This is a genomic window from uncultured Chitinibacter sp. (assembly GCF_945957625.1).
In the GTDB taxonomy this organism is placed as follows: domain Bacteria; phylum Pseudomonadota; class Gammaproteobacteria; order Burkholderiales; family Chitinibacteraceae; genus Chitinibacter; species Chitinibacter tainanensis.
Genome location: NZ_CAMFLP010000009.1, coordinates 115,344 through 156,088 on the forward strand (window position 1 = coordinate 115,344; position 40,745 = coordinate 156,088).

Below are 40,745 nucleotides of genomic sequence, written 5' to 3' on the forward strand. Positions count from 1 at the left end.
CTGCCCCACTGGGATTGGGAAAGCCGCGGCGTAGCCTTTTGGCATACCGGTAGCTGGCTGGGCAATCAAGTATTGCTGCTGGCGCTGGTGGCCGGAATTTTGCTGTTTTCCAGCTACACCTATCGCTGGATTGAACAGCCCGGCATTGCACTGGGTAAACGCTTGCGTCGCCGCCAAGCCAGCACCAGCGGCGAATTAGCCATGGCCGCTAGCCGCGCCTAATTAAGGACCGATACACCACCGGGTATCTATCCACAGACCAATCATTTAAAGCCTCGCAAGCAGATACACCGCCAGCACTTTATGACATTTAGCTTCCCCCGCCCCAATGCGGGGGAATTGCATTTAATTCGCCCAATTAATTGAATAATTAATCAAAAAAACTTGGCAAATCAGTGCATCATCATTTAATAATTTAGATTGCACTACGCTTTCAATTCATGGCATTTCTGTGTCATACACAGATTAATTCTGGTATAAAGCCACCATGCCCTACGCCATTCACGCTTATTTGCCTATGCGCACGCCCACACCCGGTTTCGCCCGTCGATTATCTGTCAGTTTGGCCCTGATCGGCCTGCTGGCCCCTGCTGCAAATGCCCTCACCTTGGGCGATCTGGAATTGCAATCCTATGTGGGACAGCCCTTTCGCGGTGCCGTTAGCTACAAGGTCAGCCCGGGCGAGCAGTTGCATCTGGATTGCCTGACCCTCACCCAACCGACCAATGATTTACCCGGGCTACCCGCACCACAGGTGAATGTGATTGCCCGCGGCGAAAGTCAGGGCATTATTCAGATCAGCACGCATCAGCTGATCGGCGAGCCCACCGTGGCATTTGGGCTGCGGGTGGAATGCAATGGCATGCAATTATCACGCGCGTTTACGGCTTTTCTGAATGTCGCCCCACAGGCCGAACCGAGCACGGCCCAAGCGCGCGCCCCACAAATGCCACGCAGCGAGCGCAGCTTCAAGCCGGTTAATCCGGCCCCAGCCGAGCTACCAAGTCGTGACCCACAAACCCTGATCAGTAAAAAGCCGACCACGCTGGCCGAGCTGACCAAGCGCTATTACCCGCTCGGCACACCGCAATATCCGCGCTATTTGAATAAGCTGATCAGCGCCAACCCGCAATTTGGCGCGGACACGCCGATTGCGGCCGGCACGCCAGTGATTATTCCCGACAAACTACGCTCAACCCGCAAAACCGCGCCCCCCGTGGCCAAAATGGAAACGGGCCAATTACGTCTGGATGGTGCCGAGCCCTTGGCGCCGGCCAGGACTAAACCCGTCAGCGGCGCTGAATACACGCGGGAACTGGAGCAACGAGTCGCCCAGCTCACCGAGCTGCAAGGCAAAATGCAGTTGGAAATCACACAACTGAATCAGCGGCTGGCACAGATCAACCCCGCCTCAGCAAGCCCAGCCCCGCTCATGGCCAGCGCGCCAGCAAGTGCTACCGCTAGCCTAGCCGCCAGCAACGCCGAATCAATCGCAAGTGCCAGCACCAGCGTAGCGGCCACCACCACGAACAGCGCCACTAGCGCTCCGCAAATCGCCAGTACCGTGCGCCATACCGAGGCGCCAGAACAAGATAGCGGCTTCTGGCTGTGGGGCGGCTTTGGCTTGGCCGCGCTAGCGCTCGCCGGGGTGGCCGGCCTGAAATGGCAACGCCGCCGGCAAGAGAGCCAAACCAATTGGCATGACGACAATCTGAGCCAGCATATGGCTAGCCAATATCAAGTGCGCCCGGTGGCAGGGCTACAAAGTGAAGCTTTGTCCCGCCACACCATGCTGTCGATGCTACACCCTGGTGGCACACCCAATGCGCATGGAATCGAAGTTCAGGAAGAGCTAGAAAACGATCTGGCCAAAGCACAGCTACTGATCGCCAAAGGGGAAACACTAGAGGCGATCGATCTGTTGTATCGCCTGATTGATGAAGACCCTAGCGATATCGAGCGCTGGCTGATGCTGTTCCGCCTGTTCCGTCAGCAAGGCATGAAAACCGAATACGCGCAGCTGGCGCAAAATCTGCGCGCCATCAGCCCGGATGAGGCGGATTGGGAATTGGTGCGGAATATTGGCGCCAAACTCGACCCGGAAAACCCGCTGTATATCCGCCTGCCCGACGCACAGCCTGATCCGCGCCAATCACTGAAACAGCTTGGTGGTATGGGCGCAGCCATCGCTGCGGCACAAGCTGCCGCTAGCGCTCAGGAAAGCGCCGAGCTGGATCTTGATCTGCGCGCTCCCATGAGCCCGGAAGCCTCGCTGATGTCGACGATGGCCGAAGCCGTTCAAGCCATTCCGCCGCAGTATGGCTCTTTACTGAAACCCGAATTCACGCCTTCGCCAGCCGAACATAAAGTGGATTTACCCCCGCTACAGCCCAGCGAGGCGCCACAAGATCTCTCGCCACTGGAAATCCAGCTGGCGGATTACCAGATCGAGGAAGTGAGCGTCGAGCCGATCGTTGAAGTCGATAAGCTGCCGGAAGATCAGCCTTATGGCGGCGAGTCGATCGATTTTGAGCTCAGCCCGCCTGATCTGCCCTCGGCGGATAAAAAAGCCTAAACCGCACCCTCGTCCAAGGACGAGGGTTTTTTGTGCCATCTGCCGCGCATGGTAGACTCTGCGCATTTCTTTGCTTAGTCAGAAGGTTGCCAGATGTCCGCTCCGCAGAAGATCGTGATCGCCACCCGGGAAAGCCCGCTTGCCTTGTGGCAGGCCGAACACGTGAAAAGCTGGCTTGAACAGACTTATCCACAACTGGAAGTACAGCTCCTGGGCATGACCACTCAGGGCGACCGGATTCTTGACGTTACGCTCAACAAAATTGGCGGCAAAGGCCTGTTTGTGAAAGAGCTGGAGCAAGCGCTCTTGGATGGCCGGGCCGATCTGGCGGTGCACTCGATGAAAGATGTGCCCATGGTCTTGCCCGAAGGCTTTGCGCTAGCGGCGATTGGCGAGCGCGAAGACCCGCGCGATGCATTTGTCTCCAATCGCTATGCCAGCCTCGATGACTTGCCGGCAGGTGCCGTGGTTGGCACGTCCAGTCTGCGCCGGGAAAGCCAGCTGCGCCTGCGTTATCCACAGCTCACCATCAAACCGCTGCGCGGCAATGTCAACACCCGTCTGCGCAAACTCGATGATGGCGAATTCGATGCCATTATTCTGGCCGCGGCCGGACTGAAACGCTTGGGCCTCGGGGCGCGAATTCGCACTGAGCTCAGCCCCGAAGTCAGCCTGCCGGCGCCCGGCCAAGGTGCGCTAGGGCTGGAAATTCGCGCGGATCGGGCCGATCTGGCCACGCTGTTGGCACCGTTTAATCATCCGGCCACGGCGGCCGCGGTGACGGCCGAGCGCTCGCTGTCACGCCGGCTTAATGGCTCCTGCCAGATTCCGCTGGCGGCGTATGCCACGCATGATGACGGTTTCCTGCGTTTGCGCGGCTTTATTGCCCTGCCCGATGGTAGCCAGTCGGTGAGTGCCGAATCCAATGGCTCGTTTGCCGCCGCCGATGGCTTGGGCCGCACCGTGGCCGATTTGCTTTGCACCGAAGGCGCACGGGCGATTTTGAAACAGCTGGCGCATGACTAAAGCCCTGGCCGGCCGCCGCCTGTGGATCACCAGACCCGCTGGCCAAGCCGCGGCACTGGCGCAGGCCTTGGCTGCCGCCGGCGCCGACACCTTGCAGTGGCCCCTGCTCGAGATTGTGCCCCCCAGCGACGCAGCACCACTCGATGCCGCGCTGCGTAATCTGGCGCAGTTTCAACTGGCGGTGTTTGTGAGCCCGTCGGCACTCGATTGTGTCTTTGAGCGCCTGCAGCATTTACAAATCAGCTGGCCAGCCGAGCTGCCCGCTGCGGTGGTAGGCCCCGGCAGCGCCCGCCGCGCTCAGGAGCTAGGCATCAGCACCATCATCAGCCCCGCACAGCAATTTGATAGCGAAGGCCTGTTGGCCGAGCCAGCCCTGCAGAAGCTCGCCGGCCAGGCGGTCGTGCTGTTTCGCGGGCATGGCGGGCGTGAACTTTTGCCCGCAGCTCTAGCCGAACGCGGGGCGCAGCTGCACGCAATCAGCGCTTATCAACGGCAAGGCGTGCGCTGGCCAGAGGCCGAACTCTTGACACAATTGGCCGCCGGCTGCGATGGTGTCATTGTGTCCAGCTCGGAAGCTGCACAACATTTGTTCGCCATTGGTGGAGAGGCAACGCAGCACCAGCTACAATCAAGACAGTATTTCGCCCCGCATCCGCGCATTGTGGCGGCCCTGCAAGCCCACGGTGCCCAGCGGGTGGAACTGACTGCCGCTGGTGATCTGGGCATCACCACTTCGATTTGCCAGCACTTTAGCCACGAATAAAACACCGCTTATGAGCCAAGATCAGAATCCCGATTCACTCAGCGCCGCACTGACAGTACCCCCCCGCCGTACGCTGCCGCAGCCCGCACTGGTGCTTGCTGTGGGCGCCATACTAGCGAGTGGTGCTTTGTGGTTATACCAACTCAATGCCATGGAGCAGCTCAAGGGCGATCTGGCCAGCCAGCTGGCCAATAACCAGAAACTGCAACAAGAGCTGAAAACTAACCAGCAGCAAATGGCCACCCTGCAACAGCAAATGCAAGCGCAGCTCACCGCGCAGGGTAATCAGCTGGCCGAATCAGCCAGCCGGCAAGAGTCGCTCGCCACCATGTACGATGCGCTGTCGCGCACCGAATCGATTCACACCCTGGCCGAGCTGGAGCAAATGCTGACCTTTGCCAGCCAGCAGTTACAGCTCTCGGGCGACGTGAATCTGGCCCTGACTGGCCTGAGCAACATCGACCAACAATTGGCTCGGCTGAATCGCCCGGAGCTGATCAGCGTGCGCCAGGCGATTACCCGCGATATGGATACGCTGAAAGCCACGCCTTATCTCGATGTGGTGGGCATTACCGCCAAGCTCGACAGCCTGATCAGCAAGGTGGATCAATGGCCGCTGATCATCGACGATGGCCACGATCAGCCACATAAAGCGGGCCCAGCGCCGCAAGGTGAAAGCAGCGCTGAACGGCTGGTGCGCGAGCTGTGGCATGAATTTAAGCAATTGATCCAGATTCGCCGGATGGATAAGCCCGAAGCCGCCCTGCTCACCCCGGAGCAAGCGTTTTTCCTGCGGGAAAACCTGAAACTGCGACTACTGAGTGCGCGCTCGGCCCTGCTGCAGCGTAATGAAACCAGCTTCCGTACCGACATCGCAGCGGTGAAAGGCTATGTGCAGAACTACTTCGACCGGCAAATGCCCGCCACCGCTGGCGCGCTGCAAGTGTTGGCGCAGCTGGAAGCCCAGCAGCTCAACATCACCGCACCGGATCTGAGCGCCAGCCTGACCGCAGTCCGCAGCGCCCGCACCACCGCGGAAAGGGTGAAACCATGAAGCTGCTGCTCTGGCTGATTAGCCTTTTTGCCATTGCAGTTGGGCTGACCATGTTTGCCCAGCTCAATACCGGTTATGCGCTGATTTTCCTGCCGCCTTGGCGCATGGAAATTTCACTGAATGTGTTTGTGGTGCTATTGCTGCTCAGTATGATCGGCGTGTATTTGCTGGTACAAATGGGCGTTGAATTGCTCGGTCTGCCCGCGCGGGTGCGCCGCTATCAGGCGGCCCAAGCCAAAGAAGCCGCGGTGAAACTCGAACGCGATGCCCGCATTGCGTTTTTTGAAGGCCGCTTTCAGCGCGCCGCCAAATTGGCCGCTGAAGCCATGGCCAATAGCAGCGAAGACGACACCTTCGCCGTGAATGGTCTGCTAGCCGCCCGCGCCGCGCACGCCATGCGTGATTTCACCCTCCGTGATCAACATCTGGAGCAGCTCAAAGCCCGCCTCGGCCATGAGCATCTCGCCACCCTGATGACCAAAGGTGAATTGCTGCTGGACGAGCGCCGCTACAGCGAAGCCGCTCAGGCATTGGCCGCCGCCCGTGAGCTGGCGCCCAAACTGACCAACGCACTGAAACTGGAGCTACGCCTGCGCCAGCGCGAGCAAAACCCGGAAGCCGTGCTCAAGCTGGTAGAACAACTGGCGAAAAGCGAGGCCTTAGATGAAGAACAGGCCGGCCATATTCGGGTGGCTGCGCAACTGCAACTGTTGCGCCAGCATCCAATGACGCCGGTCGAGCTGAAAGAATGGTGGAAAAAGCTGCCAAGCAGCGATCAGCACCATCCGCAGCTGGCCCACGCCGCGGCCCAACGCTACATCGAGCAGGAAGCACCGGAGCTGGCCAAAGAGACGCTGGAAAAAGCACTGGATGCCGACTGGAACAGCGAATTGCTGCCGGCCTATAGCCAGCTGAAATTAGCCCTGCCCGTGCAAATGGCCCAGCTGCAAAAAGCCGAAGAATGGCTCAAAGCCCATCCGCGCGACGAACAGCTGCTGCTCGCCTTGGGGCGGTTGTGCCGCAAGCGCGAGTTGTGGGGCAAGGCGCAAAGCTATTTTGAAGCCAGTATTGCCGTGAGCCCAACCGCCACCGCCCACGCCGAACTGGCCGAACTACTCGGCCAGTTAGAGCGCAACGACGATGCCGCCCAGCATTACCGTGCGGCCTTGGCGCTGGCGCTGCAGGCTTGAACCTGCCGTCCGCAATAAAAAAGCCCGCAGATGCGGGCTTTTTTCATGACTTGGCGTGGTCTTGCTGTGCCTGTTCGGCTTGGTCAAGCTTGATCCAGTCAAACGGATTTTGGCCTTTCATCCGCTCGGCCAGCGGGGTTTGCTGGTTTTTGCGTGGTTCAACCTGCTTGGGTTGAGTCAGTTCTTTTGTCTCGGCCACCGGTATTACCTCCCAAATTGATGAATGCCATTGATCGTCAACTTGTCTGATGACGTTGCTCTGCTTTTTGTCAGCCACGGATTGAATGAGAGACAGCTCACAGGCGAATAGCAGACTGTAAGGTAACAGCTCATTGTTACAAATAGTTGAATTTTTGATGACAAGTTTTCATGGCAACAGTAAAAAGCCTCATACCGTATCACGGTATGAGGCTCTAGAACTTATCCATCAATTCAAAGCGGGCAATACCCCCGCCAAACTAGGACTTTCCCTAGTTTAGTTGCGTTGGCCAGCGGTAAGCTCGTCCAGCATCAAGCCTTGTGCCGAACGCTCCTTGCCGCCGCGCGCCAATTTACGGCGATAGCGGCCATCCGATAGCATTTCCCATGCCTGTGTATTGTCGACCAGAAATGGTCTTAAGCTCTCGCGAATCACGCGGCGCTTCACTTTCGGGCTCAGTACCGGGAAGGCGATCTCGATGCGGCGGAACAGATTACGCCCCATCCAGTCGGCACTCGACAAATACACATCTTCGGCACCATCGTTAAAGAAGTAATACACGCGGTGATGCTCAAGGAAGCGGCCCACAATCGAGCGCACGCGGATGTTTTCCGAAATACCCGGCAAACCAGGGCGCAACGCGCACACGCCACGCACCACCAAGTGAATCGTCACCCCCGCGCCGGATGCTTCGTACAGCTTGTCGATAATGGTCGGCTCCAGCAGCGCATTCATCTTGGCGATGATCACGGCTTTTTTGCCCGCTTTCGCGTGGGCGATTTCGCGGTCGATGGCGCTGATGAACTTGCTATGCAGGGTAAACGGCGCCTGCCACAGCTGATGATGATCACCCGCGAGGCCTAGGCCGGTGAGCTGCATAAAGACATCATTCACATCGCTGGTGATTTCACGATTGGCAGTAAACAGGCCAAAATCGGTGTAGAGCTTGGCCGTGCGTGGGTGGTAGTTACCGGTGCCAACGTGGGCGTAGCGCTTGAGCAGCCCTTCTTCACGCCGCACAATCAACAACATCTTGGCGTGAGTTTTGTAGCCATACACCCCGTACACCACGTGGGCGCCGGCGCGTTCCAGCTTGGCCGCCCAGTTGATATTGGCTTCTTCATCAAAGCGGGCCATCAGCTCAACCACGACGGTCACTTCTTTACCGCGCGCGGCCGCCTCTTGCAGCGCATCCATCAATACCGAATCGCTACCGGTACGGTAAACAGTCATCTTGATCGCTACCACGGCCGGATCGCGCGCGGCTTGCTGCAGCAGATCTACCACCGGGGTAAAACTCTGATACGGGTGGTGCAGCAGAATATCGCCATGGCGAATCGCCGCGAAATAATCGGGCTGTTTGCGCAGCTCTGGCGGCAGGCCGGGCATAAATGGCTGGTATTTCAGATCGGGGCGATCCACCTGATCGGGCACCTGCATCAGGCGCACCATATTTACGGGGCCATTCACGCGGTACACATCGCAGTCTTGCAGATTAAATTGCTGTGAGAGGAAGTCTTGCACGTGTTTCGGGCAATTGTCGGCCACTTCCAGTCGCACGGCATCGCCGTAAGGGCGCTGTGAGAGCTCACCTTCAATCGCGGCGCGCAAATCTTTGACGTCTTCGTCATCGACCGAAACGTCGGAGTCGCGCGTCACACGGAATTGATAGCAGCCCAGCACATGCATGCCAGCAAACAGCTCATCAATGTGCGCATGCATAATCGACGACAGGAAGACAAAGCCATGCTCGGTACCGGCGATTTCGGCCGGCATCTTCACAAAGCGCGGCAAAATGCGCGGCGCTTGCACAATCGCAATCCCTGAATTGCGGCCAAAGGCATCACGGCCTTCTAGCTCTACCACGAAGTTCAGGATTTTGTTCGACAAGCGTGGGAACGGGTGCGATGGATCCAGCCCGATCGGGGTCAGAATCGGCATCAGCTCACGGAAGAAATAATCGCGCACCCATTCATGTTGGGCATCGTTCCACAGGCTGCGGCGGAAGAAGTAAATACCTTCTTCTTCCAGCGCCGGGAAAATGGTTTCGCGCAGCAGGCGATACTGGCGCTCAACCAGATCATGCGCCTCAACACTCACCAGCTCGAACGCCTGATGTGGCGTCAGCCCTTCGGGCAGCAGCCGGGTTGGATTGTGGCGCATATTTTCTTTCAGCCAGGCAATCCGCACCTCGAAAAACTCATCGAGATTGCTTGAGACAATGCACAAGAATTTCAGCCGCTCCAGCAGTGGATTGCGCGCGTCCTCGGCTTGGGCCAGCACGCGTCGGTTGAATTCCAACAGGCCCAATTCACGATTGAGCATCAATTGATTGTCAGCGGGTTTGTACGTCATTGGCATTGCTCTTCTCGACGGTAAAAGACAAAACAGGCCGCATAATGCGGCCTGAATGTTGTTGCGGTATTACTGTGGGACGAAACCTTGAATTGCGTCGGCTCCTGAGCCCCAGAAATAATTTTCCAGCTGCTGCTGCAGGTAGCGGCGAGCGCTAGGATCAGCGAGGTTCAGGCGGTTTTCGTTGATCAGCATGGTTTGGTGTTTTACCCACGCTTGCCATGCTTCTTTAGACACATGGTCGTAGAGCTTTTTACCCAGCTCGCCCGGCAATGGCGCGAAATCCAGACCTTCGGCTTCTCGACCCAGTTTGACACAGTTTACAGTGCGGCTCATTACACTACCCTCGATCATATGACATTAATGTTACATCGGGGTGACAAGTATTCACCCCATCCCGCATGCAGACTTAAACGTTAAAGTGAAAGATGGCCTTGGAAGTGCCATCTTTACTGGTTCTCAGCGCGGTTTGGCTCATTCCGTAGTCACTTCCGTATACATTTTTTGCGGACATCCCCATTCGGGTGACCTCACCCGTGTTCACTTGGTCTGCTCCGCCAAGAGATCGAGCACGTCGGTCTCCAGGATCGCGCCCAGCTTGCACAGGACCAGCAGGGACGGGTTGCCCACAGCGCGCTCGATCTGACTCACGTAGGTGCGATCCACATCCGCGCTCAGGGCGAGCGCCTCCTGCGACAAGCCACGCTTGCCCCGGAAGTCTTTCATGTTGCGCGCCAAGTCCTGACGCACTTGCTCGTAGTCTCGTCCCATCAACCACGAGCATGGGCGTCATGAGACCTTTAATCCACGGATTATATTCGACAATGTAGAATATAGTCTTCATAATAAGCTCAACTTGGGATCAAAGGGAGCTGATGGATGAGTGGACTCTGCTTTCGGATGCTGGCCGGGCTGGCCGTTGTGATGACCGTGACCGGCTGTGTCACGACACAGCCGCAGGCTGACGGCTCGACCAAGGTTCACCTCTCTTTGGGTGGCGTGTCCAAGGCCAGCCAAGGCAACGCAGCACCGCCTCCTGCTACCGAGGGTCACCCAGCAGTTGTTGCCAATCAAGCAAAGCCAGACCAAATCGCGCCGCCCGGCGCTCCTGGCATCCGTGCAACAGCGCTGGCAGGCCTCTTCAGCAAGCACCCTTTCGACGGAACTCCCAAGACCTACTTCCCCCGCGCGGCTGTCACGGTCACGGACTGGTCCCGTAGTGACTGCTGGATCGGTACGGCCACCATCTGGTGGAGCAAGACCAAGTCCGAAGCCGTACCCGCCTTTTCGGTGTGCTGGGGACAGTCGGTGGGGTACGCGGTCAACAACGCCGCCAACCTGCACCTCTTCATGCAGCAGATGGCGGTCGAGCACAGCGGCAATGTCCGCACTGTTGGCCCCAAGCCGCCCATGCTGGCCATCCCCGACCGGCAGCCGATCAGCGAGCGGCAGCAGCTCGCCTTCCAGGGGTTTATCCAGCAACTGGTGCTCGACACCGGATGGCAGCCGGGCGCACCGACCAATCTCTGGTTGGTAGGGTATGACGCCAACGCGGTCATCAAGCCAACCGTGCCTCCTGCCTCCAGCAACGGAGCGTCGCAGCCCGTGGACGCCAAGACCAAGGCGCAGCTCGAACAGGCGTTGAGCTGCACTGTCATCGGTCCACGATTTGAACTGGCTGAGTCGCTGCTCAAGCACTCGGGATGGAATCCCGATCAAGGCGTCACGCCGGTCACGCTCGCCGAGCCCGTCAAGGTCTATGGGTTCATCGTCCGCAAGGTAGCGGTGTCACGTGACGGGGGTGAGCAAACCTACCGCAGCTACTTGCCCGGCCTCACGGTCCAGCAGATTGCGAAATCAGGCTCGTTGAAGCTGGGCAAGGACGGCAAGACCTATGGCCGTTTGACCAAGGCCGGCGTGTTGTCGGCGGGCATGGAGGGCGGCGAGGCCACGCTGACCTGTACCGTCAACACCGAAGGCTCGGAGGGCTGATCATGGCAATGCAATGCCCGAGTTGCGGTAGCACGCACATCCAGCCAGTGGCCGTTGTGCATGCGGGCGGTACGCAGCATTTCCAAGCTTCACACACGGCGGTCACTTCAGATGGGCAGTTCGTTCAAGGCAGCAGCCAGGGCTCTCAGTTCACGGTGTTGGCTCAGCACTGCGCCCCGCCTGCACCGCCGTCACCGATGCCGTTCATCATTGCGTTTGGGCTGGGTGGAGCGACGGTCTATCACGCTGCGACGGTGTGCGACCTTTTCGAGCGGGGTTGCCGCGTCGGCATGTCCTTCTGGGCGCTGCTTATCTACAACTGGAAGCAAGCCGCAGTTGGCTTGGGGCTCATTGCACTGGGCTGGCTGCTGATGAAGGGCTGGCACGCCCAGGCTAAGGCCTACGGTGCCGCGAAGCGCCAGTGGCAGAACACGTGGTTTTGCCATACATGCGGGCAGGCACATCTCAGAAACTGATCGGCACACGCCCGTTATCGTAGTTACCGTAATTACGATAACGGGGTACAGGCGCGGAGAGATCAGAAATGCGGGGACAAACGCATCGTCATTCCTTGTGAGTAGCCGCCTCTTCGCCCTCAGGTCTGCCTTGATCGCCCTTGATGGCTCTGGCATATGTGGCATCCCACGCCTTCCTTTGCCGTTTTCGCTCAAGCGCTACAGCCTCCTGCTGCTCTAGGGCAAGCTGCAGCGGTGCGAACAGTTCCGCCCACAGCATATCGGCATCAAGAAATTGCCCATGTTCGATGTCATGGGGCCACCGTTTGCGATCCAGTACGCGCTCATGAATGGTCCGCATCAACAGCCAACGTGGAGCGTAGAGCTGCCCGTCTGATTCACGCAGTTGGTTGGCAGGAATCGTCAAGGTATGGACTCGCCGTTCGATTTCGTGCTCATCGTAGTCGGCGTTGACACGGTAGACGACATCGCTCACCCGGACCTTGCAGCTCTTGTCCGATGGGCCTGCTCCCGCTTTGACGACTGGAATCCAACCACTCCCGCTACCTGCGGCCAACGTACAGACTTTCTGGTGGAGTTCGAGCAGCTTGTCCACCCCGCGCATCGTCGCAGTTAAGTGGCGATGACTACGCCAGTCGATACTGGGGAATGCCGTGGTGAGTGACCTTCGCCAGACACGGATATCGCCGGTAGGGAGGTTCAGCGTGTACTCGTGTTCCCCGTTGCGCACCATGTCGATCACGATGCTGCCAGCTACGTCGTTGAATGAGCTGCTTGGGGAGTGAAACTGGAACTTGATTTGCAGGTTGTGGTGCATTGATGGTTTCTCCTCGATTGGGGCGGATTCGAGTGCTTGCTACTGCTGCACGGTCAGGTCAGCGGTGAAGCCGATTCCACGCTTGCCGCCGTCTGAAATTAGCTGTAGGTCGGTGGGCGTGATGTGATCGCGCTGATCCCGTGCCGCATGCCCAAGCGCCCGTCGCAGCACCAGGCCCAGACTTCGAGGCGGCAGAGACTTCAACTTCGCCAAAACGGCCTCGTCGAGACGGGGTACGAAGGCAGAGCCCCAAGTGGCTTCTGCCCGCATCCGTCCGTAGATGTTCTGGGCGATGCGTGCAACCTGATCGGGTGTAGGCGCATGGACATGCAGCACCGTGAGCCGCGACAGCAATGGGCTCGGGATGCCATTCACGCTGTTTGCCGTCGCGATCCAGTTGATGTGGCTGGCATCAATGGCGAAATCACGGATAGAGAGGTCCGTGAAGGACCGTGCGCTGCGGCGCTCAAGAAGGGTGTACAGCGCCGCCAATGGGTCGTATTGGCGCACCTGCTCGGTCTTGTCCAGCTCATCTAAGACCACGACGGGGTTGGCCTTTGGCTGGTAGGCAAGCAGCTCGAACAGGAGGCCCGGCTCGGAATTGCTCCAGAAGGCTTCTGACCCAGCCAGTGGCGAACCGGATTGGGCGCTCGCCATGTCGAACACACGGAAGGGCAAGGCCAGCCTTTCGGCCAGCCAGCGAGCCGCTTCTGTTTTGCCGATGCCCGCAGGCCCGACCAGCAGCAGCGGCGACCAGGCAACGCGGCCATCGCCCATCGCATTGAGGGCAAAGTGATCGTGCAGCATCTCGCCCAGCTCGCTGAAGTTCGGGAAGGCCTGGGTGAACTCTTCGATCAGAAGGTCCCACTCGTCGGGCAGCATGCCGAGCGTGCGCCGCTCATGGCCGGCCGCCCGGATGCGCTCCGCGATCTGCTGGGCACGCTTGAACTTTTCGTCTGCCTTCGCGCGATGGCGGTCAACAAATTGCTTGAGACCGGCAGCGTCCAGAAAGGTGATCAACGGCGCGTGCTTGTCGTCAATCGTAGTGCCGCTGCTATCGCGTGCGGGGACCGGGCTGTCGGGCAGGTCTTTCTTGGTGGCTTCGGTGCGACTGGGTGCATCGCGATCAGTAGTGCTGCTCCCACGCTCGGCATCCGCCAACTCCAAGGCCTTCGCAGCTCTCTTGAAACGCTGGATGTCCTCTGCGAACAGTCCGACCACTTGCTCGTGCGCAGGGCACCGAGCACCTTGGGGGGCATTGGCATCGCCACCGAAAACCGGAGCGCCGCACACAGGGCAGCACTGCTGGGCGGCGTGCCGAGCCTGTTCCACCACGTCGAGCAAGGCGCGCTCCCGCTGGATGCTGGCATCGGAGACCTCGACTCGGACAGCCAGCTTCTCCCTGGTGGCAGTGACACAGAACAGCGGACGGCGTTGGTAGTCACTGCGATGCATCAACCGCTCGCATTGATCGATCAACTCGGTGACCACGGCGAGATGGCCTGGGGCGGGCTGAAACACCTGCTTCGCCAGCCATGGGTGTAGTCGCTTCAGCTCTTCGATGGCCTCTTGGTACTCTCGGCGTCGCATGGGCCGGTACTTTCGTTGCAGGTCGGACATGGTGCGCTCCAGCTAACTATAAATTACTATAACGTAGCAAACGGAGCATGCCAAGCCTTGGCTGGGCAATGGTCGCCTTGTTATAGTGATTTACTGTTAGAACAATGTAGGTGCCGTATGCCGACCCTTCAGGCCGAACAACTGCGTGCTATAGCAGCCGCACTCATGCACCTGCGCGGCGATACGCTGAACTCGGTAGGTGCGGCCACTGGTATTCGTTCAGCAAATCTCTCCGTTTGGCTACGGGGTAAGGAGCAAGTCATATCGGCTCCGAGAGTGGCTGCGTTGCTCTACCACCTGGGCATCGAAGGGCAACAGCTACGTGCAGACATGCTTCACAGGTGGCGTGACTTTGGCGCGTTGGATGATCTAAAGCAGGTGCTGAAGGCTCTCGTCAGAGCCGAAGCAGCCGTCCTCTACCAGGATTGCCAGCCGGGCCTCACCAAGACGCGGTTTTTGCAGATCGGCGAAACGCTCGTTCGTGTCGAGTTGACACCAGGCATTGCTGAAGCAAGTGACTTGGTCGATCTAATCCAACCGCGTCGGGTGATCACGCTGCCAGAACCGCTTTCTTCTCTTCCCATAGATCAACTGCCAGCAACGCGTGAGGCCTTGTTGACCTTGGCGGAGCAAGCAGCATGTGAAATTGGGGATGACGAGTTACTGGATGGCTTGCTGTTTCGACTGAGCAATACCGATGCAATGACGGTTGCAATAAACAGCAGCGGAAGAGGTGGATGGCAAAAATTGGAACAGGCACTTCGCTCTGCAATTCGTCTTGGAGTTGATCCGACAATCATTGCGGCATGGATTGAAAACGGGAAAGTCGCAGCACGGCGAGACTAATTGTCGCGCATCTGCAACACGCGAATAATTTTTTCCATCAGATCCGACTTTGCGCCCCGCCATTCGCGCGGGTGGCGCAACCCATTGTCAAATAAAGAACTTTTACAGCTCTAAAAATGACGATGCATTTTTTTGATGTTTGAGTCAGTTTCGCGGGTTTGGCATCTCATTCCCGATGGGGTTGATGGGCAATCCGAGCTTCGCTCTTTTCTTCTATCGCCCAGCCACTTCGGTGCGTTGCTCAGAAGAAGTGCAGTCATTCGTTAGGTCTGCAGAACTCCATCATTCAAGGCTGCGTCGCTGTTAGAAATATCGCATCTCGATTTTCTGACAAGGCATGCAAATTCTTATTATTGGTATCCATTTGCTGCCAATTGCCGGCAAATTGCCCTTGTCGACATTCCCGCCTGCATGGATCAAGAATTCGCTCATTGCATGTAACAACGAGAGCGAACCCATGACTGCACGCATCCTTCGATACTCCGATCTCGAAACCCAACTGGGCATGAACCGCGTCACCATCTGGCGCAGGACGAGAACAGACCCAACTTTTCCACGCCCTATTCGATTGGGTAACTCTGGCTCCCGCAACGCGGCCATTGGTTTTTTGGCCGAGGAGGTCGAGGCTTGGATCGCCCTGCAAGCCGCAACTGCACGGGTGGACCGCTGATCATGAAGGTCAGTGGAGACGCCCATGAACGCCTCTCAGTTGCTGATCGTTCGGCGTCGCCATGCGGGGAATTTCACCCAGATTCCGAACTCGCTGATCCGCAACGAACACCTCAGTCTGAAAGCACTGGGGGTGATCGTGCACTTGTTGTCCCTGCCGCCGGGATATCGCATCAGCCTCGAAGGCCTGTGCGCTGCACGCAAGGAGGGAGAGACGGCCATGCGAACAGCCATCCAGCAGCTTGAGAGCCTGAACTACATGCGAATCGTCCGCGACCGTTCGGCATCGGGGCGGTTCATTCAATCCAGATGGATTGTCAGTGACGAGCCGATTGTGGAATGGGCTCCACACCTTGAAAACCCACGTGTGGAAGAGCCAGTTCTGGATCAGCCAGTTCAGGGCGATCAAGGGGCTACAAACACTGTATTTGTAGAAACATTGGATTCATCAAAGACAACCACTACCTGGCCAGAGGACACGCCTCCTGACACTGACGAGTCGGCGGCCTTGATCGTTGACGAGGGGGACGAAGAGTGCTGGTTGTGGTTGTGCCAAAAGCTATCACTCGAACCCCAAAGAACGAGGGATCAATGCACGGGTCTCTCCACCTCCGTAGCACTGGATGTCTTGGCAGAAGTTCTCGAATGCAAGCGCCAAAACAGCATCCGGAAGACTGTCCCCCAATTCCTGGCCTCCCTGCTGCGGAGGGCTCGCGAGGGCAAGTTCAGCTTGTCGGCTGGGTCAGAGCTGCGAAGAGATCTTCGCCTAATTATTAGACGGCAGCAGGCGGTAGAAAACGCGGCAAAACCGGCCCCAGTGAGGGCGGCCGATAAGCCTGAAAACGGAAGCTCTACGGGCAGAGAAGAGTTCCAGAGAATGCGAGATCAACTCACCCGAAAGGTACGAACGTCAACGATAACAGGAGGAATACCGTGACCGACAAGAATTTGGAGGCCCTATTCGCTTGGCGGGATGTCGTGGCGAATGACAAATGGGCTGGCTGGGGATGGATGCAAACCTGCACCGTGGCGACGGGCAGGGTCAATATTGAATGTGTACAGCAACCTGCGCTCGGCAATGACCGATGCATGCGGCTTTGTCTCATTGCGCTTGATCAGACCACGTTGATCGAATATACGGACACCGGCTTCGTGCTCCGCGAGTATGTGGCCCGACTTTCATTCGATGCTGTCATCGACAGGCTGCGGCAAGTCCCATCAACTCCAGTCCATTTGGCCGCACCGGAATTGCTGAATGGCCTGGCGGATGACGGTCTACTCGTGCAAGTTTTTGGTAATCAGCGGAGGCGTCGTGGGCAATTCACACACTGATTACACAATATGCGCCACAGTGCCCCCACATGGTTGCCACACTGTTAACACAAGGGTGGACATCAAATCGGCCAGTTGTTCACACAGTTTCGCCCATTGGTTCGCACAGTTTCAACACACTGTTCACACATTTGACGGCGGGGTCCAGGGGATTTTCCCCTGGCCGACATTTATTGCTGCGGCAGCGGCGATAAATATAGTCGGTCACTATGTTTTCAGCGACGGTACGCCATGATCACAGGCGGCATCCAGTTTGTTCACATCGCTGTCTATTCGCTGCATTCACCGAAGAAAACCTCGCGGGGAGCAGACCGTAAATGGGCTGTGCGCGACGTGATTGCTGAGGCCAGCCGCGAGCCGCAAGCCTGCTTGCATGTGCCGAGACCGAGGCCACCCAACCTGCTGCATGGTCCCAGCCTGGCCGAGCTGGAAGCCGAGGTTGGCGCCATTCATGCGCGCAGCACTGACGCAGCTGGTCGCCGTTTGCGAAAGGATGCGTCCGTCTTGCTGGCTGGCGTAGCGTCGTATCCACGTGGCGGCATTGAGTACAGCTACTGGAAGCAAAGCACCTTGGAGTGGCTGCAAATCGAATTCGGTGAGCACTTGCGTACTGTGGTCGAGCACACCGATGAGGCGCACCCGCACTTGCATTTTTATGTTGTCAACCCTGACGGGGGCAACGTCAAGGACTTGCACCCCGGCTTCCGCGCGGCAAAGGGCGCTCAAACACCCAAGGAGCAACGCCTTGCCTACAACACTGCGATGCGCGCATTTCAGGACCGCTTCTGGGAGCACGTTGCCGGGCCGTCTGGACTCGCTCGTTTGGGGCCGGGCCGGCAGCGCATGAGTCGTGCTCAGTGGACGCGAGTGAAGTTTGGGTTGCCCGCGCAGGCCGCGTTGCTTCAGCGGGCGCGTGAGATCACACGTGGGACAGGCGAACGTGATCGCCAGCTTCGCGCCTTTGCACAGAAGACGATGCTCGAAGCGAAGGCATTGATGGATGAACTGGAGGCAAGGGAAGCACGGGTCCTAGTGCTGGAGGCCAAGTACGGTTCGAGTGAGCCACCCACCACCTGAATCGAGTGTCCCTACGCCAACTTCTCTGCAGCGTGACTCAATAGCGAAAGGGTGCTTTGCGAGCGCTCTGCTGGTAGACTTAAAACGATCCTCAACGACTTTCACTAATGCAGGCAGAGCGCCATCGACATGAGCATTGAACCTTGGGTTACTGCCGAAGACGTTGCCCAGCACCTGGGTGTTGCCAAGGACACCGTTTATCGCTGGAGGGAACGCAAAGGGCTTCCCGCGCATCGTGTCGGGCGGCTGTGGAAGTTTCAGCTGTCCGAAGTGGATGAGTGGGTGCGAGCGGGAGGTGCCGATGAAGAATCGGGCGATGGGAGCGAACAAAAATGAATCCAGCAGGGGAAGGTGACGCGTGAGCTTGGAAGGACAACTCCTTGACCAGAAGTCCTTGCGGGCCGTGACCGGCAAGACTGCGGACTGGAACGAAATCGCTAAGGATTGCATTGCCTTTGCTAATGCAACCGGTGGCCGCCTGCTGCTGGGGATCGAGGATGGCCAGAGCGAGCCTCCCGCCGATCAGCGTGTCTCTCCAGACCTGCCAGACACACTACGTCGCAAGCTGGCGGAGCGCACCGTTAACGTGACGGTGCTGCCGGATGTCACCATCGCCCCGAATGGCGGCCAATACATCGAATTGCGAATTCCGCGCGCCATGGCAGTTGCATCTACCACGGACGGCCGCTACTTCTTGCGCGTAGCCGACCAAAGCAAGCCCGTGACGGGCGATGACGTGATGCGCCTCGCCAGTGAGCGTTCCGCATTGCCGTGGGAAACGCAAACCACCTTGCACGTTTCACGTGCTGAGATCGATGTCGCCAAACGCGACAAGCTGCTTGCAGCCTTGCGTGCATCGGATCGCGTTAAGCCTTCCGTGAAGGAGAAGTCTGACGACGAACTGCTCGATCACTATCAGCTCGCACAAGGACCGAACCTCACCAATCTGGGCGTGCTCAGTCTCGGTCGCCAGCATCATCGCGCGCAACTGACTACCGCTCCGGTCATCCAGTTCATCAAGTACGACGAGCACGGGCAGAAGGTCAACAAGCTGGTGTGGGACGACCACATGCAAAGCCCGATGGAGTTGATCGAAGCGGTCTGGCAGGAGGTGCCTGACTTCCGCGAGCGCTACGAGCTGCCCGATGGCCTGTACCGCCAGAACGTGCCTGCCTTTGATGAAATCGTGGTGCGCGAATTGTTGGTCAACGCGTTGGTACATCGTCCCTACACCCAGCGCGGTGACATTTTTTTGAACCTGCATCCAGACCGGCTGGAAGTGGTCAACCCTGGACCGCTACCTCTGGGCGTCTCGCCGCAGAACGTGCTCCACACTACGGTACGCCGCAACGAACACCTGGCACGCCTGTTCCATGACTTGAAGCTGATGGAGCGGGAAGGTAGCGGGTTCGACAAGATCTTCGAGGTGCTGCTTTCACAAGGCCGCCCGGCTCCAGAGTTGATCGAGACTCACGAGCGTGTGCAGGTGACAGTGCGCCGCCGCATTCTCAAGCCTGAGGTGATCGACTTCATTGCGAAGGCAGACCAGACCTATCAGCTCACGCAGCGCGAGAGGATCGCATTGGGCCTGTTGGCGCAGCACGATGCCCTGACGGCACGCGAGCTGGCAACGTCGCTTGAGCTGCCATCGGTTGAAGCATTGCAGCCCTGGCTCAAACGCCTGCTGGATTGGCAGTTGGTGCAAAGCGCCGGGCGTACCCAGGCAACACGCTACTTTGTTGACCCCAGCCTGCTGCGCAGCCTCCAGTTCACCGGCGAGACCACCCTCAAACGCATTGAGCCACACCGCCTGGCCGCGCTGGTCTTGGAAGACCTGCAGCGCTACCCCAGGTCGGCCATCAGTGACATCCACCAGCGAATCGGCGGCGAAATCCATCCCAAGCAAGTCAAGCGCGCACTGGAAGAGCTGATCGAGCGCGGGGACGTCCGCTTTGAGGGTGACAAGCGCTGGCGGCGGTACTGGGCGGTGGCATGAACAGCCTATCGGACAATCTGTGCTCTATCGCCGATAGATGGGCGATAGAAGCCGGGCGATATGTTGGTGACCGCCTGAAGAATCAAGGATTTCTATCGACCCAAGGCGAAGAAGGCCGGGAGATAGAACGCGGCCCTATTGCCGTAACAACCCATTTACTCCTGCTCAAGCATCGCGCCTGAGCAGGGCTCAACGAATCAAAACTGGACTTTAAAATGACAAGCAATGAACAACGCGTAGCCCTACAGCGCCAGATCTGGGCCATCGCCAATGACGTCCGCGGTGCCGTCGATGGCTGGGACTTCAAGCAATACGTACTGGGCACCCTGTTCTATCGCTTCATCAGCGAGAACTTCATCGACTACATCACCGGCGGCGACCCTTCCGTCAATTACGCCGCCATGGCAGACAGTGATCCGAACATCGCGGCTGCCAAAGATGACGCCATCAAGACCAAGGGCTACTTCATCTACCCCAGCCAACTGTTCGTGAACATCGCAGCCAACGCCAACACCAATGAGAGCCTGAACACCGATCTGGCCAACATCTTTGCCGCCATCGAAGCCTCCGCCAACGGCTACCCCTCCGAGCGCGACATCAAAGGCCTGTTTGCTGATTTCGATACCACCAGCAATCGTCTGGGCAACACCGTCAAAGACAAGAACGATCGTCTGTCCAAAGTGCTCAAACGCGTGGCGGAGCTGGACTTCGGCGGCTTCGACGCCAGTCGCATTGATCTATTCGGCGATGCCTACGAATTCCTGATCTCCAACTACGCAGCGAACGCGGGCAAGTCGGGCGGCGAGTTCTTCACGCCGCAGCATGTGTCCAAGCTGATCGCACAGCTTGCGATGCACAAGCAAACCAGCGTCAACAAGATTTATGACCCCGCCTGTGGCTCCGGCTCACTGTTGCTGCAGGCCAAAAAGCACTTCGACGCCCACATCATCGAAGACGGCTTCTTCGGGCAAGAAATCAACCACACCACGTACAACCTGGCGCGGATGAACATGTTCTTGCACAACGTGAACTATGACAAGTTCAACATCCAGCTCGGCAACACCCTGATCGAGCCGCATTTTGGCGACGACAAGCCCTTTGATGCCATCGTTTCCAACCCGCCGTACTCGGTGAAATGGGTAGGCAGCGACGACCCCACGCTGATCAACGACGATCGCTTTGCCCCGGCCGGTGTGCTCGCGCCCAAATCCAAGGCCGACTTTGCCTTTGTACTGCACGCACTGAGCTACCTGTCCAGCAAAGGCCGCGCTGCGATTGTCTGCTTCCCCGGCATCTTTTACCGGGGTGGGGCCGAGCAGAGGATTCGCCAGTATCTGGTGGATAACAACTACGTCGAAACCGTGATTTCCCTTGCCCCCAACCTGTTCTTTGGCACCACCATCGCGGTGAACATTCTGGTGCTGGCGAAGAACAAGAAAGACACGACCACCCAGTTCATCGATGCCAGTGGCCTGTTCAAGAAAGAAACCAACAACAACGTGCTGCTGGATTCGCATATCGAGCAAATCATGGCCGTGTTCGACAGCAAGGAAAACGTCGATCACTTTGCCAAGTCGGTGCAGTTAGAGGACGTAGTTGCCAAGGAATATAACCTGTCGGTTAGCAGCTATGTGGAAGCCAAAGATAACCGCGAAGTGGTGGACATCGCCCAGCTCAACGCCGAGTTGAAAACTACAGTCGCCAGGATCGATCAGCTGCGCAAGGATATTGATGCCATAGTCGCAGAGATTGAAGGCGAGGAGCAGGAGGCATGAGCAGCGTGGACTTCTTGGAAAAGTTGCTGGACGGTGTTGCCGTGGAGTGGACGGCACTGGGGGATGTAGCCAAGTACTCTGACGTGCGCATCGACTGTACTGGGATAGATGAAAAAAACTATGTAGGCGTTGATAACCTTCTCCAGAACAGGGCAGGAAAAGCCAACTCAACTTATGTTCCCACTGAGGGGCGCCTGATTGAATATCGCCCAGGTGATATCTTGATCGGAAATATTCGCCCTTATTTGAAGAAGATTTGGCTCGCCAATCAGTCTGGCGGCACAAATGGCGATGTGCTTGTTGTCCGTCCCACTCATGAATCGTTGAGCTCTGGTTATTTGCACCAGGTGCTTACCGATGAGAATTTTTTCACCTACAACATGCAGCACGCCAAAGGGGCAAAAATGCCTCGTGGCGACAAAGCAAAGATACTCGAATATAAGCTCCCCATCCCCTGCCCAGACAACCCCAAAAAATCGTTGGAAATCCAGGCCGAAATCGTGCGCATTCTGGACGCATTTACTGCCATGACCGCCGAACTGACCGCCGAACTGACCGCCCGGAGAAAACAGTACAACCACTATCGCGACCAGTTGTTGAGTTTTGAAGAAGGGGAGGTGGAGTGGAAGACGCTGGGGGGACTGGTTGAAGTAAACACCGGGTCGAAACCATCTGAAATTCTTGAAAACGCGACAAGCATTGATTACATCAACGCAGGGACATCCAGATCGGGATATAGCGCAGAAAGTAACTGTGAAGGCGACACCGTCACAACCCCTTCGCGGGGCCAGGGAGGGATTGGTTTTGTGGGCTACCAAAAGAAGCCATTCTGGTTGGGGCCTTTGTGCTACAAGCTGCAATCAACAGACAAGGCTGTTCTGATCAACAAATACCTTTTCTACTTTCTTCAATCCCGAAGCGAACTTCTGTTGGGATTGAAAAAAGAAGGCGGGGTGCCTGCCGTTAATAAGTCTGACCTAGTTCAGTTGGAAATACCCGTTCCTTCGGTTGAAGAGCAGAAACGTATCGTCGCCATCCTCGATAAATTCGACGCTCTGACGAACTCCATCACCGAAGGCTTGCCGCGCGAAATTGAATTGCGCCAAAAGCAATACGCTTACTACCGCGACTTGCTGCTGAGCTTCCCCAAGCCTGTTGAGGTAGAGGCGTAACATGGGAAAGACGCTCGAAGAAATCGCTCGGCAACTGAGCACGCCGAAGCTCGTTCAAAGAACGGTCCCAGAAACGACGAAGATCATAGAAGAGGCAAAGCCTTTGCCAAAGGTCCAGCTCATCTACGCCTTCAATGGAACTGGCAAAACGCGCCTTTCGCGGGAATTGAAGAAGCTGCTGCCGCCTATAGCAGGCAATGAAGACGAACACTCCTCTGAGTTATCAAGCAAGAGGGTCCTCTATTACAGTGCATTCACCGAAGACTTGTTCTTCTGGGACAACGACTTGACCTTAGACGCGAAGCCGAGGCTATTGATCAGGCCGAACTCTTTCACACGCTGGGTGCTGGAGGAGCAGGGCCAAGATCAGAACATCGTTGCTAATTTTCAACGCTATACAAGCGACAAGCTCACGCCGCGGTTCAACGAAGAATACAAGTACACAGATGAGAAAGGCGAAGAGGTCCTTGTTAAGGCGTTTTCAGAAGTAACGTTTTCTCTAGAGGGCGGCAACGCCGCACAGGCTGAGCGGTTGAAAATTTCGAAGGGTGAAGAGAGTAACTTCATTTGGAGCGTTTTCTATACACTTCTCGAACTGGCAATATTCACGCTCAATGATGTTCAACCAGACTTTCCAGAGGAAACACCGTTCGATAATCTGGAGTTTGTCATTATTGACGATCCGGTCAGTTCATTGGATGACAATCATTTGATCCATTTGGCCGTCGATCTGGCGCAACTTATTAAGTCAAACGAATCAAAAATCAAGTTCATCATCACAACGCACAGCCCTGTTTTCTACAACATCCTTTGCAACGAATTTGGAAGTGACGACAAGACTGAGCGCTACAACTGGAAATCAAAGTGGTTTAGCAAGTCTCGCCTCGAGAAAAATGAAGACGGCAGCGTTGATCTGGTCGATCAGCCAAACGATTCCCCGTTTTCCTATCACCTTCATCTGCTGTCCAAGCTCGAAGAGGCAATACAGAGTGGCCAGGTCGAAAAATATCACTTTAACCTTCTAAGGAACATCCTGGAAAAAACGGCGACATTTCTCGGATATAAGAGGTGGGAGCAACTACTTCCGCGAACTGATGATGGCCTGCCAAATCCGAATGCAAAAAGAATTGTCAATTTCTCAAGCCATTCGAAGCATGCGGCTGACGAGGTGCAAACACTGGAGCCGGAAGAAAAGGTGCTCCTAGCAAGATTGGTTAGGCACATTGTTGAGCAGCACCGATTCAGGAAGGATGAAACGGCATGATCGAATACAGCCCCATCGCCGAGTCCAAGAGCTTCATCGTCCTCGACCAGTACACACGGGAGTGGAAGGTCGCGGAGAGCTACCAGAGCGAAAGCGATCTAGAGCGTGAACTGATCCAAGATCTGGTCAATCAGGGCTACGAGTTCGCTCAGTTCATCAAGACCCCTGTTGACCTGCTGGCCAACGTGCGAGCGCAACTGCAGGCACTCAACGCCGTGCAGTTCACCGATGGTGAGTGGCTGCGCTTCGTCGAATCTTGGCTGGACAAGCCCAGTGATGGCATCGTCGAGAAGACCCGCAAGATCCACGACGACTACATCCACGACTTCGTCTTTGACGACGGGCGCATCCAGAACATTTACCTGCTGGACAAGAAGAACGTTACCCGCAACAAAGTGCAGGTGATCAAGCAGTTCGAGCAGACGGGCGCGCACGCCAACCGCTACGACGTGACCATCCTGGTCAACGGATTGCCACTGGTACAAGTAGAGCTGAAGAAGCGCGGCGTGGCGATCCGCGAGGCCTTCAACCAGGTACACCGCTACAGCAAGGAGAGCTTCAACAGCGAGCAGTCCCTGTTCAAGTTCCTGCAGCTGTTTGTGATCTCCAACGGCACCGACAGCCGCTACTTTGCGAACACCACGCAGCGCAACAAGAACAGTTTCGACTTCACCATGAATTGGGCGAAGGCGGACAACACGCTGATCAAGGACCTGAAGGACTTCACGGCCACCTTCTTCCAGAAGCACACGCTGCTGAACGTGCTGCTGCATTACTCAGTGTTCGACGTCAGCAACACGCTGCTGGTGATGCGGCCCTACCAGATCGCGGCCACGGAACGCATTCTGTGGAAGATCAACAGCAGCCATCAGGCCAAAAACTGGAGCAAGACGGAAAGCGGCGGCTTCATCTGGCACACCACCGGCAGCGGCAAGACGTTGACCAGCTTCAAGGCTGCGCGCCTGGCCACGGAGCTGGACTTTATCGACAAGGTGTTCTTCGTGGTGGACCGCAAGGATCTGGACTACCAGACCATGAAGGAGTACCAACGCTTTTCGCCGGACAGCGTGAATGGCTCGGACAGCACCGCTGGCCTGAAGCGCAATCTGGAGAAGGACGACAACAAGATCGTCGTCACCACCATCCAGAAGCTCAACAACCTGATGAAGAGCGAGGCTGACTTGCCCATCTACGGCAAGCAGGTGGTCTTCATCTTCGATGAGTGCCACCGTAGTCAGTTTGGCGAAGCCCAGAAGAACCTGAAGAAGAAGTTCAAGAAGTTCTGCCAGTTCGGCTTCACCGGCACGCCTATCTTCCCTGAGAACGCATTGGGCGCTGAGACCACGGCCAGCGTGTTTGGCCGTGAGCTGCACTCGTACGTGATCACTGATGCGATCCGCGACGAGAAAGTCTTGAAGTTCAAGGTGGACTACAACGACGTTCGTCCGCAGTTCAAGGCCATCGAGACCGAGCAGGACGAGAAGAAGCTGAGCGCAGCCGAGAACAAGCAAGCCCTGCTGCACCCGGATCGCATCCGCGAAATCACCCAGTACATCCTGAACAACTTCCGGCAGAAGACCCACCGCTTGCATGCGGGCAACAAGGGCTTCAACGCCATGTTTGCCGTCAGCAGCGTGGATGCTGCCAAGCTGTACTACGAGTGCTTCAGGGACTTGCAGAAGAGCAGCGACAAGCCGCTGAAAGTGGCGACCATCTTCTCGTTCGCCGCCAACGAAGAGCAAGATGCAATTGGCGACATCCAGGACGAGAGCTTTGACGTGTCCGCCATGAACAGCAGTGCCAAGGAGTTCCTGAGCGCGGCCATCAATGACTACAACGCGCTGTTCAAGACCAATTTCAGCGTGGACAGCAATGGCTTCCAGAACTACTACCGCGATCTGGCCAAACAGGTGAAGGCCAAGGAGATCGACCTGCTGATCGTGGTGGGCATGTTCCTGACCGGCTTTGATGCCCCGACGCTCAACACGCTGTTTGTCGACAAGAACCTGCGCTACCACGGCCTGATGCAAGCTTACTCGCGTACCAACCGCATCTTCGACGCCACCAAGACCTTCGGCAACATCGTCACCTTCCGCGACCTGGAACAGGCGACCATCGATGCCATCACCCTGTTCGGTGACAAGAACACCAAGAATGTGGTGCTGGAGAAGAGCTACAAGGAGTACATGGAAGGCTTCACCGATGCGGCCACCGGTGAGGCGCGGCGGGGCTTCATGGATGTGGTGCAGGAACTGGAAGCACGCTTCCCCAATCCTGCTGCCATTGAAAAGGAGTCGGACAAGAAGGCCTTCGCCAAGCTGTTCGGCGAGTACCTGCGCGTCGAGAACGTGCTGCAGAACTATGACGAATTTGCCAGCTTGAAGGAGTTGCAAAGCGTCGATCTGGCCGACCCTGCCGCAGTTGAGGCATTCAAGGCCAAGCACTACCTCAGCGACGAAGATCTGACCGCGCTGCAAGCCATCACGCTCCCGCCCGAGCGGAAGGTTCAGGACTATCGCTCGACCTACAACGACGTGCGCGACTGGCTACGCCGTGAGAAGGCTGGGGCCGAGAAAGAGAAGTCCACCATTGACTGGGATGACGTGGTCTTTGAGGTGGACTTGTTGAAGTCGCAGGAAATCAACCTGGACTACATCCTCGAACTGATCTTCGAGCACAACAAGAAGACCAAGAGCAAGTCGGAACTGGTGGATGAAGTGCGCCGTGTGATTCGCGCCAGCCTGGGCAACCGCGCGAAAGAAAGTCTGGTGGTGGACTTCATCAACCAGACCGATTTGGACCAGATCGGTGACAAAGCCAGCGTGATCGATGCGTTCTTCAAGTTTGCTCAAGCGGAGCAGCAGCGCGAAGCGCAGGAGTTGATCACCTCCGAGAGCCTCAACGCTGAGGCCGCCAAGCGATACATCACCACCTCACTCAAGCGTGAGTTCGCCAGCGAGAACGGCACGGAGCTCAACGCGGTTCTGCCCAAGATGAGCCCATTGAACCCGCAATTTCTGACCAAGAAGCAGACTGTCTTCCAGAAGATCGCTGCCTTTGTTGAGAAGTTCAAGGGTGTAGGCGGGCAACTATAAGCACTCGATTTTCAGGGGGGAGCACATGTGGCATGACAACGAAACAACCACGGACTACTTGAATTTCGGCGTTGTTGCGGATGCCTGCGCAAAGCTTCTGCAGCAGGCGAACGGACAACCCATTTCGATTGGCGTATCGGGCGGCTGGGGCGTCGGAAAGTCCTCATTGGTACGCATGGTCGCGTCACGGCTGAACGTCGACGCAGACCCCGACAAGAATACGTACGTGGTGGTCACCTTCAATCCTTGGCTTTACCAGGACTTTGAAGGCGCACGTAGTGCTCTTCTTCAAATGGTCGGTGATGAAGTGTTGCGCCGAGCTTCCGCCGACGAAGGGCTGTTGAAGAAAGCCAAAAGGCTTCTTCAACGCATCAATCTGCTGCGAATCGTTCAACTCGGGGGCGAGGCGGCAGCAACGATCGCCACAGGCATTCCTATTGGCTTGATTGGACGCACGCTCGCAAAGTTTGGCTTTGGCGACGAACAGGGAGAGGCCGCTGACGACAAGGCCGAGAAGGATGAGGATTTGGGCTTACTGAAGCCTGCAGAGCCGGTCTCTCTGCCAGGCGAAATTCAGGCATTTCGAGATGCGCTTGAGGAGCTTCTGGAAGAGCTGAAGATCACCCTTGTTGTGTTCGTGGACGACCTTGACCGCTGTCTCCCGCAGACGGCCATTTCGACACTGGAGTCCATTCGCCTGCTGCTGTTCCTGAAGCGCAGCGCGTTTGTTGTTGCTGCCGACAACGAGTTCATTCGAGGCGCTGTACGAGTTCACTTTGCGGGGACAGGCATCAGCGATGAGGTTGCGACGAACTACTTCGACAAGCTTATCCAGGTCCCGCTGCATGTGCCAAGGCTAGGGGTGAACGAGGCAAAGGCCTACCTGGCGTTGTTGCTGCTGGAGCGGGCCGTTGCTGACGGCCAGTTCGTCGATGGTCAGTTCACTCGCGCGGTTCAGGCCGTCGCTGAACGCCTCAAGACCAGTTGGCGCGGTGATGCGGTGACGCTGGAATTTTTGAAGGCCCTCATCAATCCTCAGAACGCTCACTTGGTCGAGCTGATGGAATTGGCCGAGGGGTTGGCACCGCTGCTCACGAGTTCGAGCAAGGTAAACGCCAATCCGCGCCTGATGAAGCGATTCCTCAACACGGTCTTTCTCCGGTCAGCCCTAGCCAAGCCTCAGGGGATTGAATTGGACCTCAAGGCCTTGGCCAAATGGCACCTCTTGGAGCGCTGCGACGAAGCCTTGGCAAACGCGCTTGCAGGCCGAGTGACTTCCGCGACGGAAGGGCGCGTCGATGGCATTCGAGTGGCTGAGCAGTCTGCCCGAGAGGGGGTGGCCTTACCTGAGCCATTCAAGGATGAGTTTTTCCATAAGGAATGGCTTGGGCTGGAGCCTGCACTTGGCGAAATGGACTTGCGCCCATTGCTCCACCTGAGCAGGGACTCCGCGATGCGGGACTTCGGTGACGACAGTTTGACGACCGAAGGCCGTGCCTTGCGGGATGCGCTGATGGTGGCGACCAGCGCAAATGAGCCGCTGACACAGGCAATTCGAGCAGCTGGAGTGAATCAGGCTGACGCTGTAATGGCCAAGGTGTGGCAGCTGAAGTCACCAAAGCGAAACTGGCGGCAAACCGAAGACGTTGTGTCATTGCTGGAAATCTCCAAGATCTTTCCTGACCTTGGTGCAAAGGCCGCCGCTTTGCTGGCCCAGGCGCCCATCAAGGAGGTCGGCCCAGGGCTCGTGCCTCTCCTGTATGAGCAGACGTGGGCTCGTCCTGTGCTCGATCAGTGGCATGCCTCCGGTGATGCTTCCAGACCGGTCAAGCAAGCCATTGAACAAGCCAGGAAAGGAGCGCGCTGATGGGAACGTCAACATCAAGCAAAGGTGGCGGCTCCCGCTCCCCCTTTGATCCTGAGTGGCTCTCGCCGCCCGAAGGCGGCAATGGCGGAGACAGCCCTGCGCCTGGTGATGGCGAAGGCCCTCCTCCGGCTGATGCCAACGACGCCAACGCTGACGGGCAGGGCGACGCGGCTGGCGGTGAAGAAGGTGATGTGACCGGGCCTGCGCTAGCGCCTGACCGCCGCTTTGCTCCAGCCCGTTCTGGCATGTCGGCATTCCTTGGTGGCGGGGGGCGCGAAGCTCTGCGCAGTGCGACCAAGAGCATGGTCAGCAAGGGAATGGGCGGCCCGCGACGAGCAGCGGCCACCATGAGAGCGACGGCTCAGGGGGCCGGCCAACTGGGGCAATTTCTTGCGTCCGCACGGGATGCCACGGACCCACGAGTTGTCGACTGGGTCCAGCGGGTTCGCGCCCAGAACCTTTCAGCAAACGACCTCGTCCTGGAGGTGGTCAAAGAAGTTCTTCCGAACACAGGAAGTGTCGACGAAGAATCCATTCGGAACGCTGCGGCAGAAGCGCTTGGTCAGCTGTACGAGGTAGCCCCTGAAGTCGACATCTTCAATCTGACAGATGCACAAATCGGCGACCTCATCGGCTACATCGTCGCCAACGACCTATGTAATCGCGTTGACCTGCAACTGGGTCAAACATACGAGAAGCTTAAGTTCGACGCGCGGCAAATCCAGCTGTATCGGAACGACATCAAGGAATATGTCAACGCGCAAGTCAAGGTGGTTCTTGACCGACAAGGACCACGCGGGATTGACCATCAACGACTTGCCAGTGAAGTCTTGGCCTCAACCCTTGAGGTATTTGTCGAATGAAAGTTCTATGTACAACACCTGACTTCTTGCCTGCGCGCCTCGATGCTGGAGAACTCGCATTTACCTACTTCAAGAGCGCCCGACGCCCTGGGGTTGGCACCATCGCGAAAGGATGGCGAGGTTCGTTGAAGCGGCGCGGGTTCGCACCGAGCGCTCAGGTCTGGGACTTCGTTCAGTTCTGCCTAGCAGTTTGCGCCGCCGACTTGGCCTGTCTTCGAAGCACGAGTGCGGATGGCTGGACGCGCGTGATTGAGCTCACTGTCGGCCTGCATGAGCCACTGCGCTGGCTGCCTTTCCAAGAACAACTTGAAGCACTTCTCAAGGTTCTCACTGGCGACTACTGGAAGCTCCATTTCGTAGCTGGCGGAGCAGCGCCACCGGATGGCAGGCCCGTCGTGACTGCGCACGACTGCGTGTCCCTGCTATCAGGCGGCCTCGATAGCCTCATCGGGGGGATAGACCTCGTTGCACAAGGTCGCCGTCCGATGTTTGTGTCGCAGCTGGCCCATGAGGATTCTCAGCGTCAGAGGAATTACGCAGCGCAGCTTGGCGGGGTGGGGTCTCACTGGCAATGGAGCCATGGCATCAGCTTTAGCGGCCAACGTGAGACTTCAACGCGCGCTCGGTCTCTGGCCTTTTACGCGTTCGCGGTGCTGGCTGCCTCGCGGGTTGCCGCCGATCCTGTCCAGGTGTTTGTTCCAGAAAATGGATTCATTTGCATCAATCCGCCATTGGTGCCAGGACGCGTCTCTAGTTTGAGCACCCGGACCACGCATCCGCAGTTCATCGCAATGTTGCAGAGCGTGTTGGACGGATTGGATGTGCCTGTTCGGCTTGAACTTCCCTATCAGTTCAAAACCAAAGGCCAGATGCTCAACGAGTGTCTCAACCAGCCTCTGCTTCAGCAGTTGGCGGCGGACTCCACGAGTTGCGGCCGTTTTCGCACCTACAACCGAAAGCACTGCGGCCGGTGTGTTCCTTGCATGATTCGCAAAGCCGCTTTTATCGCCTGGGACCCTGCCCGCGATACAACCGAGTACGTACACCGCTCGTTGGCAGACGCGAACAAGGCTAGTGGACCTGATGACGCGATGGCTGCAGCCCTTGCCGTACTCACGGCCCGGCAGAAGGGCTTGGACCGGTTCTTGGGGGCCTCTCTGGCATTTGCCGAGCCCGCTGCCAGATTGGCATACAGGAACGTACTTGCTAATGGGCTGAATGAGCTTGAAGCCTTGCTACAGAGGGATGGCGTACTGTGATGGATTTCCACTGCCACCTTGACCTCTATCCGAACGCTCGCGAGGTATTCAAGGAAGCTGCGCAGAAGAATGAGTTCACATGGCTGGTGACTACCAGCCCAAAGGCCTTTGTTGCGACTGCGCGTGTGCTCACGGGCGCAGCGAATGTACTTGTCACCCCAGGACTTCATCCAGAGATTGCGCACGAGCGTGCTGGCGAGCTTGACCTTCTGTTGACGCAAATCCGCGATGTCGCAGCCATTGGCGAAGTCGGCCTTGATGGCTCGTCTCGGTATAGCAAGAGCTACGATGTTCAGCGCAGCCTTTTTGAGGCCATCATTGAACGTAGCTCAGCACTGGGCGGTCGTGTGCTCAGTATTCATTCACGCCAAGCTGTGAATGACGTATTGGCTATTTTGGATCGACATGCCGGGTTTGGGACCGCAGTAATGCACTGGTTCACAGGGACGGTAAAGGAGCTGCGAGCTGCGGAAGAGCGAGGCTGCTGGTTCAGCATCGGGCCAGCCGCATTTGCATCGAGTAGTGGCCGGGCTTTGGCGGCAAAGCTACCGCGGCACTTTGTTGTTCCCGAAAGTGACGGCCCATTTGCACGGATCGATGACAAGCCAGTTCCGCCCTGGAGCGCTGACCTCACCGCCTGGCACCTTGGACAAGCATGGGGTGTCTCCACCCAGGAAGCGGCAACTCTGCTGAGCGAAAACTCTCACCGTCTCCTGGCGATCATGAAGCAGCGCTGAGCGCTAGTTGGCATCCTTCCGTGCGTGGGTCTTCCACCCGTCCAGTTTATCCGCCCAGTCTTGCATCATGACTCGTCGCTCGTCCAGGTAGGTAGCATGGTTGTATGTGCGCCGAACACTGTTCGGCTCCGCATGTGCAAGCTGGGCCTCAATGGCATCGGGCCGATAGCCCATTTCATTGAGCCGAGTGCTGCCCGTGGTGCGCGTGCCATGCGGGCTGTACTTGGTGGCCCAGCCGAGCTTCTTGAGCGCCTGCCGCAGGGCTGCGTCGGCCATGGGGCGCTGGCGGTCGTCACGGTTCGGAAAAACGAACTTCGTGTGCCCCGTGATCGGATGCATGGCCTTGAGAAGTTCGACCGCCTGAGTCGGTAGCGGAATGATGTGCTCTCGCCGCGCCTTCATACGACGTGCAGGAATGGTCCAAAGCGCCTTCTCAAGGTCGAACTCGGCCCATTCTGCTTGGACGGATTCATTCGGGCGGCTGAGCGTCAGCCACATCAGCTGAAAGGCCTTGATGGTCTGGAAGTTGCCACCGTGTCCATCAAAGTCGTTTAGCAACTGGCCGACTTCCTCCGTGCTGAGGGCGCGCTTGTGTTGCGTCTTGTTGGGCGGCAGGGCTTTGCGAACCGGCCAAACGGGGTCAGTGTCCGCCCGTAGAGTCGCGACTGCATGCTCGAACACGCCAGACATGGTGCGCTTGGCTTCGGCCGCTACGGTGGGGGCACCCCGCTTGACCGTCTTGTTGAGAATGTCGAGGACATGGGCTGGAGTGATCTGACGTACCGGCAGCTTGCCAATCGACGGGAAGACCACGCGCTCCAGCATGTCGAGTCTCCGCTTCTTGGTCACTTCTTCCCAATCTTTCAGGGCCAGCCATTCTTTGGCGATGGCCTCGAATGTGTTCGCTGAGTCTTGCTCGCGCTTGATGCGTTCGATCTGGCGATTCTGGACGGGATTGATGCCTTCCCTGACCAGCTTCCGCGCTGCCTCGCACTTCTCTCTAGCCTCGCCGAGCGTCACGCTGGGGTAGTCGCCAAGTGCGAACCACGAGGCCTTGTCATTGAGCTTGAAGCGATAGCGCCAAGCCTTGATGCCGTTGGGTTTGATTTCTAGGTACAGCCCCTTGTAGTCATTGAGGCGGTAGATACCTTCTCTAGGCTTGGCGGCTCGGCACTGGGCATCTGTCAGCATCGTGAAGGTCTCCTGTTCGTCCTCAGGGCTTCATCGTATACACCTTCATCGACCTGGCGCAAGATCCATATACACGCCCGTATCCACTTGCGCAGCGCCACCAGATGTCGTTGCATGCAACGAACTGAAATGAAAAAGCCCCGTATCCACGGGGCTTTGCGTCGATTTCAGTGATGCACTTGCAAGCATGTGCAATCGTCTGAAATGGCTTGTTTGAATCAAACGTTGAACAGGAAGTTCAATACGTCGCCATCTTTCACCACGTATTCCTTGCCCTCGGCGCGCATTTTGCCGGCTTCTTTGGCGCCTTGTTCACCCTTGTACTGGATGAAATCATCAAACGCGATGGTTTGCGCACGGATAAAACCACGCTCGAAATCGGTGTGGATCACGCCAGCGGCTTGTGGGGCGGTATCGCCTTTGTGGATCGTCCAGGCGCGCACTTCTTTCACCCCTGCGGTGAAGTAGGTTTGCAGGCCCAGCAGATCATAGCCGGCACGAATCAGACGATTCAGGCCTGGCTCTTCCAGCCCCAGTGATTCGAGGAACTCAACCTTGTCGGCGTCATCCAGCTCGGCGATTTCGCTCTCAATGGCGGCACACACGGCCACCACTGGCGCACCTTCGGCTTGCGCGTGGGCGGTCACTTTATCCAAGAGCGGATTATTGCTAAAGCCGTCTTCTGCCACATTGGCCACGTACATGGCAGGCTTGATGGTCAGCAGGCACAGCGATTTGATCGCCAGCTTTTCTTCGGCGCTCAGATCGGCCGAACGGGCGGGTTTGCCTTCGTTCAAATGTGGCAGCAGTTTTTCCAGCACTTTGATCTGGGCGATGGCGTCTTTATCGCCGGCTTTGGCTTTTTTGCCTTCGCGCTGAATGGCTTTTTCTACCGTATTCAGATCGGCCAGCGCCAATTCGGTGCCGATCACGATGATGTCGTCAATCGGATCAATCCGGCCGGCCACATGCACGATGTTATCGTTTTCAAAACAGCGCACCACATTCACGATAGCGTCGGTTTCACGGATATTGGCCAAGAACTGGTTACCCAAGCCTTCACCTTTCGAGGCGCCAGCAACCAGACCGGCGATATCGACAAACTCAACGATGGCGGGCTGGATTTTCTGTGGATTAACGATCTTGGACAATTCAGCCAAGCGCGGATCCGGTACTTCAACGATGCCAACATTTGGCTCGATGGTACAAAACGGATAATTAGCCGCTTCGATACCGGCCTTGGTCAGGGCATTAAACAGCGTGGATTTACCCACATTCGGCAAGCCGACAATACCGCACTTGAGGCTCATAACATCCTTGCACGGCGGACAAAGCGCCGTTTTATCAAATCAAAACGCCATTTTACCCCAAGCCGCCCGCCCGTGCAGCCAACGCCGGGCGAATGCAAAAAAGCCGCCCGAAGGCGGCTTGCTAAGCGGTGCGTTGGCCGCTTAATGCAGACGATGTTGCTTGCTGGCGCTGATTTGCTGATTGCGGAAGAAATCGCGGATTTCCAGCACCATTTCTGGCAATTGCTCGGCGATCTGGTTGTCGTGCGACACCAGATCAATGCCTTCTCGCTGCATATCTTCACGCATTTCTTCGTCCGAGCCGCTCATGATGGCCATGAACATAAACTGGCCTTCTTCTTCATCCAGCAAAGGCTGCCATTGCTCTTCGGCCAGACCCGCGCCGTAACAGAAACCTAGGCTCCATTCTTCGATGCTGGAATGCTCTTGCGCGTCGTCTTCCCAATACAGCATGGGCTCGTAAGTGGATGGATCTTGCGCCAGCTCGTCAGCGATCTGGTTATACAGGCGCATAACCAGATCAATCATTTTATCGGCTTCGGGCAGGGCAAAGATCACGGCTTCGGGTTTATCCCAGATTTGCGCCATCCATTCATTGGGCATCACTTGCGCCGGGCCGATCAGAATGGCGGTGAGATAGCCATGCAACATCGACAGCGACATGGCATCTTTGCCCACCGCATCCGAGTATAAAAACTGATCCAGTTGATCGAGCTCTTCATCGGTGAGGGTTTGGTCCAGCATTTTGGCCATGATGTATATACCTGAAGTCTTTATTTGATGAGGTTTCCAAGGCAATACCCAGCAGGGTATCTAACTTGAGACGGTGTGTTCTCCATTATACGCATCTGCGTCGCTACACGCGTGAAAGCCATGCCGCAATGTGCATGGCTTTCAGCATCAAAAACAACAGCCGCATCTGCGGCTGTTAAAAAGATAAGCTCTTGATACGGCTTAGTTGTCGGCAAGCACCGATAGCGTGAAGTCTTTGCTGCTATTGCCGGTTGAATTCGGCAACAAGCCACGCGCCACTACGGTATAAATTTTGCCCGCATCAACGGTTACCGCGCCCGAAGTAAAGGCCGGCGCCGAGCTGGCTGCCGCACCAGCAGCGCGCAGTTTGAACACATAGCTACCGCTTGGCACTTTCAGATAATCGGCTACCGCCGGGAAGGCCACATTGCTCAGCACCAATGCATCGTTAGCGTAGACATCGACAGCTGGGGCATTCGGCGAGGCGTGTACCACCCGTACTTTAGCCTGCCCGGCTGGTGGCAAGCTAGCATCATCTTTGGCTACCAGATATTGCAGCGCTGGGCTACCCGTCGCCAAACCCACGGCGAACACGGTGACGTTACTGGCCTTGGCCAATTGCAGACTGCCGGTTAAGGCCTGAGTGCTCGTGCCGGCCAGGTTCAGTGCCACAGTGTAATTTGCCGCCGGTACAGTCAGATAAGACGAGGCCGTAAAGAAAGGCACATTGCTCAAAATAGCGCTGCCATTGGCCAAGACATCCACGGCTGGGGCATCTGGTGAAGCATGGACTACACGCAGTTTGGCATTCACATCCAGCACCTGAGTCACATTGCCCGAGCTCGCACGGCTCACAAGTAACAGACTGATCGGTGCACTGCCGTTGGCTTGTGGTACCGCCACGGCCAATAGATCATTACCCGCGGCCACTGGCAGAGTGCCCGAATCAAAAACTACGGTTTTGCTGCCAGCGGCAGTGACCCGCACACGATAATCAGCCGGAGCGACTTCAAGCGCCGCAGAAACGCCTTTGAAGGCCACATTTGGAATCGTTGCGGTGGTGGTGGCCAGATCAGCTGTTGGGGTCGTGATATAGATATCCACCGCTGGCGCCGTAGCGGCACCATGCACTACGCGCAAACGTGCTTTGCCGGTAGCCGGGGCGGCTGACGCTTCGGTAATCACCAGTGGCTCGATCTTGGCCATTTCGTTCACGGCCACCACCGTAGTGAGCGTATCGGCTTTCAGATCGAGAGTGGCATTGATAACGCCAGTGCTGCTACCGGTTGGGGTGACTTTCACCGCGAGCGCGCCCGGATTAACCGTGAGCAAGCCACTGGCCGCCTGATAGGGCACATTGCTTAAGACTTTATTCCCACCAGCATACACATCCACATTGGGCGCATCGGGTGATGCATGAATGACGCGTAATTGGGCTTGTGCCGGCGGATGATCGGAGCCGCCACCACAGGCCACGAGTGAGGCACAGGCGGTAAGCAGCAACATCCATTGCGAGAGTGTTTTCATGACCTTCTCCAGGGTATTTCTGTGATTGATTTGACGCGAACAGACAAAACAACCAGCCGGCCGGACTGGAGCTCACAGAATAATACTGGAAAGTACTAATGTCTACTGATTAGTATCTTTTGCAACCAACCAGTATTAAGTCGCCCACAGCAACAAAAAAGCAGCCCGCAGGCTGCTTGTGTTTAGTGGAATGGAATCACAATCGGCGGCTCACTCGCGACCGGCTGTCGGTCATGACCAACCCCGGCAGGCGTTGGCATGGTACCGCCCCGCGTCAACGCCACGCCGCTATAAGAGCGGCTAAACGCCAGGCGCAGATTGGCCCAGTCATTGTAATCTTGCAGCGCAATGGAGCTGGCAGAAGTACCGGAACGAATATTGGCACTGACCGCACCGGTATCCAGATTACCGTTTTTATTCCAGTCGATATAGTTGCTACCACTGCTACTACCGCGGCCCAATAGCGCGGTTTCCAGTAGCCCTGTCTCTAGCAGATTGGCCGAGCTACCGTCTGAATAATCGAGAATGAAGTCGGTAGTACACGGGCCGGCATCTACTGGATTGCTGCCGCACAGGCTAACTCCGCGCATGCCTTTATCGAAATACCAGCGCTGACCGGCATTTGCGCCCCGTGGATCTGGCGGCAAGCCCGCACTGCTGTACAGATAATTCATAATGCTCAGATAATTCGGCTTACTGTTCTGATCTTCAAAACCACCATGCAGCAAGCCCAGATTGTGCCCCAGCTCATGCATCAGGGTACTGGCCTGAAGATTGATCAGCAAATTCGTACTGGCTGTATTCACAGTACTCAGCCCCAGCGAACCCAAGGTTAGATTAAAGTCATTACCATTCACTTCACCTAGGCCAGCTGCCCCAGACGCCGCACCAGCCTGGTAACCTGAGATGGCATAGTGGAAAATCGGCGTGCGACGGGTATCGAAAGTCTTACTTTTCAGTACATTCACGCTGGCACAACTGCCACTTGGCTCGCCCAAATCGAGACAACGATTAAAGCTGAGCACAGACTGGCTATTGCCCAAGTTATACCCGGCGATATTCGGGCCAGCATCAATATGCAAACTAAAGCCCCGGCGAGCAAACGCAGCCACCACCTTATCCAAGGCTTCTTTGCGTGGCTTCACGCCCGGATCGCTACTCGACATGTAATCCAGTTCGAGGAAAATATCGCGCTGACCTGTACGCGCACCCATACTGTATAAATCTAGGCCTGCAAAAGTCCCGCCCACGACTTCAGCACTATCGGGAATGCCATCGTCATCCGTGTCCGTAGCCGCCGCGGAAACATCATTCGGGCCATTCGGGGTAATGAAATTCACAGCCTGCCAATCACTGGCTAGATCAGTATCATTCGCAATGTTGGCCACTGGACGAACGATGGAATTTCCGTAGCCGTTAGGCAAAGCTGGCGCGGCACCAGGCGACAACCAAGCGCTACTCGGGCTAAATTTGGGTGCAGTCGTTGAAGTACCCATCCGTACAAAATCAACCGTGGCATTAAATGCGTTGCTTACTAACTCAACGAACCCATTATTCCCCCAGTTGGGATAAAGGTTGGTTGTGCCGACAAAAGCAATTTGCCGTGAGGACTGATCACTGCGATTCATTCGGGGGGCCACGACCAGATAGCCGCGGGCCGCAATGGTTACCGCGGGTAGTGCAAATTCAGTAATCGCGCCAAAGTTGCTTGTGGTTCGCAACAGCACATTGCTCACATCCACTGGCACCGCATTCGGGTTGTAGATTTCCACCCAACCACTGCTGCTCACTTCGCTAATCAGCAGCGACTTAGCCCCCCATGAAGGCTGGTTCACAGCCACCGGCATCGGCTCTTCCGGCGAAACAGGATCAGCGGTAATCGTTGTCGAGCCTGGGGTCGGGGTTGGTGTGGATGAATCACCGCCACCGCCGCCCCCACCACACGCGCTCAAACCCAAAGCCAGCACCATTACCACCCAACTTGTCCGCCACTGCATTGTGCTACTCCTCGCTGCTATACACAGGCTACAAATGAAAACACTCGGCAGAGCCGAGTGTGGTATATCTCTACACCGCAATCTTACTGAGGCCTTGCGCCAGACACCTCATTTTTTCGTGGGCCGTTGCCAATTCGCAATGCTCACCTGCTTCGCCCGCGCCACCGTCAATTGGCCCGCTGGCGCATCCTTGGTAATTACCGAGCCTGCCGCCGTGGTGGCCTGCGCGCCAATGGTAATCGGTGCCACCAGGACATTGTTCGAGCCGATGCGCACCTCATCTTCGATCACGGTGCGGAATTTATTCACCCCGTCGTAATTGGCGGTGATAGTACCAGCGCCAACGTTCACGCCAGCGCCCATGGTCGTATCGCCGATATACGACAAATGATTCACTTTACTGCCTTGTGCAATGGTCGATTTTTTAACTTCGACAAAGTTACCAATGTGCACCTCCGCCGCCAATTCGGCACCAGGGCGCAAGCGCGCATACGGGCCGATCAAACTCCCGGCGCCCACGGTGGCCTCTTCCAGATGGCAGAAAGGGTGAATCACTGCACCTGCTGCGATGGTCACGTTTTTCAGATAGCAATTCGCACCAATACGTACGCCTTGGCCCAGCTCCACGCGGCCTTCAAACACGCAATTCACGTCAATGTAGACATCTTGGCCGTGTAGCACTTCACCACGAATATCGATCCGTTCAGGGTCGGCTAAACCGACGCCAGCCGTTAATAATTGCTTGGCCAATTCTTGCTGATGAATCCGCTCCAGCGCAGCCAATTGCAGCTTATTATTTACACCCTCGGCCTCCCAGTGCATAGCGGGATGCACCGTAGCAATCTCAATCCCATCGCGCACGGCCAGTGCGATCAGATCGGTGGCGTAGTATTCGCCTTGGGCATTGTCATTTTTCAGCTCGGATAACCAGCCCGCCAGCTTTACAGTGGGCAAGGCCATAATGCCGGTATTCATTTCCTTGATTGCGGCTTCGTCTGGCGTGCAATCTTTTTGCTCGACAATATGCGTAACCTGGCCAGCCCCATTACGCACGATACGACCATAGCCGGTAGCATCATCCAGAATATCGGTCAAAATACCCAGCTTGCCACCCTGACTGGCGGCCAGCAATTGCTGCAACGTCTGCAAGCGAGTGAGTGGCACATCGCCATACAGCATGAGGGTGACATCCCCCTGCAACTGCGGCACAGCCTGCGCCAGCGCATGCCCAGTTCCCAATTGCTCGGCCTGCAAGGCAAAGCCCAAATTCTGCCCAGCCAAAGCATTTTGCAGTTGTTCGCCGCCAAAACCATACACCACCACCAGCTGGGCCGGATTCAAACCACGCGCCGTATCAATCACATGCTGCACCAGTGGCTTACCGGCCAAACTATGCAGCACTTTCGGCAAACTCGAGTACATGCGCGTACCTTTACCGGCCGCTAAGATCACCACATTCAATACGGAACTCATCAGATTTGGTCCACAACTCAGTCAGAATGAGCGTTATTCTAAAGGCATTTAGATGACAATGCTGCAAGGTAAATGCTGTAAGTGCAATTAGCACAGTCATTTTCCGCAGGGATAGTCAGCGGCCACAGTAATCAAATTCGAATTAGCAAACTACGCTGTCATATCTAAAGGCAGCCACAGAAACTTGTATGTATAAGCTGCAAGCCATTCAATTGAATAGCACTTAGGCATATACCCCCACTGCAAATCCATTCACAGCAGCCACGATTGCTGTATTCCATGCCTGAATGACCAAAGCCCAGCGTAGCTGGGCTTTGTTTTGGGATTGGGTTTGCGCCGCAAGCTTGGGCTTGGCCGGTTCGCGGTGCTGCTGTCGTGGGTTTTATGTGGGACTGAGGGCTTCGCTGTGCTGCTGTTCTGCACCCCGCCACTTCCGCCGCGCAAAGCAAAAAGCCCAGCTCTTCTGAGCTGGGCT

General features: G+C 56.8%; 35 protein-coding genes (1 of these 35 only partly in view). 23 read left to right on the forward strand and 12 right to left on the reverse strand.

Annotated features, from left to right (window positions below):
• From QV747_RS11550 to QV747_RS11575, 6 genes are all read left to right on the forward strand, one after another.
• Positions 1–222 carry the end of an acyltransferase gene (locus tag QV747_RS11550; RefSeq protein WP_273432416.1) on the forward strand. Its footprint begins 924 nt before the window's first position, so the window shows 222 of its 1,146 coding nt (coding positions 925–1,146); the start codon falls outside the window, past its left edge; the stop codon is at positions 220–222.
• 265 nt (positions 223–487) lie between these two features.
• Positions 488–2,575, forward strand: coding sequence for a hypothetical protein (locus tag QV747_RS11555; protein WP_273432415.1), 2,088 nt, complete (start codon positions 488–490; stop codon positions 2,573–2,575).
• A gap of 93 nt (positions 2,576–2,668) precedes the next feature.
• Positions 2,669–3,601, forward strand: a complete 933-nt coding sequence (gene hemC, locus QV747_RS11560; protein ID WP_273432413.1) for a hydroxymethylbilane synthase — start codon at positions 2,669–2,671, stop codon at positions 3,599–3,601.
• A complete protein-coding gene (locus QV747_RS11565) occupies positions 3,594–4,364 on the forward strand; it encodes a uroporphyrinogen-III synthase (protein WP_273432411.1) in 771 nt (256 codons plus the stop codon). The genes hemC and QV747_RS11565 overlap by 8 nt, the downstream gene beginning before the upstream one ends.
• A gap of 10 nt (positions 4,365–4,374) precedes the next feature.
• Positions 4,375–5,418, forward strand: a complete 1,044-nt coding sequence (locus QV747_RS11570) for a uroporphyrinogen-III C-methyltransferase (protein WP_028448370.1) — start codon at positions 4,375–4,377, stop codon at positions 5,416–5,418.
• The gene (locus QV747_RS11575; RefSeq protein WP_273432409.1) at positions 5,415–6,608 is read left to right on the forward strand and encodes a heme biosynthesis HemY N-terminal domain-containing protein; all 1,194 of its coding nucleotides are present in this window, start codon (positions 5,415–5,417) and stop codon (positions 6,606–6,608) included. The genes QV747_RS11570 and QV747_RS11575 overlap by 4 nt, the downstream gene beginning before the upstream one ends.
• Positions 6,609–6,651: 43 nt before the next feature.
• Here QV747_RS11575 and QV747_RS11580 read toward each other — a convergent pair whose 3' ends face one another.
• The 4 genes from QV747_RS11580 to QV747_RS11595 all read right to left on the reverse strand — a co-directional run bounded on the left by QV747_RS11580 (position 6,652) and on the right by QV747_RS11595 (position 9,933).
• Positions 6,652–6,807, reverse strand: coding sequence for a hypothetical protein (locus QV747_RS11580; RefSeq protein ID WP_156129073.1), 156 nt, complete (start codon positions 6,805–6,807; stop codon positions 6,652–6,654).
• A gap of 276 nt (positions 6,808–7,083) precedes the next feature.
• Entirely contained in the window at positions 7,084–9,162 is a 2,079-nt protein-coding gene (gene ppk1 / locus QV747_RS11585; RefSeq protein WP_273432406.1) for a polyphosphate kinase 1, read from the reverse strand.
• A 69-nt stretch (positions 9,163–9,231) separates the two neighbouring features.
• Entirely contained in the window at positions 9,232–9,498 is a 267-nt protein-coding gene (locus QV747_RS11590) for an oxidative damage protection protein (protein ID WP_028448367.1), read from the reverse strand.
• A 204-nt stretch (positions 9,499–9,702) separates the two neighbouring features.
• Complete coding sequence (locus tag QV747_RS11595) at positions 9,703–9,933, reverse strand: helix-turn-helix domain-containing protein (RefSeq protein ID WP_103524200.1); 231 nt, start codon at positions 9,931–9,933, stop codon at positions 9,703–9,705.
• 108 nt (positions 9,934–10,041) lie between these two features.
• On the opposite strand from QV747_RS11595, the gene QV747_RS11600 reads away from it, so the two are divergent.
• A complete protein-coding gene (locus QV747_RS11600) occupies positions 10,042–11,154 on the forward strand; it encodes a hypothetical protein (RefSeq protein ID WP_273432400.1) in 1,113 nt (370 codons plus the stop codon).
• A gap of 2 nt (positions 11,155–11,156) precedes the next feature.
• The gene (locus QV747_RS11605; protein ID WP_273432398.1) at positions 11,157–11,630 is read left to right on the forward strand and encodes a hypothetical protein; all 474 of its coding nucleotides are present in this window, start codon (positions 11,157–11,159) and stop codon (positions 11,628–11,630) included.
• Between the two features lie 88 nt (positions 11,631–11,718).
• On the opposite strand, the gene QV747_RS11610 is transcribed toward QV747_RS11605, so the two are convergent.
• Both QV747_RS11610 and QV747_RS11615 read right to left on the reverse strand, forming a co-directional pair.
• Positions 11,719–12,447: a hypothetical protein gene (locus QV747_RS11610; RefSeq protein WP_273432396.1), complete on the reverse strand. Its 729-nt coding sequence runs from the start codon at positions 12,445–12,447 to the stop codon at positions 11,719–11,721.
• 39 nt (positions 12,448–12,486) lie between these two features.
• Positions 12,487–14,067: an AAA family ATPase gene (locus tag QV747_RS11615; RefSeq protein ID WP_273432394.1), complete on the reverse strand. Its 1,581-nt coding sequence runs from the start codon at positions 14,065–14,067 to the stop codon at positions 12,487–12,489.
• Positions 14,068–14,184: 117 nt separating this feature from the next.
• On the opposite strand from QV747_RS11615, the gene QV747_RS11620 reads away from it, so the two are divergent.
• From QV747_RS11620 to qatD, 15 genes are all read left to right on the forward strand, one after another.
• Positions 14,185–14,913 (forward strand): hypothetical protein, encoded by a 729-nt coding sequence (locus QV747_RS11620; RefSeq protein ID WP_273432392.1) that lies wholly within the window; start codon positions 14,185–14,187, stop codon positions 14,911–14,913.
• A gap of 337 nt (positions 14,914–15,250) precedes the next feature.
• Positions 15,251–15,583 (forward strand): AlpA family transcriptional regulator, encoded by a 333-nt coding sequence (locus QV747_RS11625; RefSeq protein ID WP_273432390.1) that lies wholly within the window; start codon positions 15,251–15,253, stop codon positions 15,581–15,583.
• 24 nt (positions 15,584–15,607) lie between these two features.
• Entirely contained in the window at positions 15,608–16,519 is a 912-nt protein-coding gene (locus QV747_RS11630; RefSeq protein ID WP_273432388.1) for a hypothetical protein, read from the forward strand.
• Positions 16,516–16,914, forward strand: a complete 399-nt coding sequence (locus QV747_RS11635) for a hypothetical protein (protein WP_150646091.1) — start codon at positions 16,516–16,518, stop codon at positions 16,912–16,914. The genes QV747_RS11630 and QV747_RS11635 overlap by 4 nt, the downstream gene beginning before the upstream one ends.
• 231 nt (positions 16,915–17,145) lie before the next feature.
• Positions 17,146–17,991: a hypothetical protein gene (locus tag QV747_RS11640; protein ID WP_273432385.1), complete on the forward strand. Its 846-nt coding sequence runs from the start codon at positions 17,146–17,148 to the stop codon at positions 17,989–17,991.
• 129 nt (positions 17,992–18,120) lie between these two features.
• Positions 18,121–18,327, forward strand: a complete 207-nt coding sequence (locus tag QV747_RS11645; RefSeq protein ID WP_239910064.1) for a helix-turn-helix domain-containing protein — start codon at positions 18,121–18,123, stop codon at positions 18,325–18,327.
• Between the two features lie 28 nt (positions 18,328–18,355).
• Entirely contained in the window at positions 18,356–19,987 is a 1,632-nt protein-coding gene (locus tag QV747_RS11650; RefSeq protein ID WP_273432383.1) for an ATP-binding protein, read from the forward strand.
• A gap of 215 nt (positions 19,988–20,202) precedes the next feature.
• Entirely contained in the window at positions 20,203–21,762 is a 1,560-nt protein-coding gene (locus tag QV747_RS11655) for a type I restriction-modification system subunit M (protein WP_273432381.1), read from the forward strand.
• Complete coding sequence (locus QV747_RS11660) at positions 21,759–22,934, forward strand: restriction endonuclease subunit S (RefSeq protein WP_273432379.1); 1,176 nt, start codon at positions 21,759–21,761, stop codon at positions 22,932–22,934. Before QV747_RS11655 ends, QV747_RS11660 begins: the two co-directional genes overlap by 4 nt.
• A gap of 1 nt (position 22,935) precedes the next feature.
• A complete protein-coding gene (locus tag QV747_RS11665) occupies positions 22,936–24,198 on the forward strand; it encodes an AAA family ATPase (protein WP_273432377.1) in 1,263 nt (420 codons plus the stop codon).
• Positions 24,195–27,293, forward strand: a complete 3,099-nt coding sequence (locus QV747_RS11670; protein ID WP_273432376.1) for a type I restriction endonuclease subunit R — start codon at positions 24,195–24,197, stop codon at positions 27,291–27,293. The genes QV747_RS11665 and QV747_RS11670 overlap by 4 nt, the downstream gene beginning before the upstream one ends.
• Positions 27,294–27,318: 25 nt before the next feature.
• Positions 27,319–29,160, forward strand: coding sequence for a P-loop NTPase fold protein (locus QV747_RS11675; protein WP_273432374.1), 1,842 nt, complete (start codon positions 27,319–27,321; stop codon positions 29,158–29,160).
• Positions 29,160–30,023, forward strand: a complete 864-nt coding sequence (locus QV747_RS11680; RefSeq protein WP_110389831.1) for a hypothetical protein — start codon at positions 29,160–29,162, stop codon at positions 30,021–30,023. The genes QV747_RS11675 and QV747_RS11680 overlap by 1 nt, the downstream gene beginning before the upstream one ends.
• Positions 30,020–31,282, forward strand: a complete 1,263-nt coding sequence (gene qatC / locus QV747_RS11685) for a Qat anti-phage system QueC-like protein QatC (RefSeq protein WP_273432371.1) — start codon at positions 30,020–30,022, stop codon at positions 31,280–31,282. The genes QV747_RS11680 and qatC overlap by 4 nt, the downstream gene beginning before the upstream one ends.
• Positions 31,282–32,019 carry a Qat anti-phage system TatD family nuclease QatD gene (gene qatD / locus QV747_RS11690; protein WP_273432369.1) on the forward strand — a complete coding sequence of 246 codons (738 nt, stop codon included), beginning with the start codon at positions 31,282–31,284 and terminating at the stop codon, positions 32,017–32,019. The genes qatC and qatD overlap by 1 nt, the downstream gene beginning before the upstream one ends.
• Positions 32,020–32,022: 3 nt before the next feature.
• Here the strand turns inward: qatD and QV747_RS11695 are convergent, their stop codons facing one another.
• From QV747_RS11695 to glmU, 6 genes are all read right to left on the reverse strand, one after another.
• Positions 32,023–33,210 carry a tyrosine-type recombinase/integrase gene (locus QV747_RS11695; RefSeq protein WP_273432367.1) on the reverse strand — a complete coding sequence of 396 codons (1,188 nt, stop codon included), beginning with the start codon at positions 33,208–33,210 and terminating at the stop codon, positions 32,023–32,025.
• Between the two features lie 218 nt (positions 33,211–33,428).
• Complete coding sequence (ychF, locus tag QV747_RS11700; protein WP_028448366.1) at positions 33,429–34,520, reverse strand: redox-regulated ATPase YchF; 1,092 nt, start codon at positions 34,518–34,520, stop codon at positions 33,429–33,431.
• Positions 34,521–34,661: 141 nt separating this feature from the next.
• Positions 34,662–35,273 (reverse strand): UPF0149 family protein, encoded by a 612-nt coding sequence (locus QV747_RS11705; RefSeq protein ID WP_273432365.1) that lies wholly within the window; start codon positions 35,271–35,273, stop codon positions 34,662–34,664.
• Between the two features lie 201 nt (positions 35,274–35,474).
• A complete protein-coding gene (locus QV747_RS11710; protein ID WP_273432363.1) occupies positions 35,475–36,800 on the reverse strand; it encodes a DUF4397 domain-containing protein in 1,326 nt (441 codons plus the stop codon).
• Positions 36,801–36,982: 182 nt separating this feature from the next.
• Positions 36,983–38,797 (reverse strand): hypothetical protein, encoded by a 1,815-nt coding sequence (locus QV747_RS11715; protein ID WP_273432361.1) that lies wholly within the window; start codon positions 38,795–38,797, stop codon positions 36,983–36,985.
• A 108-nt stretch (positions 38,798–38,905) separates the two neighbouring features.
• A complete protein-coding gene (gene glmU, locus QV747_RS11720; protein WP_273432359.1) occupies positions 38,906–40,270 on the reverse strand; it encodes a bifunctional UDP-N-acetylglucosamine diphosphorylase/glucosamine-1-phosphate N-acetyltransferase GlmU in 1,365 nt (454 codons plus the stop codon).
• Positions 40,271–40,745 lie beyond the last annotated feature (475 nt).

Coding starts and splice junctions, on each gene's coding strand:
- QV747_RS11555 (WP_273432415.1), top strand. CDS start 488: ATGCCCTACGCCATTCACGCTTATTTGCCTATGCGCACGCCCACACCC.
- hemC (WP_273432413.1), top strand. CDS start 2,669: ATGTCCGCTCCGCAGAAGATCGTGATCGCCACCCGGGAAAGCCCGCTT.
- QV747_RS11565 (WP_273432411.1), top strand. CDS start 3,594: ATGACTAAAGCCCTGGCCGGCCGCCGCCTGTGGATCACCAGACCCGCT.
- QV747_RS11570 (WP_028448370.1), top strand. CDS start 4,375: ATGAGCCAAGATCAGAATCCCGATTCACTCAGCGCCGCACTGACAGTA.
- QV747_RS11575 (WP_273432409.1), top strand. CDS start 5,415: ATGAAGCTGCTGCTCTGGCTGATTAGCCTTTTTGCCATTGCAGTTGGG.
- ppk1 (WP_273432406.1), bottom strand. CDS start 9,162: ATGACGTACAAACCCGCTGACAATCAATTGATGCTCAATCGTGAATTG.
- QV747_RS11590 (WP_028448367.1), bottom strand. CDS start 9,498: ATGAGCCGCACTGTAAACTGTGTCAAACTGGGTCGAGAAGCCGAAGGT.
- QV747_RS11595 (WP_103524200.1), bottom strand. CDS start 9,933: ATGGGACGAGACTACGAGCAAGTGCGTCAGGACTTGGCGCGCAACATG.
- QV747_RS11600 (WP_273432400.1), top strand. CDS start 10,042: ATGAGTGGACTCTGCTTTCGGATGCTGGCCGGGCTGGCCGTTGTGATG.
- QV747_RS11605 (WP_273432398.1), top strand. CDS start 11,157: ATGGCAATGCAATGCCCGAGTTGCGGTAGCACGCACATCCAGCCAGTG.
- QV747_RS11610 (WP_273432396.1), bottom strand. CDS start 12,447: ATGCACCACAACCTGCAAATCAAGTTCCAGTTTCACTCCCCAAGCAGC.
- QV747_RS11615 (WP_273432394.1), bottom strand. CDS start 14,067: ATGTCCGACCTGCAACGAAAGTACCGGCCCATGCGACGCCGAGAGTAC.
- QV747_RS11620 (WP_273432392.1), top strand. CDS start 14,185: ATGCCGACCCTTCAGGCCGAACAACTGCGTGCTATAGCAGCCGCACTC.
- QV747_RS11625 (WP_273432390.1), top strand. CDS start 15,251: ATGCAAATTCTTATTATTGGTATCCATTTGCTGCCAATTGCCGGCAAA.
- QV747_RS11630 (WP_273432388.1), top strand. CDS start 15,608: ATGAACGCCTCTCAGTTGCTGATCGTTCGGCGTCGCCATGCGGGGAAT.
- QV747_RS11640 (WP_273432385.1), top strand. CDS start 17,146: ATGATCACAGGCGGCATCCAGTTTGTTCACATCGCTGTCTATTCGCTG.
- QV747_RS11645 (WP_239910064.1), top strand. CDS start 18,121: ATGAGCATTGAACCTTGGGTTACTGCCGAAGACGTTGCCCAGCACCTG.
- QV747_RS11655 (WP_273432381.1), top strand. CDS start 20,203: ATGACAAGCAATGAACAACGCGTAGCCCTACAGCGCCAGATCTGGGCC.
- QV747_RS11660 (WP_273432379.1), top strand. CDS start 21,759: ATGAGCAGCGTGGACTTCTTGGAAAAGTTGCTGGACGGTGTTGCCGTG.
- QV747_RS11665 (WP_273432377.1), top strand. CDS start 22,936: ATGGGAAAGACGCTCGAAGAAATCGCTCGGCAACTGAGCACGCCGAAG.
- QV747_RS11670 (WP_273432376.1), top strand. CDS start 24,195: ATGATCGAATACAGCCCCATCGCCGAGTCCAAGAGCTTCATCGTCCTC.
- QV747_RS11675 (WP_273432374.1), top strand. CDS start 27,319: ATGTGGCATGACAACGAAACAACCACGGACTACTTGAATTTCGGCGTT.
- QV747_RS11680 (WP_110389831.1), top strand. CDS start 29,160: ATGGGAACGTCAACATCAAGCAAAGGTGGCGGCTCCCGCTCCCCCTTT.
- qatC (WP_273432371.1), top strand. CDS start 30,020: ATGAAAGTTCTATGTACAACACCTGACTTCTTGCCTGCGCGCCTCGAT.
- qatD (WP_273432369.1), top strand. CDS start 31,282: ATGGATTTCCACTGCCACCTTGACCTCTATCCGAACGCTCGCGAGGTA.
- QV747_RS11695 (WP_273432367.1), bottom strand. CDS start 33,210: ATGCTGACAGATGCCCAGTGCCGAGCCGCCAAGCCTAGAGAAGGTATC.
- ychF (WP_028448366.1), bottom strand. CDS start 34,520: ATGAGCCTCAAGTGCGGTATTGTCGGCTTGCCGAATGTGGGTAAATCC.
- QV747_RS11705 (WP_273432365.1), bottom strand. CDS start 35,273: ATGGCCAAAATGCTGGACCAAACCCTCACCGATGAAGAGCTCGATCAA.
- QV747_RS11710 (WP_273432363.1), bottom strand. CDS start 36,800: ATGAAAACACTCTCGCAATGGATGTTGCTGCTTACCGCCTGTGCCTCA.
- QV747_RS11715 (WP_273432361.1), bottom strand. CDS start 38,797: ATGCAGTGGCGGACAAGTTGGGTGGTAATGGTGCTGGCTTTGGGTTTG.
- glmU (WP_273432359.1), bottom strand. CDS start 40,270: ATGAGTTCCGTATTGAATGTGGTGATCTTAGCGGCCGGTAAAGGTACG.